The 49670-nt window shown below is 43.5% G+C and carries 43 protein-coding genes; 12 read left to right on the top strand and 31 right to left on the bottom strand.

Translation table 11 applies throughout. The annotated features are described in order from the left end of the window. Positions 1 to 28 precede the first annotated feature (28 nt). Positions 29 to 1009, top strand: coding sequence for a carbohydrate porin (locus tag TY87_RS05785; protein ID WP_100186344.1), 981 nt, complete (start codon positions 29 to 31; stop codon positions 1007 to 1009). A 406-nt stretch (positions 1010 to 1415) separates the two neighbouring features. Here TY87_RS05785 and TY87_RS05790 read toward each other — a convergent pair whose 3' ends face one another. The 5 genes from TY87_RS05790 to gss all read right to left on the bottom strand — a co-directional run bounded on the left by TY87_RS05790 (position 1416) and on the right by gss (position 8813). Further along, a complete protein-coding gene (locus TY87_RS05790; protein WP_157789873.1) occupies positions 1416 to 2816 on the bottom strand; it encodes an MFS transporter in 1401 nt (466 codons plus the stop codon). A gap of 101 nt (positions 2817 to 2917) precedes the next feature. After that, a complete protein-coding gene (locus TY87_RS05795) occupies positions 2918 to 5323 on the bottom strand; it encodes a glycoside hydrolase family 3 C-terminal domain-containing protein (RefSeq protein WP_100186346.1) in 2406 nt (801 codons plus the stop codon). A 13-nt stretch (positions 5324 to 5336) separates the two neighbouring features. Further along, complete coding sequence (locus TY87_RS05800; RefSeq protein WP_072838555.1) at positions 5337 to 5990, bottom strand: TetR/AcrR family transcriptional regulator; 654 nt, start codon at positions 5988 to 5990, stop codon at positions 5337 to 5339. Positions 5991 to 6172: 182 nt separating this feature from the next. Next, complete coding sequence (locus TY87_RS05805) at positions 6173 to 6847, bottom strand: aspartate/glutamate racemase family protein (RefSeq protein ID WP_100186347.1); 675 nt, start codon at positions 6845 to 6847, stop codon at positions 6173 to 6175. Between the two features lie 64 nt (positions 6848 to 6911). Further along, positions 6912 to 8813: a bifunctional glutathionylspermidine amidase/synthase gene (gene gss, locus TY87_RS05810; RefSeq protein ID WP_100186348.1), complete on the bottom strand. Its 1902-nt coding sequence runs from the start codon at positions 8811 to 8813 to the stop codon at positions 6912 to 6914. A 254-nt stretch (positions 8814 to 9067) separates the two neighbouring features. On the opposite strand from gss, the gene TY87_RS05815 reads away from it, so the two are divergent. Further along, positions 9068 to 10144: an alkene reductase gene (locus tag TY87_RS05815; RefSeq protein ID WP_100186349.1), complete on the top strand. Its 1077-nt coding sequence runs from the start codon at positions 9068 to 9070 to the stop codon at positions 10142 to 10144. A 71-nt stretch (positions 10145 to 10215) separates the two neighbouring features. On the opposite strand, the gene madM is transcribed toward TY87_RS05815, so the two are convergent. The 9 genes from madM to mdcA all read right to left on the bottom strand — a co-directional run bounded on the left by madM (position 10216) and on the right by mdcA (position 17604). After that, complete coding sequence (madM, locus tag TY87_RS05820; protein ID WP_100186350.1) at positions 10216 to 10983, bottom strand: malonate transporter subunit MadM; 768 nt, start codon at positions 10981 to 10983, stop codon at positions 10216 to 10218. Between the two features lie 9 nt (positions 10984 to 10992). Beyond that, positions 10993 to 11394, bottom strand: a complete 402-nt coding sequence (gene madL, locus TY87_RS05825; RefSeq protein ID WP_072838550.1) for a malonate transporter subunit MadL — start codon at positions 11392 to 11394, stop codon at positions 10993 to 10995. A gap of 104 nt (positions 11395 to 11498) precedes the next feature. Beyond that, on the bottom strand, positions 11499 to 12401 hold the full coding sequence (locus TY87_RS05830) for an ACP S-malonyltransferase (RefSeq protein WP_100186351.1): 903 nt from the start codon (positions 12399 to 12401) through the stop codon (positions 11499 to 11501). Beyond that, the gene (locus TY87_RS05835; protein WP_100186352.1) at positions 12398 to 13033 is read right to left on the bottom strand and encodes a malonate decarboxylase holo-ACP synthase; all 636 of its coding nucleotides are present in this window, start codon (positions 13031 to 13033) and stop codon (positions 12398 to 12400) included. The genes TY87_RS05830 and TY87_RS05835 overlap by 4 nt, the downstream gene beginning before the upstream one ends. Then, complete coding sequence (mdcE, locus tag TY87_RS05840) at positions 13030 to 13875, bottom strand: biotin-independent malonate decarboxylase subunit gamma (RefSeq protein ID WP_100186353.1); 846 nt, start codon at positions 13873 to 13875, stop codon at positions 13030 to 13032. Before mdcE ends, TY87_RS05835 begins: the two co-directional genes overlap by 4 nt. Continuing rightward, on the bottom strand, positions 13872 to 14726 hold the full coding sequence (locus tag TY87_RS05845; RefSeq protein WP_100186354.1) for a biotin-independent malonate decarboxylase subunit beta: 855 nt from the start codon (positions 14724 to 14726) through the stop codon (positions 13872 to 13874). The genes mdcE and TY87_RS05845 overlap by 4 nt, the downstream gene beginning before the upstream one ends. After that, the gene (locus TY87_RS05850) at positions 14719 to 15033 is read right to left on the bottom strand and encodes a malonate decarboxylase acyl carrier protein (protein ID WP_100186355.1); all 315 of its coding nucleotides are present in this window, start codon (positions 15031 to 15033) and stop codon (positions 14719 to 14721) included. Before TY87_RS05850 ends, TY87_RS05845 begins: the two co-directional genes overlap by 8 nt. Positions 15034 to 15046: 13 nt before the next feature. After that, positions 15047 to 15943 carry a triphosphoribosyl-dephospho-CoA synthase gene (locus TY87_RS05855; protein ID WP_198432047.1) on the bottom strand — a complete coding sequence of 299 codons (897 nt, stop codon included), beginning with the start codon at positions 15941 to 15943 and terminating at the stop codon, positions 15047 to 15049. Further along, positions 15943 to 17604 (bottom strand): malonate decarboxylase subunit alpha, encoded by a 1662-nt coding sequence (mdcA, locus tag TY87_RS05860; protein WP_072838544.1) that lies wholly within the window; start codon positions 17602 to 17604, stop codon positions 15943 to 15945. Before mdcA ends, TY87_RS05855 begins: the two co-directional genes overlap by 1 nt. Positions 17605 to 17753: 149 nt before the next feature. On the opposite strand from mdcA, the gene TY87_RS05865 reads away from it, so the two are divergent. Beyond that, positions 17754 to 18674 carry a LysR family transcriptional regulator gene (locus TY87_RS05865; RefSeq protein ID WP_232617077.1) on the top strand — a complete coding sequence of 307 codons (921 nt, stop codon included), beginning with the start codon at positions 17754 to 17756 and terminating at the stop codon, positions 18672 to 18674. A 37-nt stretch (positions 18675 to 18711) separates the two neighbouring features. On the opposite strand, the gene TY87_RS05870 is transcribed toward TY87_RS05865, so the two are convergent. Further along, positions 18712 to 21039, bottom strand: coding sequence for a methyl-accepting chemotaxis protein (locus TY87_RS05870; protein ID WP_072838542.1), 2328 nt, complete (start codon positions 21037 to 21039; stop codon positions 18712 to 18714). Positions 21040 to 21309: 270 nt separating this feature from the next. Here TY87_RS05870 and TY87_RS05875 point away from each other — a divergent pair, with 270 nt between their 5' ends. Next, entirely contained in the window at positions 21310 to 22467 is a 1158-nt protein-coding gene (locus tag TY87_RS05875) for a methionine aminotransferase (RefSeq protein WP_100186357.1), read from the top strand. Between the two features lie 103 nt (positions 22468 to 22570). Here TY87_RS05875 and TY87_RS05880 read toward each other — a convergent pair whose 3' ends face one another. The 3 genes from TY87_RS05880 to TY87_RS05890 form a co-directional block, all read right to left on the bottom strand. Next, the gene (locus TY87_RS05880) at positions 22571 to 22978 is read right to left on the bottom strand and encodes a GFA family protein (protein ID WP_100186358.1); all 408 of its coding nucleotides are present in this window, start codon (positions 22976 to 22978) and stop codon (positions 22571 to 22573) included. A gap of 30 nt (positions 22979 to 23008) precedes the next feature. After that, complete coding sequence (locus TY87_RS05885; protein WP_072838539.1) at positions 23009 to 23284, bottom strand: Lrp/AsnC family transcriptional regulator; 276 nt, start codon at positions 23282 to 23284, stop codon at positions 23009 to 23011. A 220-nt stretch (positions 23285 to 23504) separates the two neighbouring features. Further along, the gene (locus TY87_RS05890) at positions 23505 to 24056 is read right to left on the bottom strand and encodes a flavodoxin family protein (RefSeq protein WP_072838538.1); all 552 of its coding nucleotides are present in this window, start codon (positions 24054 to 24056) and stop codon (positions 23505 to 23507) included. Between the two features lie 137 nt (positions 24057 to 24193). Between TY87_RS05890 and TY87_RS05895 the strand changes: the two genes are divergently transcribed. Beyond that, positions 24194 to 24574, top strand: coding sequence for a winged helix-turn-helix transcriptional regulator (locus TY87_RS05895; RefSeq protein ID WP_072838537.1), 381 nt, complete (start codon positions 24194 to 24196; stop codon positions 24572 to 24574). A 13-nt stretch (positions 24575 to 24587) separates the two neighbouring features. Here the strand turns inward: TY87_RS05895 and TY87_RS05900 are convergent, their stop codons facing one another. Together TY87_RS05900 and TY87_RS05905 are read right to left on the bottom strand one after the other, a co-directional pair. Beyond that, positions 24588 to 25925: a sensor histidine kinase gene (locus tag TY87_RS05900; RefSeq protein ID WP_100186359.1), complete on the bottom strand. Its 1338-nt coding sequence runs from the start codon at positions 25923 to 25925 to the stop codon at positions 24588 to 24590. Continuing rightward, positions 25915 to 26580 carry a response regulator transcription factor gene (locus TY87_RS05905; protein WP_100186360.1) on the bottom strand — a complete coding sequence of 222 codons (666 nt, stop codon included), beginning with the start codon at positions 26578 to 26580 and terminating at the stop codon, positions 25915 to 25917. The genes TY87_RS05900 and TY87_RS05905 overlap by 11 nt, the downstream gene beginning before the upstream one ends. A 214-nt stretch (positions 26581 to 26794) precedes the next feature. On the opposite strand from TY87_RS05905, the gene TY87_RS05910 reads away from it, so the two are divergent. The 3 genes from TY87_RS05910 to TY87_RS05920 all read left to right on the top strand — a co-directional run bounded on the left by TY87_RS05910 (position 26795) and on the right by TY87_RS05920 (position 30981). Beyond that, positions 26795 to 27268, top strand: a complete 474-nt coding sequence (locus tag TY87_RS05910) for a DUF2271 domain-containing protein (RefSeq protein ID WP_100186361.1) — start codon at positions 26795 to 26797, stop codon at positions 27266 to 27268. An 18-nt stretch (positions 27269 to 27286) separates the two neighbouring features. After that, positions 27287 to 29509 (top strand): PepSY domain-containing protein, encoded by a 2223-nt coding sequence (locus tag TY87_RS05915; RefSeq protein WP_100186362.1) that lies wholly within the window; start codon positions 27287 to 27289, stop codon positions 29507 to 29509. Positions 29510 to 29706: 197 nt separating this feature from the next. Beyond that, on the top strand, positions 29707 to 30981 hold the full coding sequence (locus TY87_RS05920; protein WP_100186363.1) for a sensor domain-containing phosphodiesterase: 1275 nt from the start codon (positions 29707 to 29709) through the stop codon (positions 30979 to 30981). A 69-nt stretch (positions 30982 to 31050) separates the two neighbouring features. Here the strand turns inward: TY87_RS05920 and TY87_RS05925 are convergent, their stop codons facing one another. From TY87_RS05925 to TY87_RS05955, 7 genes are all read right to left on the bottom strand, one after another. Further along, positions 31051 to 32112 carry an ABC transporter ATP-binding protein gene (locus TY87_RS05925; RefSeq protein WP_100186364.1) on the bottom strand — a complete coding sequence of 354 codons (1062 nt, stop codon included), beginning with the start codon at positions 32110 to 32112 and terminating at the stop codon, positions 31051 to 31053. A 2-nt stretch (positions 32113 to 32114) separates the two neighbouring features. Then, a complete protein-coding gene (locus TY87_RS05930; RefSeq protein WP_100186365.1) occupies positions 32115 to 33107 on the bottom strand; it encodes a glycoside hydrolase family protein in 993 nt (330 codons plus the stop codon). A 23-nt stretch (positions 33108 to 33130) separates the two neighbouring features. After that, on the bottom strand, positions 33131 to 34009 hold the full coding sequence (locus TY87_RS05935; RefSeq protein ID WP_072838530.1) for a carbohydrate ABC transporter permease: 879 nt from the start codon (positions 34007 to 34009) through the stop codon (positions 33131 to 33133). After that, positions 34009 to 35088, bottom strand: a complete 1080-nt coding sequence (locus tag TY87_RS05940) for a carbohydrate ABC transporter permease (protein WP_100186366.1) — start codon at positions 35086 to 35088, stop codon at positions 34009 to 34011. Before TY87_RS05940 ends, TY87_RS05935 begins: the two co-directional genes overlap by 1 nt. Before the next feature lie 91 nt (positions 35089 to 35179). Continuing rightward, positions 35180 to 36457: an ABC transporter substrate-binding protein gene (locus TY87_RS05945; RefSeq protein ID WP_100186367.1), complete on the bottom strand. Its 1278-nt coding sequence runs from the start codon at positions 36455 to 36457 to the stop codon at positions 35180 to 35182. Between the two features lie 107 nt (positions 36458 to 36564). After that, positions 36565 to 37614, bottom strand: a complete 1050-nt coding sequence (locus TY87_RS05950; RefSeq protein ID WP_100186368.1) for a LacI family DNA-binding transcriptional regulator — start codon at positions 37612 to 37614, stop codon at positions 36565 to 36567. 215 nt (positions 37615 to 37829) lie between these two features. Further along, positions 37830 to 38870, bottom strand: coding sequence for a zinc-dependent alcohol dehydrogenase family protein (locus TY87_RS05955; protein WP_100186369.1), 1041 nt, complete (start codon positions 38868 to 38870; stop codon positions 37830 to 37832). A 140-nt stretch (positions 38871 to 39010) separates the two neighbouring features. On the opposite strand from TY87_RS05955, the gene TY87_RS05960 reads away from it, so the two are divergent. Both TY87_RS05960 and TY87_RS05965 read left to right on the top strand, forming a co-directional pair. Next, complete coding sequence (locus TY87_RS05960; protein WP_011978072.1) at positions 39011 to 39472, top strand: Lrp/AsnC family transcriptional regulator; 462 nt, start codon at positions 39011 to 39013, stop codon at positions 39470 to 39472. Positions 39473 to 39613: 141 nt separating this feature from the next. Continuing rightward, positions 39614 to 40903: a GGDEF domain-containing protein gene (locus TY87_RS05965; protein ID WP_100186370.1), complete on the top strand. Its 1290-nt coding sequence runs from the start codon at positions 39614 to 39616 to the stop codon at positions 40901 to 40903. A gap of 63 nt (positions 40904 to 40966) precedes the next feature. Here TY87_RS05965 and adhP read toward each other — a convergent pair whose 3' ends face one another. Both adhP and TY87_RS05975 read right to left on the bottom strand, forming a co-directional pair. Next, on the bottom strand, positions 40967 to 41977 hold the full coding sequence (gene adhP, locus TY87_RS05970) for an alcohol dehydrogenase AdhP (RefSeq protein WP_100186371.1): 1011 nt from the start codon (positions 41975 to 41977) through the stop codon (positions 40967 to 40969). A gap of 195 nt (positions 41978 to 42172) precedes the next feature. After that, complete coding sequence (locus TY87_RS05975) at positions 42173 to 44176, bottom strand: oleate hydratase (protein WP_100186372.1); 2004 nt, start codon at positions 44174 to 44176, stop codon at positions 42173 to 42175. Between the two features lie 278 nt (positions 44177 to 44454). Between TY87_RS05975 and TY87_RS05980 the strand changes: the two genes are divergently transcribed. Both TY87_RS05980 and TY87_RS05985 read left to right on the top strand, forming a co-directional pair. Further along, positions 44455 to 44907: a PA2169 family four-helix-bundle protein gene (locus TY87_RS05980; protein ID WP_100186373.1), complete on the top strand. Its 453-nt coding sequence runs from the start codon at positions 44455 to 44457 to the stop codon at positions 44905 to 44907. A gap of 277 nt (positions 44908 to 45184) precedes the next feature. Then, positions 45185 to 47173, top strand: a complete 1989-nt coding sequence (locus tag TY87_RS05985; protein ID WP_100186374.1) for a BCCT family transporter — start codon at positions 45185 to 45187, stop codon at positions 47171 to 47173. Positions 47174 to 47257: 84 nt separating this feature from the next. Here TY87_RS05985 and TY87_RS05990 read toward each other — a convergent pair whose 3' ends face one another. Continuing rightward, complete coding sequence (locus TY87_RS05990; RefSeq protein ID WP_100186375.1) at positions 47258 to 47845, bottom strand: cytochrome b; 588 nt, start codon at positions 47843 to 47845, stop codon at positions 47258 to 47260. 212 nt (positions 47846 to 48057) lie between these two features. After that, on the bottom strand, positions 48058 to 49670 hold a 1613-nt coding region (locus TY87_RS05995; RefSeq protein WP_332835600.1), incomplete at its 5' end, for a diacylglycerol kinase family protein.

Raw genomic sequence — 49670 nt, forward strand, 5'->3', positions numbered from 1 at the left:
AAAACAACATAAAATTAGGTCTGAAATCATGAAAAAAACTATCCTAGCTACTGCTATTGTTAGCAGCATCCTATCTGTTAGCGCCGCTCATGCCGCTCCTATATTTGACGCCAATTTCGAGTTAAACACAGACGCTGTTGATACTGAGACTGGCGATACAACCTATGATCAGAATGGTCGTGTCGAATTGAATGCATATAGTAAGCATACTGCGGGTGATAACTTCTTTGCTGGTAAAGGTACTGTGCTATTGAATACTGATGGAGAGGCAACAGTTGATGATGCTTTTATCCAACTAGGTAATAGTACATGGGACTTCCAGCTTGGCCGTTTTGAAGCAATCAACTTATTTCCATTAGCGAAAGATACCTTGATTCAGCATGTTAGCGATGATTACGTTTATCAGGCCAATAAAGTGCGTGGTCGTATTGGCGATGGCGGCGGTCAAATAGCTTTCCATTATAACGCTAATGATGCACTAAAATTTGAAGTTGATACTTTGTACAGTGATGGCGATGGTGATGGCACTAGCACTGGTGATGGAGATAAGACCAAAGCTATATCAGGTGTTCGCCCTTCAGTAACTTTTGTTACTAGTGCAGCGACAATTACAGCCGGTTTTGAGAGTGTTAAGTATGATGAAGTAGGTGGCACTAATGTTGACCTTACTGGTTATGCCGTTACTGCAAATTTTGATGTTGCTGATGCAAACGTAAACGTTTCTGCTGCTTTCAGTAAAGATGACGTTACAGACAAAAAGATATCCTCATTCGTCGCTAACATGGTTTATGGAAACTTTGGTTTGGGCGTAATTGGATCAAATGTTGATAATAAGACGGGTAATGATCCATCTATGTTAACAACCTATATTGCCTATACTGTTCCGTTATTAGATATTGAAAATGCAACGGTGACATTTGCTGGTTCATATTCGACTGCTGATGACGTAGCAGCAGGCGCAAATGATAAAACAACCGCGGCACGAGTTCGCTTTAACTATGGTTTCTAATAAATAGTTATAAAAAGAGCAATATCGCTAGTTATTCCCTTTTCTGGTGATATTGATCTTTAAACTGTTGACAGATAAGACATAGTTGAAAACAAGAGCGATATCGTTGGTTACTCCCTTTTCTGGCGGTATTGTTCTTAACTTGTGTTACTTCCTTTTTTATTTCCTTATCTTTTCCCCGTATAGAAGTATAACTCACTTTAGCCAAATCTATTTTTCTGAAGATGTACAAGAAAATGACTTCATTATTCTATTAGGCATGCTCTGTTGAGGATTGACATTTAGAGAGCTTTTTTGCTGAACGCGGGCTATATAATCAGCTGTCTGGAATTTAATTTTCTTTAATATAATGAATGACACCACGGCTCAAATAAACAAACTCATGGTGCCTTTTGAGAGGTTGCTGTTATTTAGCGATAATGATGGATTCGTTTTGGCTCGTTTTATTAGCAGAGAGACCAGCTACGGATAAGTTATCTGGTTTAAGGTTTGCCAGAACTTGATCTGTTAGCTTATAGCTGTATAAAAAGATGGCTAGGCCTATCGTGGCCCCAATAGCGTTGCCTAAGTTGAGAGCGTCCCACATTCCTTGAATGACCTGTGGTGGTTGCTGAACGACAGCTCCACCAGTTGATTGAACAAATCCCACCATAGCGAGATATCCCATAGCAATGGCACCACCCAACGCAGTGGTGGCTTTATTGGCGAAAGTTTGGGTAGCAAAGGTGACGGCTTCTAAGCGCTTGCCTGAGCGTATATAGCCATACTCAATACAATCAGCAATGAAAATGCTTGGCATAATCAGCGTGACGCCAAGGGCAATGGCTTTAATCATGGTTAAGGCAATAAATAGCTCGATATGTTCGTAGCCAAGTATCCATGTAATCACTGACAAGATAGCCAAAGCGGCAGAAGCCCAGGCAAAAGTGGCGATTTTACCAACCTTACGAATGCCAATCGGTACTAACGGTGAGGCCAGCATGGCTGGGCCAATCATAGCGAACAGGAATAAGCTGGAAAGAGAAGAGTCATTAAAGACATCGCGCGCTATGTAAGGCATTAAGGTGAAAGCAACGTTTGATCCACCAATAAAGACAAAGGCGAGGATAAACATTAATAAGTACTTGTTGCCGGTGACTGTGCCCAATATTTGTTTAAGGGTGGGGACTTCTTGTTCTACTACATGGCGTTCTTTTACTGTGCGTATGGTTAACATCAAAATCATAGCAGTGACGCACATAATGACTGCCGCTAACGTCCATTTTCCACCTAGTTTTTCGACCAGCCAAGGAGCACTAACCATAGCGATTACCATGCCTACAAAACCACCGAAACGCACAAAAGAATAGATGACATTCCGCTCATCTTTATTTTGTGTCATCACTGAACCTATGGCGTAAGCTGGCGCATCAGATACGGTATATAACATCCCCCAGCCAACATAAGTTATGAAGGCGTAAGTGACGCGAAGCCACATTGGTTGCTCGGAAAGGTAATCGCCAAAGGCAAATATCAAGACAGTAGCAATAGGAACGCCCCAAGCGATGGCGTTCACCCAAGGCTTGAATTTACCGCCTTTGAAGCGGCTTCGTTCTACCATAATTGAAAGTATTGGATCATTCACTGCATCCCATACTCTGGCCAAAAGAAAGATTATACCCACTGTGCCAGCTGATAAGCCGAGTACAGAGGTGTAGTAAATACTAATGAAGATAGTCACAAACATAAAAATAATGTTTTGACCGGTGAAAAACGTGTAATAGCTTAATCGTTCATGACGACTAGTTTCATAGTTTGTGTTGGACATGATTGCCTCGTTATTTTTATTGTTTATCAACTTAAGACCGTCATTACACATCGATGAAGAACGTAATGACGGTATTTCTAACAGAGCCTAAAAGCTGTCTTTTAGTTTGCTGTTTCCTTGTTATTTAGCGAGGCAATAAGTTGCAAAATCTGACCCTCAGAATATTGCTGGCTGTTGAATACAGGTAAATTACGTAATGGCATATCGGCCACCATAGATTCCGCCATCAGACGATCTGCTTCTGCTGCTGAGTCGTTTTGATCTCCCCCCATCATTTGTGTAAACACAAATAGCATGTCATCGAAAAGAGGTTTTCCTAGTGGCTCGTTGGCAATGTCGCCCAAGGTCGAATTCACCGTGTAAGGAGTAATTGGTGTTGGTGTTGGAATGTCGTAACCCAATAAAGCACTAAAAGCTGCGTCGTTGAAGTCGCGTTTAGCGGGATCAAAATACGTAGCCAAAGCGAAATTTGGTTGCTCGGCCACGATGCCTGTCTCTAAGGCGATTGTCGCGGTATCTCGAATGTCATTAACAGAAGAGCCAATATGAATTTGATAGTCACCCCTTTCGGCAATCCAAGCCGCTTTTTCTTTATGCCAATAAGCGAAGGCTCGATAATCCAGTTTGAACATAACCTCTTTGCTCTCACCTGGCTCTAAAAAGATTTTCTCAAAGGCTTTAAGCTCTTTTGCTGGACGAGGTTGTGACGGAGATTTTTGTCCCACATAGCACTGTACAACTTCTGCTCCGGCTCTATCGCCAGTATTAGTAATGGTAATTTTCAGCTTGATGGAATCGCTTTCATTAAATTGCGTTTTATCACCGCTTAGCAATTTCAAATGATAATAAGTGAAGTTTGTGTAAGACAAACCATGGCCGAATGGGAAGAGTGTCTCAGTGTTGGTGGTATCGAAATAGCGATAGCCTACCCAAATAGCCTCACGGTATTGAACTTGCTTAGTGGTACCTGGGAAATACGGTTGGCTTGGCACATCGTCTAAACTCGCAGGGAAGGTTTCTGCTAATTTCCCGCTTGGGTTTACGTCACCAGAAAGTACTTTAGCAACCGCTGACGCGCCTGCTTGGCCGCCTAAATAGGCTTCAAGTATGGCGGCGGTTTTATCTACGAAAGGCAATAATACGGGGGCGCCATTTTGTAAAACAACCACGGTTTTACTGAGCTGTTCGCCAAGAGCAGCTATAAGATCCAGCTGGACTTGTGGTAGATTCAGGTGCTGGCGGTCAAAGCCTTCGGATTCATATTTTGGCGTTAGCCCGGCAAACAAAAAGACCGCATCTGCTTGTTTCGCGAGTTCAACCGCATTGGCGATCTCGGTACTATCTTCCGCATCATTTAGGTGATAACCCGCAGTATAACTGACGTTATCGGCACCAAATTGTTTTTTGATTTCGTCAAGAGGCTGTTCCAATTTGAATGGATTAATCTTAGAGCTGCCCGCGCCTTGGTAGCGAGTGTTGTTGGCTAAAGCGCCAATAACGGCGATTTTCTTCCCGACGGGAACTGGTAATAAGCCATCATTTTTCAATAGTACACAGGTTTCTTCTGCGATGCTTGCTGCGAGCTCATGGTGAGCTTGTAAGTCTGCTTGAACTGTATTGGCTTCTAGGGAAGCTTGTGATTTCAGAATCAGTTCCAATACGCGAGCGACGGATTTGTCTAAAGCTTCTATCGTTAGCTGGCCGTTCTCGACAGCGGTAATGATCTTCTTAGTATTCATCTCACCAGAGCTTGGCATCTCAAGATGCTGACCGTTTTTAACGCCTTCAACGCGGTCGTTATTTGCACCCCAATCGGTAACGATAATGCCTTCGAAGCCCCATTCTTTAACAAGAATATCGTCGAGCAATTGTTTGTGCTCTGCCGCGTATGTGCCATTAACCTTGTTATAAGAACACATCACAGTCCAAGGTTGTGTCTGTGTAACCGCTCTTTCAAAAGCCGGTAGGTAAATCTCACGAAGAGTTCTTTGGTCGACAACCGCATCGACTGTCATACGGCAGTGTTCATGATTATTCACTGCGAAATGTTTTAAGCTGGTGCCCACGCTTTGGCTTTGTACGCCTTTGATCCAAGCCGTTGACATATCGCCTGCAAGTAATGGATCTTCAGAGAAGTATTCGAAGTTACGGCCACCTAATGGATTACGTTTAATATTGGTGCCTGGGCCAAGCAAGACAGACACATCTTCGGCGCGGCATTCTTTGCCAAGCGCTACGCCCATTTCTTCAATAAGTTTGGTATTCCAAGATGCCGCAAGCCCTGATGCTGTTGGGAAACAGGTGGCTTTTACCGCTGCGTTTAGGCCGACATGATCGCCTTCGCCTGCTTGTTTTCGCAAGCCATGAGGGCCATCAGTTACCATGATGGATGGTAAATTTAAACGTTCAATCCCATGTAGGTTCCAAAAATCCTTGCCTGTACAGAGCATGGCTTTTTCTTCTAGGGTTAGTTCGGCTAAGAGTTGTTTTATTTTTGTATCACTCATCGTTTCATCCTTTCTAGAGTTGTGGTGACGGTTTCATACCATCGAGTAGTAATTGAATTAGTACTGGTGTGAGTTGTGGAATGGCATCTTGTTCGATTTCCATTAAGGCATCTCGGCGCAGAAGCATGCGGCGGAAAAAGGTCGGGACCGCATTGAATAGTGTTACCGCTAAGTAGGCGGCTGGAATATCGTTTCGAATGCTACCTTCGGTTTGCCCTAATGCGACAATGTCAGTAAGAGATTGGCTTACTGTGTCGGGCAATAATTGAGTCAATTTGTCACGAAATTCGGTTGGTATGCGGGATCCAGCATAGTAGCCATCAAATTCGGCAATGAAGCGGTCGTCGTCAGCATATTGAAGGTCTGAATAGGCATTCATTAATACGCCAAGGCCTTCGTGAATGCTGGAATAGTGACGTGCTTTGATGTTTCCTATGATGCCTTCATAAACGCCGATCTTGCGTGTGAGAACCACCACAAGAATGGCAAAACCTAAATCGTACTTGTCTTGATAGTAGCGATATAGGGTATTACGGCTCATGCCAGTGGCCGTCGCAATGTCTTTCATTTGGGTATCAGCAAAGCCGTTTTCGATAAAAAGTGCTTCGGCAATGTTGATGATTTTGTCCCGAGTGGCTTCGGTTTGGTGGATCATTCTAGAAGTCATAAAAATGTTACACGTGTTATATTTGTTGCTGTCTAATCTAAAAGGCGTGCAGTATGGAGTCAAGGTTTTAATAGCGGAAAAGGACTGAATAAAATGGAGTGGATGAAATCAAAACAAAAAAGTGACGTTGAAGAACATCACTTTAGTGTGTAACAGATAGGGAATAGTTGGCTTTTAAGGTACTAGACAAGCAATGTTCGCAAGGCATTCACGGCGCTTTCTGGTGTGGTTAGTACAGGAATAGTCAGTCTTTCTCGAATTAAAGGAGCAGCTTTAGCAAGAGAAAACTGTCCCAACACCAGCACGTCGATATCGTTTAGTTGGGAACAGGCCTCGGCAGCAAGCCTATTGTGAGTATCCACATCACCGCTTTTTAATGCAGTTAAAGCACCTTCAACCAAAACAGGAAGTACATTAATGGTTTTACCCAGTGACTCAGCCATAGTTTCTAATTCAGCTTTGAGCGCTGGTAAGGAAGGGCCAAACGTAACCATCAAACCGATACGATTCCCCATTTTAATAGCTTCTTCAAAAGCCGATTCATTTGGCCGCAAGACCGGTATTGTTAGCTGATGTTTAACCGCATCAATGGCAGGGCCAAAGGCTGAACAAGTGAATAGAATAGCGTCGGTTTTATTTGCTTTACCAGTAGTACGTGCCGCGTAGTCCGCTAACTCGCTAAAGCGATCCATCATAGTGTCATCGAGTTTACCGGCATTTGCTAAATCGATAGCCAAGGAGGTATCCAACAAGTCAAAACAAAACGCTTCAGGCCATTCTTTGAGGAAGGTCTCACGGGCTGGAATGACAGATTCTTCTAAAGCATGGATCAAGGCAATACGAGGTTGATTCGTCATAAACAGTCTCTTAGTGTTGATCATGACACACCAATACGGGGTACAGGTATTGGTGTGTTTAGGATTATTTGTTATCGATGAGATCGTCGTTTTCGATAACGCGCAAGGTCATTAAATCACTGTCTTTGGTAATGACCAAGGTTGGATCCACGCGCAAACAGCTACCAGCGTAGTGACCAGCTACTGAAAAAGTACAGACTTGTGAGCGATAGCCCTCAATGTCTGGTAGTTTCCACAGAGCTTGGAAGATTTGATCTTGATGAGAAAAACGACCAGCAGTTTCTTCCATTAAGGCATCTTCGCCATCGTACATGCTGATGTTAAAACCACAGCGCCCCGCAATCGGTTTGCTAACATAACCGTTGGTTTTTAACGCATCGCTTAATTCAAAGGACGATTCCAATAAATAGGGATGATCGGGAAAAAGCATCCATAAAACCGGTAAAATCGCTTTATTGCTTGGAATAAGCGTCCAAAGAGGTTCATAGACCATGACGTCTTTACGCAATAAAACATCGACTAAACGTGGTGCTTCACTGCGAGGTACATCAGTTTTATAGTCGCGTAGGCGTTGTTCATCGTCATCGCATTCAGAACGAATTTGATCCAGCGCGGTTTCCCATGCCCAAGTTTTCCATACCCAACGAATTTTGATGCCATCAGCGTCAACTACGTCGCCGTCTTCGTCCCAACGTAGGCTGCTGACGCCTTTGATGACTTTGCAATTCAGGCCTGCTTTTTCCATGGTACGTTTCATGAAAAGAGCGTGGTAATTTTCTTCTAGATCCGTGTCTTGCATGATGTGAATCACGCCTTTTACATCGCTATTTTTCCACGCTTCAATCAATTCATCTGCAAGCTCTGTTGCTGAGCCTTCGCCTTCATTTGCGCCATAATGCTTGGCCCATTTTTCCTGAATGATGCCAGCTTCCATGTAGCAAGAGGCCGAGTCGCAGTTGTATTCGTAGACCTTGATGCCTTGAGCGGAAAGACTGAAATCAAAGCGTCCAGTGATCATTTGGTTGCGACGGTTATCCCAAGATTGATGGATTTTAGGCCACAAGGCGGGCGGAATATTAAAGCTGGAAAGAAGGTCATCGTTTTGCAATACGTAATCTGTGGCGTGCATAAACAAGGCGTGTAATTCATTGGTTGCGCGTTTTAGCTCACGTTCGGCGGTTTCCGTCATCACCATGTATTTGTAGTCGTCTTCCTGTCGGCTGGCGAGTTTGTGTCCGCCCATCATGTCGACAAAGGCTTCTTCTGCTGGATTTGCTACATTTAACCAAGCGCGAGAAGCTTGGCCTTTGTTGGGCACGTGGCGTATCTGTAAATCAAACAATGCTGGATTTTCAGGTTCAATATTTTCAGCATGTAAATCATTGTCAGTTTGTATTACCCAGCCCATAACCGAAGCATCACCATAGGAGCAACGTAGCCAATAGCCGCCATCTTCACTGATTCTAGCGTCTAACACGCGGGAATAGTCTTGACCTTCTTTCCATACCTGATGACCGACGTTTTGCTCAACCAAGTACAAGCGATCTGGCAACACTTTGGTGACAATCGCCACATGGCCGGTGACTTCAAACTCACCGCCTTCGTTCCAAATTAGCAGTGCGCCCACTTCTGGATGACGCAACGAACCATTACGAAACGATTTCAATGGCAAGCGGCTTTCGTCGGCGATTAAGCGCGCCGAGGTAAGGCGAAAAATATCATAGGCCATGGCGACGTCATCAAAGATGTAACCTTTGTTGAGATACAGCCAGCGGCGGGCAAACTCAACGCACTGCCACTTGTAACCCATGAAAATACCATCCACATAGCTACGATAAGCATGGCGGTTAGGTAACTCATTATCATCGGCGGAATCGTAATCGGAAGAGTAAACGGGCACATTGCCCGGAGCTACGCCTAACAAGGTGCCAAAAGGAGCCATTGGCCTACTGGAATCGGATGTCATTAGGTTGAATTCCCTCACACTGAAAGTGTTTAAACGGGTAAAAGAAAGGCGACATAATTGTCGTCTGGTGATCGCAATATAGTCCTTGAAAAGTTCAGCTGCAAGCACTGATAGCGCTTATTTTTTGAACTATTATTTAGTGAAATTGGATCGACTATTCAGGAAAGAAAGTGCACGAGATTGTTTTTTAAAATAACTGCCATATCTAGTGTTTATCCTTGATATCAAGATTGAAACTTATTCTGGAGTTCATAATGACAAGCACAGAAACAAACCTGTTCAGCCCGGTAAAATTGGGAAGCTTAGAGTTGCCAAATCGTTTTATCATGGCGCCTTTGACACGTACTCGAGCGCCCGGACATCAACCAAATGCTTTGATGGCCGAGTACTATGCTCAACGAGCAAGTACCGGATTGTTGATTACGGAATGCACCATGGTAACGGAAGGTACGTCGACGTTTGGTGACGACCCAGGTATTTATTCCCAAGAGCAAATCGAAGGTTGGAAACTAACGACAAACGCTGTACATGAAAAAGGCGGTCGTATCTTTATGCAAATTTGGCATGGCGGGCGTGCAGCGCATCCTTTGTTGAATGGTGGCAAAGAGTCGGTTTCTGCCAGTGCCATTGCTATCGATGGTGAAACTCATACACCAGAAGGTAAAAAACCATACGCAGTACCTCGTGCATTAACCGTTGATGAGATAAAAAGCATTGTTAATGATTTCCGCCAAGCCGCGATCAATGCGAAAGAAGCTGGCTTTGATGGCGTAGAAATTCATGGTGCGAATGGTTATTTGATCGATCAATTTTTGCGTGAAAGTTCAAATCAACGTACTGATGAATACGGTGGTTCTTTGGAGAACCGTTCGCGCTTTTTGATGGAAGTACTTGATGCGGTAACGGGAGTATTGGGCAGTGAGCGCGTGGGCTTGCGTTTATCGCCGCTTAACAGCTTCCAGAGCATGAAAGAGAGTGACCCTGTGGCTTGGACGCGCTTTTTGAGTGAACACCTAAACCGATTTAACTTGGCGTACTTACATTTGATGCGTGCGGATTTCTTTGGTTTGCAACAAGCTGACGTTGTAAGCGCGGCGCGTGAATCTTATAAAGGCCATTTAATGGTCAATATGGGTTATTCACCTGAAGAAGCCAATCAGGTTATTGAGAGTAATCAAGCAGACAGTGTGGCGTTTGGCAAAGGCATTCTTGCTAACCCAGACTTTGTTGAACGCGTTCAAGCTGGAGCGGAATTAAACGAGCCTAATCCAAATACTTTCTACACGTCTGGTAAAGAAGGTTATACAGATTATCCGTTTATGACGGCGTAATATGTCAACTTGATGTAGCCAACAAAAACGCCAAGGCATTTGCCTTGGCGTTTTTGTTTCTGATGGCTCAATTAGCCAGGGAGGATTGCTCTTACGGCGATAAATAGAATAGAAGGCCCTAAAAGACAGCCAAGAGCTGTGTAGAAGGCTGCAGTGATACAGCCATAAGGAACAAGTTTGGCGTCAGTCGCTGCAAGTCCTGCAGCAACACCGCTCGATGTTCCCATCAGACCACCAAATATAATGGCTGTTCTTGGGTTATTAAGACGAATAAGCGGCGCGACAAATGGTGTTGCCACCATAACAAGGATTGATTTCACCAAACCAGCTGCAATGGACAATGCCATAACTTCTGAACTTGCGCCTATTGCAGCACCCGTTACAGGTCCAACAATATAAGTGATCGCTCCAGCACCAATGGTGGTTATGCTAACGGCGTCGGTATAGCCAAACATTACGGCTACGACAGCACCAACGATAAAAGAAGAAAAAATACCGACGATAAGGGCGGTAACGCCAGCCATTCCTGCACGTTTTAATTCATCTATTTTGACACCAAAGCCTGTAGCGACAATGGCGAAATCTCGCAACATTGAGCCGCCTAGTAAGCCGATACCAGATAATAAAGGAACGTTTACAACGCCTTTACTGCCACCAGTGAAAAGGCCGCCGAAATAGGCCATAGTTAAGCCCAATAAAATCGCAATAGCCGAGCCATGGATACGACCTTGAGTCAATTTAGCTGAAAGCCAATACGAGACCCACATAGTAAAACCTATAACGGCAAATCCAGTGATTAAGCTGTATTTCGTGCTAACTAAAAGTAAAGATTCGAACATACAGTCACCTTATAGGTTATTAGTTGATTTAGTGGAATTAGCAGATTCTGTATTGTCGCTGTTTCCCATACGATCAATAACAGGCACTAAAGCAAATGCGACAACAACCGCCATGACGCCGGCAAGGATTGCCATTGGGCCGCCGCTTAATGCACCATGAACGTTTTGTGTTGCAGCCATAGCGACAACAACAGGTATGTATATGGCGCTCCAGAACTCAACACCTTGCTCTGTTTTTGCATCGATATAGCCTTTTTTATTTAAATAGCTGCCTGCAACAATTAGTAAGATCATGGCAATACCAACACCGCCAACATTCGCAGGAAGACCCATTAAGTTGCCTAAAATCTGCCCTATACTAATCCCTGCTAACGTACATATTGATAATAACGCGACGCCGTAAATAATCATTTTTTTCTCCCACTCTTATCATTTTTGTTTTTGGATGAAAGTACTGCACTGGTCTATAAAGTTGTGTTTACCTCCCGGCTTCAGCCTCATGTTCTTAGGTGTGTTCATAAAATAGTCTTAAGATTTATGTTTTCGATACTGTAGCATTCACCACCGTTTAAAACCTTCCGAAATAGCCCTGTCAGAGTACTGCCAGGAGGCATTTCTAGAGCTTTGTTTACACCTCGCTCAGCAAGCATCTGACAGCTGTCATACCAATGTAATTGGTGTGCCATGTTTAGTGCTAAATCTTCTTTTATATCATCAGGCTTGCGTAAGACTCGAGCTTTGGCGGCACTGACATATAGACTGTTAGATGTCTTCAACGTGATGGCTTGAAACATGGCAAGAAGTTTTTCCGACTGCTCTTTGAGTAGAGGGCAGTGCGAGGGTACGGTTACATCTAAAAAGACGCTTGCACCAATCCCTTGGCTTCTAACTTGTTCAGCTGCGTTTTTTAAAACTCGCTTTTCTCCAGCAAGGACGAACTGATATTCTCCATTAAGATTAGCAAGATAAACTTTTTCGCCCTTTTCTTGAAGTAAATTTACGGCGGCTTGCACATGTTTAAATTCTGCTCCGGTGATTGCAAGCATGCCATATCCACTAGGGTAAGCTGACTTCATGGAATCGGCGCGAGCTTTTACTAATCGTAATGCATCGCCAAAATCTAGACTTCCTGCTACCACTGCTGCAGGGTATGCACCGATAGAAAGGCCTAAAACATAGTCAGGTTTTATTCCTGCATTTTGTAAATATCGGCCCCAAGCTACTCCGCAAATTAATAGGGCAAGCTGCACATTCACCGTATCAGTGAGCGCTTCTTGGGAATCTAGTGCGTTTAGTTTTACGCCTAAGATATCCTCAGCCTGTTGTTTTATAAGGGTCACATTAGGATGATCTGGTAAGTTTTGTAACATGTGAGCACGCTGCGACCCTTGCCCCGGAAAGGTAAATACTTGAGTCATAATTGCCTACCTCCTTCCCAAGGATTAGCGACCAAAAATGGGCCTTTTTCCGTTTTAATAAGCACTGTCGAACTTTCACCAGCCCACTCTAATAATGCCATTGCTCCGGTCATTGTTTCGATTTGAATATCTAGGCGGCATGGTAATTCGCCTAGCTCTTTCAATAGCTCCCGTGCAAAGGATTTACTTAATGGCTTTGGTGCCTTGATGACTAAGTCCAGATCACTTTTCGCATGGATTTGCTTATCTCCAGTTGCAAGCTCGTAACCAAGGCTTCCGGTAATCCCCCACTCTAAATTATGACCGTTGAGCATTTGGGCGACTATTTCCAGAGCCTGTAAAACGGGGGCTTTAAAGCGATCTTGATGATCTAACCAAGCTTGTGCCCTTGTTATTTCATAAGGCGTTAAGCTCGACTGCACCGCAGATAGAGGAGCATAAGCGGCACAACGTTCACTTTTGTTAGCACCACGAACACCTACTGCGACAAGCTCTGCTATCGAAACCAGTTCTCGGCGCACGACAACTGGGCCATTTCCACTTGTTACCCAATCAGGTAGGTCTGGTTTTTCAGCACCAGCAACAAGCAAAGAACGGTCAAGCCAGAGTAAATCGTGCGCCAGCCAGATCATAAGCTTGGCTCAGCCTTTTTCCATTGAGCGCGAAGTAGTTCACGAACTCGACGCGATGCACCTCTATTCTCACCTTGTAAACGCTTTGTTATTTGCGTGTCGCCCTTCAGGCTTTCTAAGGCATCGGCTAATAGGATTTGCACTAGCTCAATATCTTTAGAAGAAGGTGCATCAGCACTGCTTACATCGATAAACTTTTCAATCAGCCCAAGCGTTGCGAAGCTTTTAAGGTCGTAAGCCATTGGCGGTATGGTTTTGGCTAGTTGATCTAATTCCTCTTCAGAGCGCATGGTAATTCGAGCCGCCGCGGCTTTGCCCATCGCATGCACCATGACGCCATCGTCATTTAGGGCAAGAATCGTATTGGCTTGATAGCCGTGAGCTAAAAATGCTCCTGACATGGCTTTTCCGACGAGTAGCGAAATAACGGGATGGCCTGCTTGTCTGGCTTGAGCATAAGCAGAAACGGCAGCCGCTAAGGCTTGGTGAATACCAAGCGCTTCTTCTCTTCGTCCATAAGCCTGACTAGGTACATCGACAATGGCGATAATGGCTGATTTTTGTTCGCTTTCAGCGTCTTTAGAAACAATATTATGGATAGCATCCGCCAGTGCCCAACCTTCCAAAAGCCCTACCTCGCCATTAATGGCTCTTGGGTAGAGGTTATTTTTATCGGGTTGAACCAATATCAGTGAGCATGGAAGTTCAGCTAAGTTGCCATTGGCAATCATCACCGAGGGAACGGCACCTTCATGCACCATCATATTGTCTGCTAATAGATCAAACCAAACACGACCACGGTGCGTTTTTACGGTATCTGTCTTGATTGCTGCAGTGTTCATAATGATGCTCCCTTAGCGAAAATCTCACGTGCTGCTTCAGAGGTGATTTGATGCTGCGTATCTACATTTTTTAGTCTGTCTAAAGAGGACTGAATTGCTTCGCTGCGGAAGGTATCTGGTACGCCTTTGCGTAAATATTTTTGTACTTTGTTACGAACTTCTATGACATCTGAGCCAAAAAAGTCGTCAACCAAACCTGTCGTATAACGTTGCTCGCCTCCGGTTAAACTCCAGATGAAAGGTCGATCACGAGAGTCATATTCACCCACACCAGCTTCTTGCTCAATAACTTGTGGGCCGTTTAATCCAAGGCGACCTTCACGAGTCATTAATAAATAGCTGCACAGACCTGCGGTAATAGACATGCCACCAAAACAACCAACCGGACCGGTAATTAAAGCCACAACAGGCTGCAGTTTTCGTAACGCCACAATGGCTGATTGAATCTCGGCAATCGCGGCCAAACCTAAATTTGCTTCTTGTAGACGAACACCACCGGTTTCGAACATTAATACAGCGGCAATTGATTCTCCTGCTTGGTTCGCTTCAACGGCTAATTCAAGAGCGCCCGCTATTTTTGCCCCAGCTACTTCACCCAAACTGCCACCCTGAAAGCTGCCATCAATCGCGATAGCAATCACAGACTTGCCATCAATAGCACCACGAGCAACCACTACGCCATCATCAAACTGAGGCACAATGCCTTGTACTTCTAACCAAGGCGAAATAACTCGGTCGAATGGTGTAACCAGTTCACGCATCGATCCCGAATCCAATACGTATTCAATGCGTTTTCTTGCGCCTTGTTCAACAAAGTTAGTGTTTAATCTTGAGTCTTGAGCGTTACTCATAAGATGCCTCCTTGGTTAAGGCTTGCTCTAATGCTTGTTCTAAACGTAAACGAATCACACCCGGTGTTGCAGAAAAATCATGGATGTCCATGCGCATCATGGGTAAAGGCTGACTGGCTTCAATACGTTCGATAAGAGCGAGCCAACGTTGTTCTCCAGCCGAGCTAGAAGAGTGGATATAGATGTCAGCTTGAGGATTATCGCTGTTATCAATCATGACTTCTAAATCACCTGACCCAACATAACCCACTAAGGTTTGATTAATGGGGGCTTTACGAGCAGGGCGAACAATATGAAAAGTATCCATAAAAACTCCTAAATTAGTGGCTAGTCTGGTGAGTCAGGCTGTCTATAAACAGGGTCGCAGCCAATAAATCGGCAGCGCCACCAGGAGAGGCATTTAATCGCAATAAGTCTTGCTCTAATTTGTTAAGCAACTGACGACCTAATAATGTGCCTGTACCACCCGCATCAAGCACGGCATTAGCGCCTTGCTGCATGGTATTTACCCCTTCAAGTCCTGCTCGTGACGCAACACAGGTGTCTGAAAGTCGCGTCATAATGGCTAATAATGCGTTAAGTTGAGCATCGGATTCTGAGTCGCCTCGAGCTCTGCTGATGAACAACATGGGAAGTCCGAGTTCTTGGATATGAGGAAAGCCTTGTTGCGCCTCTTCCTTCGCACCTGATAAGCCATATTGGTGGCGAACTTGTAAGCCGTTACTCAGATACACGGCTTTAAGTCCTTCGTCAGGTAAGTTTGCTAAATGAGCGGCTTCATTAAACAACTCATCAAGTGAGCTGGCTTTAGTCGCCGCCGCGACTAATAACCCTAATGCCCAGATTGCACCTTTATGAGTATTAACGCCGTTTGTCTCAAGGCGCATCGCCCGTTCTGCATCACGACCAATGGCGCCAATATTCCTACGCAGCTCAGAACCTATTGGGTGCATGATGGCAGCTTCGGCCATCTTGCAAAAGTAAGGTTCGAGGCAATGAGCAGATCTCATTAACAAACCCACATCCATATCAGTGTGGGCACCAGAGCCTCGTGAATCCACGAGGGCTGGCTTTGGACTCAACGTTGCTTCTTGCTTTAATGCCTGAGCAGCAAGTCGAGCAAGACTCTTGGCATCAAGGCGTTTTACCTTAGTCGTGTCCAGAGACTGTTCATCTTTCAATAAGATGGTCATCACTAACTTTAGTAATATAGTCATTACCAGCTCCGGAATTTAGCAGGTGGCTTATAGAGACCATTCGACCATGTTTCAAGATCTGAAATACTCGAAGCCGCCAACAAATCCCGGCTAGCATCGCTTCTTCGTATGCCTAAATCTTCTGGATAAGCAACCAAGCCATCGCGTCGTAATTGAGCGGTAACTTCAGGGTTTTGGCTGAGACCTAGTGGTGTAACGCCAGCCACTGCTGCGATCATTGCTCGGCGCTGTTCTAGTGACTCGGCTTTGTATACATAAGCGATGCCTTCCTCGGTCAGAACATGAGTCACATCGCTGGCATAAATCATCACCGGAGCCAATGGCATTTTGTAATCACGCGCCATGGCCAGAGCATCGAGCTCTTCTACAAAGGTCGATTTATTACTGTCTTGATAGGTTTCTACCATTTGGACGACAAGCTTGCGGCCTTTGCTTAACAAAGAGTCATCGGGCTTCATATCCAGCCAAGCGGGCGATGAATGTCTTCGTCCGCCTGGGTCATGACCCATATTTGGCGCGCCGCCAAAGCCGGCCAAACGACCTCGTGTGACGGTGGAAGAATTGCCATCGCCATCAACTTGTAACGTCGAGCCAATAAACATATCAACCGCGTATTGTCCTGCTAGCTGACAAAAGGCACGGTTAGAACGCATAGAGCCGTCTTTACCGGTAAAGAAAACATCTGGACGATTGGCAATATAATCTTCCATACCGAGTTCGGTGCCGAAACAATGCACGCTCTCAACCCAGCCAGTTTCAATCGCAGGTATCAAGGTTGGATGAGGGTTTAATGTCCAATGGCGGCAAATTTTGCCTTTTAGCCCTAACGACTCGCCATAGGTTGGCAAGAGCAACTCAATCGCTGCGGTATTAAAGCCGATACCATGATTTAGAGACTGTACTTGGTGTTTCGCGTAGATGCCTTTGATCGCCATCATGCCCATCAAAACTTGCAGCGGTGTAATAAGGCGAGGATCACGAGTAAACAAAGGTTCGATGAAGAAAGGTTGATCCGCTAAGACAATGTAATCGACCCAAGACGCCGGAATATCCACTCGCGGCAAGTCCGATACATCGTCGACAATTTCATTGACTTGGAAGATAACAATACCATCACGAAATGCAGCTGCTTCAACTAACGCAGGCGTATCTTCCGTGCTTGGTCCTGTATAAATATTGCCTAATCTGTCTGCTTTAAAACCCGCTAGTAGTGCAATATTTGGATTAAGATCTACGTAAAGTCGAGCATACAACTCGATATAGGTGTGTATAGCGCCAACTTCTAAAAGGCCATCTTCCATTAGTTGGCCAATGCGTAAGCTTTGTGGGCCAGAAAAAGAGAAATCAAGTTTACGAGCAATACCCATCTCAAATAGATCCAAATGTTCGGATCGACTGATGCTAGGCATAATCATATGGAGGTTGTTGATTTTATCAGGGGAGACTTTTGCTAATGAACGAGAAAGGAAGTCGGCTTGCTTCTGGTTATTGCCTTCTAGTACGACTTTATCACCAGGCTTTATTAACTGCTCCATGGCAGCAACGATGTTCTCTGTTGGAATGATAGACCCGTCAACTAGATGACTGAGATCTGACATACGGCGTTCTTTATTTTGACGACGGCTGAACCAATTATGTCCAGAATCAGTATTCGTTTGCATCGCACTTCATCCTGTTTTTTTTCTTTCACAGTATGAAGGAAGGCATTCTCTATCAATCAATGTGCTTGTGGAATCATTACTCTCATGCTAATAATCTTTGAAAAAATAATAGAGAGCAGTGACGCTCTAATAAAAAGCTGGGAAAAATTATGTTTGATGAAATGATCACACTTAAAAAATTGGAAGTGTTTCTGACCTTTATGAAAGTGGGTACTTTGTCTGAGGCGGCCGAGAAGCTACAGCTCAGTTCAGTAAGTGTTCATCGGGCGATACACTCTCTTGAAGAAGGATTGAAGTGTCCTTTGTTTCGACAAGAAGGGCGATTACTGACGCCTTTACCCAGCGCTAGAGTGTTGGAAGAAAGGGTCACACAAGTATTAAATGACCTCCAAGACGGGATCACCAGCACTCGAGAAGTCGCCGGTATTTATTCCAATCAATTCAAATTAGGAGCGTTATATTCGCTCACTATCAGCACATTACCGCAGCTAATTGCAGGTCTTAAACGCCGCAAAAGTGACTTAAACATCGAGCTATCATTAGGTTCAAATGCTTCTTTATTAGGCAAGCTAAGATCCTTTGAACTCGATGTGATTCTTATCTCAGCGGAAAAAACCATTGATGATGTAGAGTATACCCACCTGCCTCTTTTTGAAGATGAGCTGATGTTGGCCGTGAGCTGTGATTCACCTCTTGCTAATAATAGCCAAATTAGGCTCGAGGATTTTCAGCACGAAAACTTTGTCACACTATCAGATGGGTTTGCTACCTCAGCAGATACCCAAAAAGTCTTTCAGAAAGCAGGGATACAACCCAATATTGCGATGGAATTGGGGGACATATTCTCGTTAATGAGCATGGTGAGTGGCGGTGTTGGTTACGCCATATTGCCACGTCGTGTAGAGCATGTCTTTGATACCAAAATAAAATTATTATCGATGGAAAATATGGCCGATATGAAACAGCAAGTGGTCATGGTGTGTCTAGCGAGTCGTGAAAGAGATCCTAGAATCTTAAACTGCATCGCCGAATGTCGTAATTACGCACGAGAATACAAAGCAAGAATGTGATGCGGAAAATAAGAGAATTATTTGCCGCATCCCTTAATTAAGATAATTTGTTTACTTTAAATTGAGCACTTAAAGATAAAAGCTCGCTGCTGATTTTGGATAGATTTTCGCTAGCATCTGATACTTCATTTGCCCCTTCAGAGGAAGAATTGCCTAGCATTACAATTTGTGTAACGTTTTTATTTATTTCTTCCGCGACTAGGCTTTGTTCTTCGGCGGCACTTGCTATTTGGATGTTCATATCGGTTATTTCTGTTACACCTTTAGATATCTCGCCTAGTGCATCTTTAGCTTTGTACGCCTGCTCTATCGTTTTATTAGCATGTTCTTCGTTCACAGCCATTGCGCTTACTGCTTCTTTGCTACGGTTCTGAAGCATGTTAATAATATCATTGATTTTTAGTGTGGATTCTTGGGTTCGTGCTGCTAGCGTTCGAACTTCATCTGCAACGACAGCAAACCCTCGTCCTTGCTCTCCTGCTCGTGCCGCTTCAATTGCGGCATTTAATGCCAGCAAGTTAGTCTGTTCTGCAATACCGTTAATGACATCAAGTATTTGAGATATTTGTTGGCTGTCTTCGCTGAGCCGATGAACAACATTAGAAGAATTCTTTAGTTCAATATTTAATTTCTGTAAATGAGCCTCAGTACCCTCAATAGTCTGCAAACCTATCTTTGTAGCCTGATCCGCGTCTCTGGCTGAGGTGGCTGCCATTGATGCGTTATTGGCTATTTCATTTACTGTAGCAACCATTTCATGCATTGCTGTAGCTAGCTGCTCGCTCTCGCTTTGCTGCTGTAACATATTTTTTTGTGTCTGGTGGCTGACATCAGCTAAATGCTCAGAGGACGTAGCAAGTTGATTAGTTGTCCCTGTTATTTGCTTAACAATATTTTCAAAAGTTTCTAATAAATTGTTAATATTACTACTGATTTCTGATATTTCATCTTTACCTTCTATTTTTACTCTCTGAGATAGATCTTTATTAAAAGTTACATCATTAATAAATTGATTGAGTTTTAGTATTGGCATAGTAAGTTTTTTGGCAAAGAACAATCCAATAATGACAGCTAAAATACTGGCTCCAAGCAAGGAAAAGAGTGCTGTATTTAGAGTTGAATGAGCAAGATCTGTTGCTGCTTGAAACGCTTCTTTAGTATCAATTTCGCTGACCAAAACCCAATTAAGACCAGGGATTTTAACTGGAGTATAAGAGGATAAAACAGTAATGTTACGATAGTCTAAGATTGTCTTGTTTCCAGACTCTCCAGATAATGCCGCTCTGACAGACGGAGTATCTATTGTTTGAATTCCGACATTATTTTTTCGAAGTGATATTTCTTCTATTTCTTTTTTAGATATTTGAGTGTTTTTAAGACTAGCTATATAGCTATCAGGGTTTTCAGCTAAAAAACGATTAATACTTGCTGCTTTTAGATTATCGTTTACAAGGTAACTTTCTCCAGATAAACCTAGACCAGAGTTTGACCAATCATTATCGCCAGTCATTATGTTATTAATTTGATCTATGGGAATTTGAAAAGCTAATACGCCTGCTTTTTTTCCGTCTACGAATAGCGGTTTTGCTATAAATGAAGCTGCAGCTCCATAAGAAGCTGTATAAGGTGAAAAGTCTACAATAGCGTATTTTTCGTTGTTGCTGAGTTCATTTGCTTGACGGAAGACATTTGCTAGGCCGCTATCTATATTGGCTTCATTCATCAGTGAAGTTGCGAAATCTATTTCTTTATAGACACTATATACCACCTCGCCAGAAGGTGAGATTAAGAAAATATCATAAAGTCCGAATGTTTCTAAGTAACTACGGATATAAGGGTGATATTGAGCATGTACCTTATCGTAGTCTGCTGCAGAGTTTGCAGAATTCAGTTTATGTTTAGCACCGAGAGGCTGTTTGTTATTCGATATGTAACGATACTGTAAAGATTTTTCTTTGGCACTTAAAGAATCAATTAGCTTATTAATATCTATAGGTTTATGGTTTAGTCTTTCATATTCTTTTGAAAATATAGTTTCATAATAGGATACTAGGTTAGTATTTTCTTCTGTCGTTATACTCGAATTAGTGTTCTCATTTTCAAAAGCAGAACTGAAATCAGCCATCGCTTTTTTAATGGTTGGATTGTTAGATTGTGCTGTTATTTGATTAACAGTAGAGTTTAGATAACGTTCAATGCCTTTTTTACGAGCTTCGCGGACCGCAATCAATTTATCGGTTGAAGATTGTTCTAGTGCCTCACTTGATTTTTCCTTGGTTTGGAAATAAATAACGCTCGTTAATAAGGAGAGCGATAAGAGAGTAGATAGTAAAAGAATGAAAGTGGTTTTTGCCTTAATAGACATATTTTAATCCTAAAGTACGATATCTGAGATATTCTAATTTCTTAGCGTTTTATCTCAAGTTAATAGTGTCGTAAAAACGTACCATTTTTGTAATGTTAGATTTTTTTGAGTAATACAATGGGCTTTTGGTGTTAAGCAAAACCGAATTTTGAGCATGAAACATAACTATGAAAATAGCGACGATAGGCTTTGACTCAATGTTCTTTTTTCATGGAAAATGAGCTTCAATCTACCAATGTACGTGCCTCACTTTTAACAAGGTAAAACACCGTGACCATCGCTTCAGCTCTTATTTCCAAGTTGCCGTTAGTCGGCACTACTATTTTTACAAAAATGTCGGCGTTAGCCGTCGAGAAAGGCGCGATTAACCTGTCGCAAGGATTTCCAGATTTTCCACCGGATGCTCGATTATTAGAACGCGCGTCACAGGCGATTTTAACTGGTAATAATCAATACTCGCCTATGACTGGCTTGCCGATTTTAAGAGAAGCGATTGCCGGCTTGATCGAACGTCATTACGACCGAAAAGTTAACGCGTTTAGTGAGATTACGGTGACTAGCGGTGCGTCGGAAGCCATTTTTGATGCGATTGCTGCGTTAGTGCATGATGGCGATGAAGTTATTTTGTTCGATCCCGCTTACGATTTATATGAGCCAGCAGTGACCTTAGCGGGTGGTGTTTGTCGTCGAGTTACTTTGAGTGCGCCTGAGTTTCGCCCTGATTGGCAGGCGTTTTCTGAATTACTTAGTGATAAGACGCGTTTGGTCTTAATCAATACGCCACACAACCCAACGGGAAGCTGTTGGTTAGCAGAAGACTTAGAGTCCTTGTGGCAAGTGATTGCGAGTCGTGACATTTATGTACTGTCTGATGAAGTGTATGAATTTATCCACTTTAGTGAATCCGCAGTAAGTGTTCACAAACACACAGAGCTTTCAAAACGAAGCTTAGTGGTTTCTTCTTTTGGCAAAAGCTTTCACTTAACTGGCTGGAAAGTTGGCTACATTGTGGCGCCAGCGGAATTAACCGTGGAACTGCGCAAAGTGCATCAGTTTGTTTCTTTCTGCACCGCCACTCCTTTGCAGCAAGCCTTAGCGGAGCATTTAATGGCTTTACCGGAAGCGAGTGCTGGCTTGGCTGCGTTCTATCAGCAAAAGCGTGATGTACTGAGAAATGCACTAGCTGGTAGCCGCTTTACGTTACTGCCATGCGAAGGCACGTATTTTCAATTATTGGATTACAGCGCGATCAGTGATTTAGATGACGTGGCATTTTGTGAGTGGCTAATTGACCAAGTCGGTGTAGCCGCGATTCCAGTCAGCGTGTTTTATCAGCAACCGCCAAAAGATCAACGCATTATCCGCCTGTGTTTTGCCAAAGAAGAAAGCACTTTGCTTGAAGCCGCTCGTCGTTTAAGTGAGCTGTAATAAAGATAGTACTGAAAAAGCCAATGTCGATGCTCGTGCATCTCGTTGGCTTTTTTAATGACTGCTTAATTCATTGTTTGGTTTGGCTATTTAGTTTGGCTATTTAGTTTGGCATCGCCTCGAACGCTGGAATATCTGCTAAGTGCTCATCCCAGTTGCCTTTGCTGTCCATAAAAATATGCGCTTGCGGCGTGATATCAACGTCAGTGTCTAAGCAACCAGCAGGAACGACAACTAAGCCGCGAGCTTTCGCATCAGTCGGCAAATTTGAGCCACACACAGAGCAAAAAGTACGAGCAAAGTTTGTGTCTTCTAATCGATAAAAACTGAGTTTATCTTCGCCACTCAACCAAGTAAGCGTAGCACCCGGCGCAAATAAATTGGCGCAGTGTGCTGTGCCAGAGGTTTTTCTGCAGCGGCTGCAATGGCAAAGGAAGAACTTCTTAAACTCGCCTTCCAATTCAAATTTAACCGTACCGCACAAGCAAGATCCAGTGTGAAGATGACTCATAATCGAACGCTCCAAAAAAGATATTAAAGGTTAAGCGCCAACGGAAAACATGCCTTCTAAATCGTCTTTTGAATAAGCCTTAAATGCCAACATGGTTTCTGTTTTCAAAATGTAATCAATCTGTGCAAGGTGTTGTGTCACCAACTCAGATATTTCGTCATTGTTCTGAACACGAGCGATAGCGGCGATATCGTATGGACCACTAACTGAATAAACTTCAGACAAGCCTTTGATGGAAGCTAATTTTTCAGCGACTTGGTTGATGTGCTTTTTCTCAACAGAAAGCATGATGATAGCAGTAACCATGGGTGTTTCCTCTTCGGACTGTGAGTGAACGCTGTAATTTTAACAATTAATACCAGCGAATAGTTGGGAATTAAAGCACCTTAAGCGGCGATTTACAAAGGAACAAAGAGACAACTTATGTGGACGAATTGGAAAATATGTAGAGGTTATAGCATTGCTTAGGATGGACAAAAAACGGCATGGAAAGCCATGCCGTTTGAAACACCAAAATAATGCTTAATTAATTGAAGCGGCTTGCAATGTGCGCAACGCGTTCACCGTAAAGACGAGCTGTTTCTAGGTCGCCTTCAGGAATAGCGTCGTTACCAGCGTCAGATGGAGACTGAACTAAAACGCCAACAGAACCACCTAGATTATTGACATCTTTGCGTGTAGCAGCAAGCGTATTAGATGGTGGAAGTCCTAAACTTACCCAAATGCCACCATGCTGAGATGCAAGCGTTTGTAGGTAAATAAGAGTGACTTGTTTGTCACCATTTAAACTTGCACTGTTGGTAAAACCACCGAATACTTTGTTCTTCCAAGCTAGAGTAAACCAGGCTTTAGATGTTGCATCAGCAAATTTCTTAAATTGCCAAGGTGCACCACCCATGTAAGTTGGGGCACCAAAAATAATGGCATCAGCCGCGTTTAATGTATCCCAATCCGCGTCTGTAATATCGCCATTTTCATCGATTTGAATACTTTCTGCGTTAGCACCCTTTGCAACGTACTCGGCAACGTGTTTGGTATGTCCATATCCTGAGAAGAAAACCACTACTGTCTTTTTCATTACTCACTCCAATGCTTTTGATTATATGAATACGAGGTAAGGCCTCGTCTTGTTTCAACAAAATTGATAGTATGTTTTAGAAACTAACTATACAAGAAGTAACCTTTTAGTGACTAGGTTACCTGAGGGAAACTACCTTGAACCAAGATAACGCGCCTTTATCCTATAGTATTTATGCCAAAGGCTGCCCAGCAAGAGCCTTTTTCGATCGTCTGGCTGATCACTGGACACTATTAATTATTAGGTTACTAAGAAAAGACTCATTTCGGTTTAATCAAATTAAACGTGAAATAGAAGGTATCTCGCAAAAAGTCTTGTCTCAAAAGCTCAAGCAACTAGAACGAGATGGCCTGATAACTCGTACTGCTTTTGCCACCGTGCCAGTGACAGTAGAGTATGAATTAACGGACTTAGGGCATGATTTTGCCCAAACGATTGAGCTGTTTGCTGATTGGGCAGAGCAAAATATAGAGCAGGTAAAACAGGCGCAAAAAAACTACGACGATGTTAATGCATAGAAGCTGGCTATACTTAGTCGCTACTTCCGGTTCTAGGGTTAACATTTAATTCCACTTCAAAGCCGTCTTGCTTACCCGCCGCTGGGGATTTGAGCTGCAAGGCAATTCCCGCTCCTGAGGTAATGGCATCGACAATCGCTAGCCCTAGACCTGAGCCGGAAGCGGTCGTATTTGCTCGCACAAACCGATTGCGCAACAAGGCGAGATCTTGCGGTGCAACAAGATCGCACTCATTCACCACTCGCAGCGTTCCATCTTCCAGCAAACTCACTTCCACTGGACGATTAGCTCGACCATGTTTGAGCGCATTTTCAATCAGATTACGCGCTAGAATGGCAAAGGCATCTGGGTCTAACAAAGAGTTAATATCACTTGTCGGCAAGATTAATTTGATGCGTTCTGGTGACTGACGAGTAAAGTCGCCCGCAATCATCTTCAATATAGGTACAAGATTATGCTGTTGTTGTGAGATGGCGCCACCGCCTTCTGCTTTGGCTAATTCGAGTAATTTTTCAGACTGTTTTGATAGGCTTTTGAGCGAGCTTTCAACATCAGTAATTTGCAGTTTTAATTGCTCGTCTTGTGTGACCGATTTGATTCGTTGCACCTTAGCCAACGCTGTCGCCAGAGGTGTACGTAATTCATGGGCACTGTTGGCGGTAAAACTGCGTTCTGCTTCTAGTATGCGGCGTAGTCGCTCGAGCAAGCGATTGACGGCTACCGCAATGGGTTTAAATTCTTTGGGTAGTTTTTCCATTTCCACTGGCGATAAATTCCCTGCGCCACGTTCTTCAATAGCATGTTGAAAGATAACGACTTTACGAAGAGACAATCGAATAATCCACCAGATACCTAACAAACTAATTGGTGCTAAAAACAGTAAGGGAAGCAGTAGTGCAATCGCTGCCTCCATGAGATCTTCTTCCCTGTGTTCTAGCGGTTCAGCCACTTCAATATAAACACGGTGTTCTAATGCGGATGTGGTGTAAATCCGATGGGTCGAGGTATTAGAGAAACCTATTTTTAGGTCTTCGCCAAATATCTGCGGATTGGCATCTTTAGAGCGCAACAGCACATTGCCTTGCTGATCTTTAACCACATAGGTGAGGTATTCATCATCGTTTTCTAGCGTTGGGATACCGAGACTATCGTTATTTTTTTGTTTAAAAGAATCGGCAATCACCAAGGGCAGAATATGTTGAGCAGACTTCTTGAGCGCTTTATCGAAAGATTCGTTCATCTCCTTTTGCACCACCAAACCCGAAGTTATGGCGCCGAATAGCCAAAGTAATGAGACCCCCAAAGTCAGACCTATGCTCAGGCTTTTCTTTAAGCTAGCGTTAGTGCTCATAAGTCTCCAAACGATAGCCCATGTTTCTGACAGTAATAATGACATCTCGGCCCAGTTTCTTGCGTAACCGACTGATGTAAACTTCAATGGTGTTGCTCTCGATCTCGGCACCGAATTGGTACAAGCGGTCTTCAAGCTGCGAGCGAGATAGAAGCGTCCCTGGGCGTTGTACAAAGCCTTCGAATAGCGCCCATTCACGCGCAGTCAATTCTACGGCTTGTCCATTCGCCTTGATGCGATGTTCACTCAGATCTATTTCTAAATGACCGATTTTGACGAGCGGATTTGGATCGCCACGATAACGTCGAGCAACGGCTCCGACACGAGCGGATAATTCAGAAAGGTCGAAAGGCTTTACTAAATAATCGTCGGCTCCGGCGTTTAGTCCTTCAATTCGGTCAGACACCTGATCACGAGCGGTAAGAATGATAACGGGCGTTGAGTCTCCGGATTTTCTTAGGCTTTTTAAAAAATCAAAGCCATTACCATCCGGTAACATGAGATCGAGCAGAATCAAATTATAGCTGGTGGCTTTCACGCTGGCTTCGGCAAAACTCAGGCTTTGCACCCAATCTACAGCGTGGCCGTCGTCCCGAATTTGATCCCGAACGGCTTCTCCTAACCCAGTTGTATCTTCTATTAACAATACTCGCATGCTGTATCTCTGATTCTATTGTTTTGCTCATCATAGCTCATCGACCTGACATTAACCTGAATGACGCGGATTTTTGTCTTGTTAGCTTTTTGTGCCTTCTTAAGAACTTGTGCCTTCTTAAGAACTTGTGTCTTTTTCAGAAAAACATTCGCGTTCAGCTCAGAGTCAGGTAAGGGTTATAGAGTGTGCTTAACAGACATAAAAGGAAACCACGATGAAACACATTCTATTGGCGTTAAGCATTTTTTCAGGCTTGGCATTGTCCATGTCAGCACAGGCTCGTGAAGTAACCTTTACTACCCAACTGGCTCGCTACAATGGCAGCGGCGCGTATTTTGCGATTTATCTTATGGACGCCAATGACAAGTACCAGCAGACGATTTGGGTTGCAGGAAAAGAACGTAAGTATTATTCACACTTACGTGGCTGGTCTCGTGCAAGCGGTAAAAAAAGTGCTGAATACGACGGCAAAACTGGAGCAAGCATCACCAGCGGTAGATCGTTAACCATTACCCAGAACATAGACAATAGCTTGATCGACTCTGGCTATAAAATAGTGATTGATAGCGCTGTCGAAGACGCAAACAGCAACCAAGCGGATGTGTCGACGCCTTTGACAACGGCAGGATCCGGCAAAGCAGTAATCGGGTCCGGATATGTGATGTCATTTACTTACGATCTTAAATAAGCGGGTGGAGTAAAGGTTATGTTACGCAAGTTGCATGGTTTACCAAGTTTAGCTGTGATGTTGTTTGTCATAACGCTGGCCTGTACTGGTGCGGTGCTGTCTTTGATGCCGACATTTCATCGAGCCGCCGCTATGATTCCAGCAGTAGGTGAGGTAAGCGTTGCAACGCTGGCGCAACATGTAGTGACGCATTTTCCACAAGCCGAACGTATAGAACGAGATCTTTCTGGCGAAGTCATTGTGCATTATCAACTAGATGAAAAGTCTCATGCAGACTTGGTTAATCCGTTAACTGGCGAAAGTATTGCACCGTACCAACCTTCCGCTGTTATGGTTTGGTTAAAGGATCTGCATCGCTCATTTTTATTGGGTGACACCGGCCGAATTATGGCAGGTGTGACTGCTGGTTTTATGGTGCTGATTTGTCTTTCTGGAACCTTTTTATTGGTGCGTCGCATTGGTGGTTGGAAAGCCTTAGTTAGACCTTTTAAAGGCAAAGGCGGCAAACGCATTCATTCGGAGTTAGCGCGTTTCGCCGTACTTGGTTTGCTACTGTCCTCATTAACCGGTGCCTATATGTCAGCACTGCGCTTTGGTGTCTTTACCGATCATACTTATGTAGAAGCCGAGTTCCCGAATGCTGTATCGGGTGGACGGCCAGCTTCTGTTAGTTCGTTAATAGCATTAAAAAACATAGATTTAAGTGAACTGCGAGAGCTCACCTTTCCTGCTCCTAATGACCGACAAGATGTCTATTCTTTAACGACTCGCCATGGTGCTGGTTTTGTCGATCAATCAACAGGGCAATGGCTTTCTTTTGAGCCTTTACCTGAAAGCGGTGCGTTTCAGCAGTGGGTGACGAAACTCCACACAGGTGAAGGTTTGTGGTGGTTAGGGTTAATCCTAGGAGCTTCTGCGTTGACTATGCCGGTGTTGTCTTATACTGGTGCTCGGTCTTGGTGGATTCGTCGCCGTTCGGCCATTACCCAAACCAATAGCCAGACTAACAAGGTGAGTTTTGAGCAAGCGGATACCATTATTTTAGTCGGATCAGAGGGCAATATAACTTGGGGATTTGCTCGAGATCTGCAAGCAAACCTCTGTAAAGCGGGTTGTAGGGTGTATTGCGCTGAGATGAACCAATTGGAGGATTATTATCCACAAGCTAAGCGATTGTTTATTTTAACTTCGACCTACGGCAATGGCGATGCACCGTCTTCTGCCCATAATTTTTTAACAAAATTAGGGAGCTTTCGGCCGGATCAGACCCTGCAATTTGCCGTATTGGGCTTCGGTGATCAGCAGTTTTCGCAATTCTGTCAGTATGCGCTAGATGTGGATGCAGCTCTGCAAAACAAAGGCATAGCTCGTCTTCATTCGGTAGGTTTGATCAATCGAGGTTCTTCTGCACAATTTCGGGAATGGGGTAATGATATTGCTGATGTGACCGGTATTCCGCTTGCTTTAACTCATAACCCTCTGCCGACTCCGACCGCAAAACTGACACTGATAGATCGTGAAGACTATGGTCTAGAAGGCTTGGCTGCCACGAGCATTTTTCGTTTTAGCGCTACTGGTAAGGATTCATTACCTTTTTTTGAAGCCGGTGATTTACTGGGTATTGTGCCGCCGGGAGACGACGTGGCGCGTTTCTACTCCTTGGCGTCATCAACAAGCGATGGCGTGTTGGAAATCTGTGTACGTAAACAGCCTCATGGTGTTTGTTCTGGGTATTTGCACGGTTTAATAATCGGCGGCGGTATTGAAGGCTTTATCCGTCAAAACCCTGAGTTTCGTCCTGCACTTGGCAGCAATCCAGTGATTCTAATTGGTGCGGGTGCGGGTATTGGACCGTTGGCGGGTTTTATTCGCAAAAATACCCAGCGCAATCCTATGTTCCTTTACTGGGGCGGACGCAATGAAGAGGCTGATTTTCTTTATCAGCCAGACCTAGGTCGCTACCTTGAGGATCATCGTTTAACTGGACTACAAACGGCTTTCTCTCAGGTAAAGAGCCAAGCCACTGATCAAATTACTGAAAAAACTTATGTGCAAGATAAGTTGTTACAAGATCAAACCGCCGTTCGACAAATGTTAGAGCAAGGCGCGCAAATTCTTGTTTGTGGTGGCCGAGACATGGCTGCTGGCGTTGCTCAAGCAATTAATGACATTCTTAAACCCTTGCAGATCAATGTTGATTCATTAAAAGCGCAAGGGCGTTATTTAGAGGATGTGTATTAGCCTATTTACCTAATGATTCATTTATTTACATAATGACATTAAGAAACAACGATAGACTCAATTGGTTACCTAATAACGTCTAAACAACACAGTAAGAACGTCAGTGTCTTTGTTATCCTTTGCTTAGTTTTTGGGATGACTTTCATCATATCCAATGCATATAGATAAATTCTCAGAGGTAGAGAGTGTACGAGATAATGATGCTGAAAATAAACGATGATGTTGACTTATTGTCTGCTATTTTAAATATGCAGAGCGAAGAGGAAATTGAAGAAGATCTTCTGACAGCATCGCTGCATCAGGACTTAGATCATTTGATTCAAACCATCCGTCAGCACTTGGGAATGGACACGGCTTTTTTATCTCGTTTTCATCATGGTTATCGCGAAATGCTACATGTCGATAATAGTGTTGGTTGTACCACTGTTCTTCATCAAGGTCATAAAGATAAAAATGAAGAAACCTATTGCCGGCTGATCGCGGATAAAAAACTACCAAATATCATTCCAGATACCTCAAAAAACAAACTAACAAAAGACTTAGCAGTCACCAAAGTGTTGAATATTGGTAGTTACATTGGCGTACCAATCTATCTATCAGACGACTCCATTTACGGCACTTTATGCTGTTTCAGTGAGCGTGCGGATCAATCATTATCGAATAAAGACCTATCGCTTCTAACCCTATTCGCAAAATTTGCAGCGCGTAAAATAGAAAAAGAACTTATTGTTTCAAAAATACAGCAAGTAGCCCGTGAAGATATTTTCGATATCATCCATAAAAAACGGCTGAATGTTGTCCTCCAACCCATTTATGATTTGAAAAGTAAGAACGTTCAAGGCTTTGAGTGTTTATCGCGCTTTCAAACCGAACCATATCATTCTCCTGATTATTGGTTTAATAAAGCTAATGTGTCTGGTATTGGTGAAGCACTTGAGTTATTTGCCATTGAGGAGGCGCTTAATTTGTTGCCTGATATTCCAGAGCAGTATTACATAACCCTCAATATCTCTCCTAAGCATCTTACCTCGCCTTATCTGCAAGCCATGTTAGATAAAGCACCTTTGAATAGAATTGTTTTGGAGGTGACTGAGCGAGAATGTATTCCAAACTACAAGGCATTTCGCGATGCTATTCAGCCTTTTCGGGAACGAGGCATGCGACTTGCCGTTGATGACGCTGGAGCGGGTTTTGCAAGTTTTCAGCATATACTGGAGCTGCAAGCAGATATCATTAAATTAGATAGAAGTTTAATTTCTAATATCAATTCAGATCATAGAAAAAGAGCCTTGGTTGCCGCTTTAATCGGCTTTGCAAAAGAAACCAAAAGCAACGTTCTCGGTGAAGGTGTAGAGACCTTGGCAGAGCTGGAAGTGCTACAAGAGTTAGGCGCTCAAACAATTCAAGGATACTTTTTTTGCCATCCGCTGCCAATTGATGACGTGTTAACTTTTTGCTCTAGTCGAGCTTAGTTTGTATGAAAAGAGCCTCTTTAATGAGGCTCTTTATCATGATTGTTTTAATAAAATTTGCTCGTCTTTTTAGAAGACATGAACCTTTTCGATATCAAAACACAGGCTTATTTCTTCGTCGATTTCAAATACTTTATCTTCATTAATAGACGCAATTACCTTATTGCCATCTGCTAATGTAATGTCTAGCACGGTTTCGGTACCAAGACGTTCTGATAATGACACACGGCCATGCATCGAACCTTTGACTTCACCGTGATGAGGCTCTAAATACTGAGGACGAATCCCTAGCTCAAGAGTGTCACCAACGGCAACATCACGATTGTGCCTAGGTAAGACCACCTCATCTATAACGTCTGAACTGACGGTTATGCTGTCGTTATCATGAGCCACCACTTTTACTTTCACAAAGTTCATTGATGGAGAGCCAAGGAACCCCGCGACAAAGCGATTTGCTGGCTTATGGAAAAGCTCCATTGGTGATCCAATTTGTTGCACTTCTCCATCTTTGAGTACGACGATTTTGTCTGCTAATGTCATCGCTTCAACCTGATCGTGAGTCACATAAATCATGGTGGCATCGAGTTTTTTATGCAGCTTTGAAATCTCCATTCTCATATCCATCCGTAAGGCGGCGTCTAAATTCGAGAGCGGTTCATCAAATAAAAACACTTTAGGATTACGAACAATGGCGCGACCTATCGCAACACGTTGTCTTTGACCACCAGACAGCTGGCTAGGGCGACGATCCAGCAAATGTTCCATTTGCAGAATCTGTGCAGCTTCGTTTACCCGCTGCACTTTTTCATCTTTGGGAACGCCAGATACGGTTAATCCAAAGCCAACGTTCTCTCGTACTGTCATGTGAGGAAAAATGGCATAAGATTGGAAAACCATGGCGATCCCTCGGTCCTTTGGTTGTAAGTCATTGACGACTTTTCCATCTATGGTTAACTCTCCACCAGAAATATCTTCAAGCCCTGCTATCATGCGTAAAAGAGTGGATTTACCACAACCAGAAGGGCCAACAAAAACAACGAACTCGCCGTCTTTGATATCGATATCGACGCCCTTAATAATACGAGTAGAGCCGTAGTTTTTTTCAATGGATTTTAGCTGTAAATCCGCCATGACTACTGTCCTTTTTTATTGTTATCGTCTGTACTTAACAATCCTTCATCATTCACATGTACTGCGACAGGATCTAAAATTTCACCAACAAAGCCATTTGGGCCTTGATCATGAAAACCTATGATAACGGGGCCAGTATCGGTTTGTAGGATGCGTGCAGCATATCGGTAGCATGGTTCATCGCCGTCTAGGAATTCACTTTCTGGGAGGCTCCATGGCCCTTCAGGGTTGTCCGCAACCAAATAGTGATTACCGGTGACTGGTTTACCTGCACGAGCTTTTATAAAAGCATCGGCCCAATGAGAAGACGATGTGCAGAATAAGCAGTACCAACGGCCTTCAAGTTCAAACACTTGTGGTACTTCTAATTGGCCAAAGCCGCCAACAAAAACAGGTTTTTGTAGCTCCCAGTGATACAAGTCGTCAGAGGTAGCAAAGCCAATTGCGCCGCCAGCATTGGGTTCTTCAATGCCTGGTGCACGAGCGGTAAAATACATTAACCAGCCTTTGCCATTTGGGTTTTTCATCACCCATGGGTCTCGCATCGCTCGATCATGCCAATGACCTACTTGATGCTGGTCTTCATAATATTGGGCATTTTCGCCGATTATGTCTAAGCACAAGCCGTCTCCCACACGTTTCCAATTATGCAGATCATCGCTTATTGCGTGACCGACACGTTGATATAAACTTTTCTCGGCTAAACAGGTGCCAGTATAAAAGAGGTGATATAAGCCATCATCGTCTTTTACCACGCTGCCGGTCCAAGTTGTGGAGTCGTCCCAGGCTGTTGTTGTCGAAGGCTCAAAACAGGTGCCTAAATGTTCCCAATCGATCAAATCTTTTGATATTGCATGAGCCTGAGTGACATTTAAATGGCGCAACTCAGGATCGATAAGTGACTTATCTGCTTGCAGGAAATAGCCATGCCAAACATCACCTTCTTTGTGATACCAGCTGTCCCATATCCATTTTTTTTCTAATGCTATTGTCATTTTTATTACTCCAAAAAAAAAGCCTATCCTTTGACACCTGTCGATGCGATAGAGGCGATAAATGCGCGTTGTAAAGCGAGATAAAAAGCTAAGACAGGCACAGTGATTATGGTGAGATATGCCATAACTTCTCCCCATGCCGTGTTCAATTGAAAAAAGTACTGTAAGCCAACTAATACCGGGCGATATTGCTCTTGCTGCGTCACCATGATTGGCCATAAATATTGGTTATACATGGCTAGGAACTTCAAAATTGCAGCTGTGGCAATGATCGGACCAGACAAAGGCATAACCACTCTCCAGTAAACCTGCCACCAACTGCAGCCTTCTATTCGGGACGCTTCAATAAGCTCCTTAGGCAAATCTTTAAAGTATTGAGCGAACAAGAAAATGGTTAGACCGTCGGCGATAAAGGGGATAATTTGCACTCGATAACTGTTTAACCAGCCCCAGCTAAAGCCATCTAATCCAAGCCAAGGCAATTTTGAAACCATCAACAACATTGGAATCGCTATGGTTTCAAAAGGCACAATTAGAGTGGCTAAAATAATGGAAAAAGCGATGCTTTTTCCTCGCCAGTTGAGGAATACAAACGAAAAACCTGCCATCGAACAAACTAGCAGACCAAGTACAACCGTCACGCCTGTTACAAGGAGTGAGTTCAGCATAAACATGCCAATGGGAGCGCGTTCAAAGGCTGCCTTATAGTTGTCAAAACTAATGTCCCCAATGGGTAGAAACGCTTTAATAGAGGATGTATCTGCTAACAACTGTTGATCAGGTTTTAGTGACGACATCATCATAAAAAGAATCGGCGTGACAAAAATGAGAGCGATGAGAGTCAATACCATATAACGCACGATTAAGCGCAATGTTGGGTTGTCCGTATCTAGTTGAAACATCAGTTTTTCTCCCGTGTTAAGTAGCGCTGCAGTAGGGAAATACTCAAAACGAGTAGGAATAACACGACAGACATCGCTGAGCCTCCAGAAATATCCTGCTTTCCGTAACCGCGTTCTACTGCCTGATAAACAATAGTCTGAGTGCTATCCAGAGGACCGCCACTTGTCATCACATCGATCTGCGCAAATAGCGAGAAGGCTTGCATGGTAATGACGATTACGACTAATACGGCCGTATTACGTAAGCCTGGCCATGTGACGTAGCGGAATGTCTGCCAAGGACTTGCACCCTCAATTTTCGCTGCTTCATAGAGTGTTGGAGAGATAGTTTGTAAGCCTGATAGCCAGATAATCATGTGAAAACCTACCGCCTGCCAAATAGACATAGCCATGATTGAACCGAGCGCCGTATCTTGATTACCCAGCCAGTCCACTGCTTTGAAATGACCAAATGTGAGAGTATTCAGCACACTATTTAATAGTCCGTTTTGGCCGTCATAGATAAAACGCCATAACAAAGAGACGACCACGATCGATACAACGACAGGCATAAAATATATCGACCTGAAAATCTGTATGCCGCGTAATGGTTGGTTAATTAGTAATGCCAATATGAGTGCCAAAGCACCTTGAATAGGGGCAACAAACGCCACGAAGGTAAGGGTATTAACCAGAGCTTTCATAAACACAAGATCACTGGCCATAATCGCGACTTTTTGCTCTCCCCAAGAGAATGAGAACCACTCTTTCATCCCTTGTACATTGGGATAATCAGGGTTATTTCGGGTGAATTTTCTGAGTCTTGGGTATTTATTGTCCCCGTTCTTATCCACTAAAATGTTGCCACTAGCATCGATTTCAGGATCAACTACCAAAATGCCTACATCTAGCATATTGTTGTAGTTTTCTAACCCCACGAACTCTGCTGCGTTAGGGGACATCAAGCGCTGATTCGTTAAAGAGAATGCAATAGCTAAAATAAATGGAATGACAATAAATAGAAGCATCAAGCCGAAACCGGGAGACGCAAACAGCCATCCTGTGGTGTTATGCCGCGTTAATATCGAGTTTTTTTTCATAAAAAATACCAGTATCGCTAGCTCTAAAATATTTTGCTAAAAGTAGGCAGGTAGAGAAGTCCTATACCTGCCAAGGACCTATCAAAACGTATTAACGGCTGTAGCCGCGGTTTTTCTCAATATCGGCATTAATTTCATCAGCTGCGCTATCTAACGTGTCCGCAACATCTGCACCATCAGCGATATCTGCTAAGGCTTTTTCAAAGACTTTTGCTTCAACAATATAACCAGGAGTGACGGGACGAACTAAGGCCTGTGCTTTGGATAGGGCATAAAAAACGGCCAAAGCTCCGCCTTGTCGATAATTTTTTGTTAATTCTGCCGCGGATTGTGTTGGTGGTATTACGCCAATGCTGTCTGAAAATGCAGCTAAGTATTTATCTTGAAGAGCAAATTCAATAAAGTCCGATGCGCCTTGTGGGTGTTTAGAAGCCGAAGAGACTCCGAATTGCCAACTTGCAGCACCTATTTTAGGCCCATGTCCAAAATCAGGTGCAGGCAAAAACAGCGCATCATCACCAAACTTATTTAAGTTTTTTAAAGCCGCCCAGTTTCCGTACCATTGCATCGCATATTTTCCCTCTAATAATCCTGTTTCATGGTCTGCTGGGTCTTGAGAGTTGCCTGGCGCATAGCCATTGACGAATAAGCTTTGCCACCACTCACCAAAGGCTATGGCTTCGGGGCCATTTAATGTACCTTCAGCTGTTTTATAGGTGGAACGATCAATCAGGTCGCCACCGAAACTTTGTAAAAATGGGCTAAAAGCATAAGGAAACCATTCGCCACTTTCAGCCATACCTAAATCAAGCGGATAATCATATTTTCCTGTCGCTTTCAGCTTTTTAAGAACGTCGTTGAATTCTTCTTCAGTCCATGGTGAGTCAATTGTTGGTATACGAGCTCCGACTTCATTTAAGGTTGAGCGGCGTGTCATCATAGCGACGGCAGAGTCCCATAAACCGATTGAATACAGCTTCCCGTCCCAATAGCCTTTAACTCCTGGTAAAAAATCAGCAATTTTTGCTTCGTCGATTAATAAAGGTCGTAAATATCCTGCCCATGCCCAATTAGGCATCACAGGACCATCCACATCCAAAATATCTGGTAAGTTGTTAGCTAATGCGGCAGCAACAACGGAGTCGTTGTATGAACCTTGGGGAAATGACTCTAAAACCACATTCCAATCGTCTTGACTGTTATTAAAGTCATTAACAATTTGATTAATAACTTTCGCTTCAACTTTATTACCTGCGCCGTGATACCAAAGCGAAAGATCTGTTTTTGCAAAGGCGGAAGTCGAGACAAAAGCGCTCCCTAAAACACTTGCAGACAACATGGTTAATGCCAATTTTTTTGTTATTTTCATGTTTTTCTCCCATTTATATGAGCTATTTTTAAAATGACACCGATGTCATTTTAATTAAAAGAAACACATCGTAGCTCTGATGCGATTCTCGATAAAATTGTTGGTGATTAAATCTTAAGTATTGATTGTCGCCAAATGACAGGGCTATCAACGATGGTTATTGCTGAGTTTGGTGCTTTTTGGTCTTTACCATCAATCAACTTTAAAAGTTGTCGTGCCGCTTCTTGCCCAATTTCTTGATAAGGCAGATGTACCGTGGTTAATGCTGGGTACAAACCTTCAGTAATCGCAAGATAGTTATCATAACCTGCAATGGATATTTGCTCAGGTATACGGATACCCTTGACTCTTAAAATACCATAAAGCTTGAGTGCCATTTTGTCGTTACCACAACAAATAGCAGTAGGCGGACAGGCCAATGAAAGCAAGTGATCAATCGCGTCGATGATCAATTTTTCGTTGTCTAGTAGATCTAGTGTGTCTGCACATAAAACTAACTCAGGATCGTACGCAATGTCGTTTTCATGTAAGGCCTGTTGGTATCCTTCAAGTCGTTGATGCGTTGCGACCATGGATGGGTCTAAGGTCAAGTATGCAATTCTGGAGTGACCTTCTTTTATGATTTTATCCACTAAAGATTTTTGACCCATTTGGTCATTTGGAACCACGGATGTTGTGTGGTTTGTATCAAAGCAGTTTGCTAGTACAGTGTGGATGCTTTTACTGGCGATAGGTAAATCTATTTGCTTATGATAATTCGCCACATAAATAAGCCCTTCAACACGATGTTCTTGAAATGTCCGAATTAAATGAGACACCGATGCAGCAGAATCTCCTGTATCGGCGATTAATAACGTTTTACCAGAGGCTTGCATTACCTTTTGAATACCCTGAACAATAAATAAATCAGGCAAACCAGTGGGTGCATTAGATGTGTCAGAAAAATGAGAAATAGCACCTGTGACCAAGCCGATAAGCCCCGATTTATTTGATCGCATAGATCTCGCCGCAGTACTTGGAACATAGCCAAGAGCTGCAATGGCAGCTTCTACTTTCTTACGGGTCTTTTCTCCGACAGGAACATCATTATTTAATACGCGAGAAACTGTTTTTGGAGAGACTCCAGCGGCTTCTGCAACATCGTAAATGGTCGTCATTTTTATTCTTTTCTCGTTATGACATCGGTGTCATTTTTATTTAAAAATAAATCTCTGTCAACCTCATCGAACATAAAAAGATCAATTTTATTGTTATATTAGAACGATGATGGTTATTTAAGACTCTTTTAAAAAGAGATATCTGATTGGTTTTATTCAATAAAAAGAGCGCTTACTTTTTGAGTTAAGCACTCTTTTTTATAGATAAAAAAAGGTTAAAAGCTTGTGACGACAGTGACGCCCGGTGGGTTGATCTTATCCATATTGGTTAGCGCGACAATAGATTCTTCCAAACTGATGGTTCGACCAAGCAGTTTCTCTGGGCTGAGTTTGCCAGACTTAATCATTGCCAGCATGGCGTCGTAACGAAATGCCTGCATACCATGGCTGCCGATGATTTCTAGCTCATGAGCGATAACCAGATTCATCGGAATCGGCGGTGTGGCTTGATCGGCTAATAACAAGCCGACCTGAACGTGCTTGCCTAGTTTTTTCAAACTTTTAATAGAGTTGATGCAAGTCGTTGGGTGACCTAAAGCATCGATCGATACATGGGCACCGCCGCGGGTGATTTCTTTAATCGCTTCAGCCACATCTGCCACGCTGGTGGCGTTAATTGTTGCGTAGGCGCCTAGGGCTTTTGCGAGCTCAAGTTTATCGTCTGTCACGTCTACTGCAATAACATTGGCACCAATACTGTTAGCAATCATGATGGCAGACAGTCCAACGCCACCGCAGCCATGAACAGCGACCCACTGACCTGCGCTGACTTTACCCTGATCGACAACCGCTCTAAACGAGGTAACAAAGCGACAGCCAAGGCTCGCTGCTGTGGTGAAGTCTATGGTTTCAGGCAAGGTAACTAGATTCACATCCGCATGATGAATAGAGACGTATTCCGCGAAAGATCCCCAATGGGTAAAGCCTGGCTGAGTTTGATTGCCGCAGACTTGATGATTCCCTCCGTGGCATTCTGGACAAGAACCGCATCCGCTAACAAAAGGTACGGTCACTCGGTCGCCGACTTTAAAGCGCTGAACATCTTTGCCAACGGCTTTAATAATACCGGCAAACTCATGGCCCGGAACGTGTGGCAGCACAATGTCGGGATCGTGTCCCATCCAGCCATGCCAATCGCTACGGCATACACCTGTCGCTTCGACCTTGATCACTACACCATGTTTTTCTGGCGTTGGATCTTCTACATTCATAATTTTTGGTGTGGCCGAAAAGCTTTCGTAGACAACTGCTTTCATGGTTTGCTCCTTTGGTGATCTATACGTCAGACTAATAGACTACTTAATACACTAGAAATTACCTTGCTCTTTTCCTTGTATATTAGAGAACTTAAGAAATATTATTTCAGATATAAGGTTAATTAGAGGGGAGTCTTTCAATGGCGGCTTTGGATAAGGTAGACACTGATATTGTTCGGCGCATGCAGCAAGATGGCAAATTGACCAACGCTAAATTGGCCAGTGAACTATCATTGAGTGAAACGCCCTGTTGGCGAAGATTAAAGCGGCTGGAGGAAGAGGGCATTATAACCGACTATCAGGCAAATCTTGATCGTCGTAAATTAGGCTTCGGCGTGATGGCGTTTGTGCAACTCACTTGTAATCAGCACGATGCCGAAACCACGCAAACTTTCGAAGAAATGATCCAACGTTGCGACAATGTTTTATCCTGCCATAACACCACAGGAGCGGCGGATTTTTTGTTGCAAGTGGTCGCCAAAGACTTAGATGATTACAGCCGCTTTGTCGATCAAGTGCTTAGGAAATTACCCGGTGTGTCTGCGATTGCTTCGAATATTTCTTTGCGGGAATTGAAAGCCTCAACGCGGTTGCCAATATAAATTTGGTGTAACAGAAAGAGGTTAGTTTGCTATGTAAGAATGACGAGTCACGCAGTTACAAAATAAAATTTACATCTACATGGAGGTCAGGTTTGATAACAAGGATGAATAAATAAGTAAGCTTCAGAAAGGAGAGTAACATTGACAAACAATTACGATCATTTGATCCATATTAGAGATCATTCCGAAGTTGCCTTATATGAACTTATCCCTGATGTTGTGTGGATTTTTGACCTTGATAAACACGGCTGGTGGTGGGGCAACTCCGCCTCTCTTAAGTTTTGGGGATTAAACACACTTGAAGACTTGATGAATAAAGACTTGTCTGGTGATACCCAAGGCGCAAAGGATCGCACTGCACAAACGTTTGAGCTGGCAGCGAAGTCAGGCTTAACGATCGACCCTTGGACAACCTATCCAAATGGAAAACCAAAAACTCTGTATATGCGTCATCGTGCGGTTTTGGTCGGGCCGGATAAACATAAAGCCATCATTGCGTTTATCAATGAAGAAGTGAATATTGGGGATATTCCAGAAAATCTATTACTGGTTGAAGCCATGCGCTACACAAGTGTAGTGGTGACTAGCTTCAGTTTTGCTGGTGATCCAATTGTAGAGAATCCAGCCTCTACAGAAGCTTACAAACACCTATCAAGACAAAACACCTCAGAGGGGCAATCTTTCTTTACCTCGCGCTTTGCCAGTTTAGTAGAAGGTCAAAAAATACTAGCACAGGCAATAGAAGAAAAAGGCGGACAATGGACTTGTGATGTTAAAACCTCCGCGGGTCCTCGTAAGCACAGCTTAGATGTACGCATGACACGTCATCCTTTAACGGGAGAATTTTTGCTGCTGATGTCTGAGTATGATGTTTCTGCACTACACACGGCTCTAGAAGCAGAGAAAGTGGCGCAAGATAAACTGCGACGGCTAGCACATTATGATGCCGTGACTGGGATTCCTTCATTGCATTATTTGTTGGAAAAAGAAGGGGAACTGATCGCGAAAGCCAAACAAGACAACCATTTATTATCCATTTTATATTTGGATCTAGATGGCTTTAAACAAGTGAACGATAATCACGGTCACGAAGCGGGTAATCAAGTTCTTACTAGCATTGCTGAGCGGTTACATTCCCAAACTAAAGATGTTGGGCAAATCGTCAGAGTCGGTGGTGATGAATTTGTTATTTGGCTTGATCGTCTTGATGATCGTGATGAAGTGCTTAAATTGGCCAATATCATTCTAAATGTCGTATTAGAGCCTGTCATGATCAGTGATACGAATAAAACGGTACAAGTTAGTACTAGTCTAGGTATTGCTCATTACCCTGAACATGGTGAAGACATGAAGTCGCTTATACAAACTGCTGATAGCACTATGTACCGTGTTAAAAAGCAGGGTAAATGTGATGTACAAGTGGCAATTTAAATAATGAAGCCAACCCTTGATGGTTGGCTTCATTGCTTTTAGGGGCGGTTAAAAGACAATAAATTACAAGGTCATTACGATACGGCCTGTAATTTCGCCTTTTTCCATATCGGCGAAGATTTCATTAATATCGTCTAAGGATTTTTCTGCGATAATCGCTTTTACCTTGCCGCGTGCGGCAAATTCCAAGCATTCTTCCAGATCTTTACGAGTACCGACGATGGAGCCAACGACACTGACGCCATTGAGGACGGTGTTGAAAATAGGCAATGGCATGTCTTCTGGTGGCAAACCAACCAAGACACATTTACCACCACGTCGAACCACGTCATAACTTTGTCTGAAGCCCGCTTTGCTGACAGCAGTACAAACGGTGGCATGAACACCTGAGGTTGTTTCTAAAATCTCTTTAACAACATCGTCAGTTTTGAAATCAAAGAAATATTCCGCACCGAGTGACATGGACAGCTCGCGTTTCGCAGTGCCCGTATCGACAGCAACTACTCGAAAGCCCATAGCAACGGCGTATTGCACGGCTAAATGGCCTAGACCGCCAACACCAAATAGAGCTACCCAATCGCCTGGCTTGGCACCGGACACTTTGAGCGCTTTGTAAGTAGTTACACCGGCACAGAATAAAGGTGCCGCTTCAACATAACCTAAACCTTCTGGAACTTTAACGACATATTCAGCATGAGCTGCGCAATATTCAGCGTAACCACCATCGACGGAGTAACCTGCATTTTGTTGTGAAAGACACAAGTTTTCGTTACCTGTTAAACAATATTCACAATGTCCGCAGGCACTGTACAGCCAAGGAATACCGACACGATCTCCCAATGCTAAATGCTTTACTGCACTGCCGACTTCGACTATTTCACCAACACCTTCGTGACCCGGAATAAAGGGCAGTGTCGGTTTAACAGGCCAATCTCCATGACAAGCATGTAAATCCGTATGGCACACACCGCAAGCATGAATTTTGACGAGAACTTGATGTGGTTCAATCTTGGGTTTAACAACATCCTCAATTTTTAGAATGGCACCAAACTTACTGGCTACAGCTGCTTTCATAACAAACTCCATCTTTTATTTTTTTGTGCTGTTTAGGACAGCGTTATATTTAAGAACACTTTCGTTTGCTTCTTTACTTTAAAAGTAACCAAATAAAAAACTTATCCATCAGTCCAATATGTTTGCATCACAGTATAATTTACATTTTAAACTAGGTTTTTTTGCTTTTTTAATCTGATAACTTTTTGTTTTTAATCAGCTTTTATTTTTGTTGGATAGACTTTCTCTAAGCGAGCTAATCCAACCGCCGAACTTATGCATCACTGTGCTGCCTTTACCGAGTAGCTCATGCATCTCTTCTTCAAATCGAGATTGCTTGCTTTCCTCAGGTTCCGGTAGTGGTGGTAAAATGTGTGCGAAATAGGTTTTGTCGAGCAAGCGATGCAGCAGGCGTTCACCCATAAATGGCTTGCCACTATTGAGTGCTCTGGCGCCTTTAATCAAGTTACGAATATCGTACTGAGTCGGGCTAATATCAGGCACTTGTTTAGGAATGTTCAGTAGTTTATAAACCCCAATACGAGCCGTACGAATGGACGCTTCCATGGTGAAAATAATGTCGTTGCGTGTTTCTACAAACTGTCCAATTAAACCTAAATTAGTGCAACCTTCTGGCACAGCATGAGGGCGATCGCCAGCCGCTCGGGTCATAAATTGAGCCGTAATATAAGGCATGAGTGCGAGGCGAATTTTGGTATTGGCAACAATCACATCAAGCTGGTCTTCAATGTTTAGGTGATAACAAAGCTCGGTGAGGATTTCTTTGCCAGTGCATTGCGCCATGGTTTTGTGGATACGATTACCTGGTTTATCCATCAATAAGCCATATACCCAAAGAACCAATGTATCGTCTGGTTGGTCTGGGAAATGTGGCTGACGGTTACAGGTAACGCTCATTAGCCAGTTTGAATCGGTAATCGTGATGATGCCGCCAGTGACAGAGCGACCAGAATACGGATCATTTACGGACAAAGTTTTCAGCTTGTCGATAAGAGGAGAAGGTTTACAAGTGAGTGTGGCCGATTCCCAGATGGATTTATCCACATCACCGTAGAATTTTTCTGGCTTGCCGAATACTGGCGATTTTTTTGCCAAATTTTTCCATAAGGTCCAGCCGCTGTTTTCACCCGGATCATGCTTGTCGCAAGTGAGCTCAGGCACGTTTTCCATATCGCCATAAGCCGTGTGTTCCGTCATTGATCCCGTTAGCGTAAAGACCAAATCGCCAAGCCCGACATTAATGTGTTTGGCTTCTTCTTTGCCTTCTTTAATGACAACCGCTCGAATACCGGTTACGGTTTTTTTATCTCCAGAAAAGGAGATATCAAGATCTTCCACCCGAGTGCCGAACTGAAAGGTCACGCCTTTCTCGCGCAGCATATCTGCCAGCGGTTTAATAAAGGTATCGTATTGATTATACTTAGGAAAAACCAATGCCGACATATCAGCAAAACCATCGATAGAGTCTAGGAAACGATGCAAATACAGTTTGGTTTCTAATAGGCTGTGGCAATTTTTGAAGGCAAACATGGAGCGGAAAAGGAACCAAAAGTTTGTTTTTAAGAAACCTTCACTGAAATAATCTTCGATACTGATGTCGTCTAATTCTTCCTTACGTTTTAGCATCAAACGAATCAGTTCCCATTGCTGGGATTTGCTCAGACCAAAGTCCTTCGCGTCCAACAATTCGCCACATTTGTGCATTAAACGCGCTGCGGAATAGTTGGGATCGTTGTCATTAATAAGACGGTATTCATCCAGAATGGAATAGCCTTCTGGCAACTCGACTGCAGGTACATCTTGAAACAAATCCCACAGAGTGTCGTAGTTCCAATTCATCTCACGACCGCCACGGATGATATAACCTTCTTCAGGATTACCCGCACCATCCATAGAGCCGCCTTCCACAGTCATTTCTTCTAAAATGGTGATGTTTTCAGCCGGCATATGAGCGTCACGAAGCAGATAAAAAGCCGCCGCAAGGCCGCCGATGCCACTGCCAACAATCCACGCTTTACGATTTTGAATACCTGGAGTTGGCAAAGTTGTGTGGCGAGCATAAGGCGCAATAAAATCGCAAGGCGGTAAGGTGTTTAACGCTTGGTGATGCCAATAATCGCGGGTGCTATCGGGTTCATGTTCGAATCCCTCTGGGGCAGTGGTAGAAATAGTAAACGTCGAAATGTCTTTATGACTCATCACATTTTTCCCTTCTTTAGGCGCATTAGTCGAAATGCTATGTGATCATAGTGGCACAGAAGAAGACGGTGGAAACTGCGTTAGATCAAGGATTGCGTCTTAATTTTCTATAAGAAAAAGAGGTGTTGTAAAAGAGTCTCTACTTATTGCAGTAAATATGCAGTCTAAGTGCATCTCCTGAAATACGGTTGTTTTTAATCCTGTCATCGCCAACTATGTATGCAGGAACACGAAATAAAAGAAACGTTAACTAGAACAATTTAGCTTAGGAGGAAAATATGCAAAATCAAACTGCACATGCCCACCACATTACAGACATTATTAAAGTGATGAACGGCGGTATTGAATTCTACCAAGAAGCGAAAACCAAACTAGATGACAGTACTTATAACGCTTTTTTTGATCGCATGATTGGTGCTAAAACGGAGGCAGTGACAGAGCTACAGCCATTCGCTATCGATCAGCAAGGTGAAGTAGAAACCGATACCAATAATTTAGTGAAAACGCGTCAGGCTTATACCAAATTGATGTCTAAAATCTCCAGTGAATCCACTGCTTTTACTTATGTTGACCAGCTAGAAGAAGTGGAAGATAAGGTACTTGAAGAGCTCGACCTCGCGTTAGAACGAAACCAAACGCAAGACTGTGAAGTTACTCTACGCCGCGTTAAAGTCAGAATGAAAGAGTGCCATGACGAAATGAAAGCTCTGCAAGTAGCAGCTCAGCATTAACAGTTTGTACTTGAAATAAATTGTATTTTCCAAAATGGCAGTGTCTTATTTCGCTAATTAGTATCCGTTTTTAAAACGAGACCAAGGTGAAAATTAAGCAAAATAGTCGCTGAATACTGCTTTAATTCAAAAGCCAGCATTGACAGGTTAGGGGTCAATGCTGGCTTTTTTGTGTCTATTTAACGGGTTCACTTATGGCAATAAATGATTAGACATCTAATCATTTATTGCAATTATTGTCAGCTTTTGTCAAAGTATGCATAGAGGAGGAGCCTTTATGACCAATTCACAAAAGACGGCAACGGGTGCAATTTTGCTACCTGTATTTATTCCAACCGTTATTGTTACCCTATTTCTTATCGTTGGAACTCTAAGTAATCCAGAGCTTGCAGGGGAAGTATTTCAAAGCGCATTGGCTTGGGTGACTAAGACCTTCGGCTGGTTCTATATGCTGGCTACCGCGATTTTTCTCGTATTTCTTGTTTGTATCGGATTCAGTCGTTGGGGCAATATTCGTTTAGGCCCAGACCACGGAGACCCGGAATACAGTTTTCCGGCTTGGTTTGCGATGCTATTTTCCGCGGGTTACGGTATTGCTTTATTGTTCTTTGGCGTTGCTGAACCTGTCTTGCACTTTTCCCAACCACCTAATGCAACCGCCGAGACAATCGGTGCTGCTCGCGAAGCCATGCAAATTGCCTACTTCCATTGGGGTTTACATATTTGGGGTATTTACGGCCTGATGGGGCTTGTGCTCGCCTATTTTGCTTTTCGTCATGGTTTGCCGCTAGCGGTACGTTCGGCGCTTTACCCTCTGATTGGTGATCGTATTTATGGTCCTATTGGTCATATTGTCGATGTGTTTGCCATTCTCGGTACCTTATTTGGTTTGGCGACCACACTTGGGTTATCGGTTACACAAATTAATGCGGGTTTGCATTATCTTTGGGAAGACATTCCGATTAATACCACGGTGCAAATCACCGCCATTGGCTTAATCACGTTAGCCGCGATTGGTTCTGTGGTTGCGGGTATGGATAAAGGGGTGAAAAATCTTTCGATTTTGAATATGGGACTGGCTGTATTCATTATGGTGATTGTGTTTTTCGTTGGCCCAAGTATTCACATTCTTGATGCCTTCGTACAAAACACCGGCTCGTATCTGAGTAACATTGTTGAGCGTACCTTCAATCTACAGGCTTATACGCAAAGTGATTGGATTGGTAACTGGACGCTGTTCATCTTCGCGTGGACTATCGCTTGGGCGCCGTTCGTCGGTTTGTTTATTGCCAAGATCAGCCGTGGTCGTACTATCCGTCAGTTTATTTTTGGCGTGCTTGCAGTTCCGACATTATTTACCTTCCTATGGTTTGCTATCTTTGGTGATACCGCTCTGTATTTGATTATGGAACAGGGCAAGGATGTATTGATCGGCGAAGTTCAAGCGGATCACTCAGTTGCATTATTTCAGTTCTATGACTTGTTACCTTGGTCTACTTTTTTATCTGTGATCACGGTATTTTTGATAATTACCTTCTTTGTTACCTCTTCGGACTCGGGTTCATTAGTGGTCGATTCATTAGCTTCTGGTGGCGCACTAGAAACGCCAGTTTGGCAGCGTGTGTTTTGGGCGTCTCTTGAAGGTATCATTGCCGCAACCTTATTGTTGGCTGGTGGCTTAGGCGCACTGCAAACCATGAGTATTTTGGCTGCTTTGCCTTTTGCCATCATCATGTTGATTGCAGCACTTGGTTTATGGCGAGCCTTGGTAATCGAGGGTCATCGTGGGGCAGCCGTGGAGGCAGCAGCAACTCCAGGTCGAGCTTTCAGTAATGAAGGCAGCTGGCGCAAACGTTTAAGCACCTTGTTTAAGTTTCCTGGCGAAGCCAAGGTGACGCACTTTATTAAAGACGTAGTTGAACCGGCGATGGAAGAAGTTCAAAAAGAGCTGGCGATTCATGGGTGGAAAGCCAATATCACCAGAGAAAAAAATGGCGTGACTTTCCAGCTAGAGCGTGACGAAAAATTAGACTTCTATTACCAAGTTGTAGCGACGGAACATGAGATACCAGAGGCGCACAGTGAGAACTCCAAATACGATACGCATTGGCAAGCGGATGTGTATATTCGCAATGGTGCGTTGGGTTATGAACTCTATGGTTGTAGCCAAGATGAAGTCATTCGAGACCTGATCGATCAGCTAGAGCAGTACTTTAACTTTGTTGATGCCGCGCCAGGGCAATTGCCTTGGAATACGGTTTCTTAGACATAGATCTAGTAAAAAAGAGCTAACCAAAAAGCCAGCATTGACTCAACAAGAGTGAATGCTGGCTTTTTCATTGGCTTCACTTTAGCCTGCTATGCGAGCCAAAATGTTATCTTTGAACCAAAAGCGGTGTATTAGTGCCATTGCTATGTGGCCTATCATTAATCCTGCCAGTAGCCATGATAGAGGGCTGTGTAACAGATCGGCAGGAGCAACCATCCACGCAATATGACGTTCTGCTTCGGGCAGCATGGTCATGCCATATAAACGTATTTCATAGCCCTCACCATACTGACGTAGTAAGGCAACAGCGGGTAATAAAAGTAGTAATACATAAAAGGCTGCATGTACTAGACGTGCTAGCTTGCCATCCCAGCCTAGTGTTTTGGGAGGGCGTTGTTTTCTGTTTAGCCATGTCCAATATAAACGAACAAGGGTGACGACCAGAATCAGCAAACCTAATGACCCATGTGGGCCTATGCTGTCTAAGAATAATGTAACCGTATTTTTTCCTGTTCCTCGCCAAGCTAGTACTACAGAGAATTGTAATATGACGAGGGCTGCGGTAAGCCAATGTAACGTACGGCTGACTCTTCCGTAGTAATTTTGACTGTCTCGCCATTTTGTATCACTTTGATTTATGATGCCTGTGTTTTCTATATGTAACGTCATTGAATCCAGAGCTCCCTAATTTTTAACCTTGTCCTGAAGTTTGTAACTCGTGTTGGTGGTTAAAAAGGCTTTGTATAAAAGAGTGTGATTATAACGATAATTGTTATCATTTGAAGGTGTTTGTTGTGGAAATTATGACACTAAAAACGAGAGCCTAATGAAAATTAGGCTCTCGTTTAGGTATTTTGAGAGGATGGCAGAGCTAACTAATCCTAGCTAACTACCGATTCAGGCACGATGACGCTTAAAGATTTAGGCATGACGACCACTTCTAGCTTCTCTGCTTCACGTTCTTCGCCATCCACCACATAATGGCCAACTTGACTGATATCCACTGTGACGCGTTGTGCAGAACGATGAAAGATACCGCTGTTGCCTTCGGGACTATTGTTGTCTTCCGGTAAGTCGCTTTCTTCGTTTCTGTCACCCATACCTAGCATGGCTAATTCTGCTAAGTTTAATATTTGCATGCGTTCTGGGTCTAACCAAGTTAAATCCAATTCGCCATCCATGATATTCGGCACACCTTTACCTTGTGCTAACAAAGTGGTGATTGGCGCTGCGTTAGCAATGGTTAAACTCGGAGTTTTGATGGTAAACGGCTCTTCGTTATTGAGCTGTACGGTAAACTCATAGACATCGTTTTGCCCGATGGCTTCCCATAAACCTTTCAAATAGGCAAGTTGCCCGCTAGTGTTCTTTTTACTACGATCGGCTTTTTCAATCATTTGTTGTTCAAAGCCAACACCAGCCAGTAATAGCATTAATTCGCCATTGCAGGTTGCGGTGTCGATGCGTTGCTCGCAGCCGTCGATCAAATTCAAGCAGATCGTTTCCAGTGGGGCGATTTTAGACATGGTGCCGCACAATACATGGCTTAATGCATTAGCGGTTCCAAATGGAATAATGCCCAACTTGATATTTGTGCCTACCATTGCGGCAGCAACCTCAGTTACTGTGCCATCTCCTCCACAGGCAATGATCATATCTGGTGAGGCTTTGACAGCTTCTTTGGCTAGATCAGTACCGTTTATTTCCGGTGTTGTTGTTTTTACCGTGATATCAAAATAGGCAGATAAGTAACGCAAGATCAGATCTTGTTGTTCTTCCCATTGGCGCGTACCAGACACTGGGTTGGCGATTAACCAAGCCGAGTTATGAACCACTAGCAGCTTATTATCCAAAGCACGTTTCAAATACTTAAACTGGCGCTTATTCAAACGAGCTGTTTGGCGTATTTCACGTATTTTATCCATGATATCGCTGGGTGACGATTTTGGATTCTGGCTGAGCAAATACGCCGCCATCATAAACACCGAGCGGCCACGGCCCAAAGCACAATGCACGACAACGGAACGTCCCGTTTTACGATGCGTATGTATCCAGTTTAGCGCACGATGTATTTGGGTATCGGAGGGAACTGAATGGTCAAGAATAGGGACGTTCAAATAATCCACATCGGCTTGGTATGACATCCAATTCAAAGAGCTGAATTCAGCCGTTACATCTAATACTGCACTGATGTTCTCGCTTTTGATTTGGTGAATATCAGAAGGAAACAAACGTCTCGCAAGGTATAAACCTTCATCTATTTTTTGTAACGCAGGAACAGAGTCTGTGCTTCTCGCCCAGCTGTTATAAAGTTGTGTGCTCCATAAAAATGGCATAAAGACCCAACGAACATACACGGGTACAGTGCCATCGGAGCGTTTGCGAAAAATGGTGGGGTTGTTAAGAAGGTAGGCAAGGCTGACAGTGAAAAAAGACAGGGCGAACCATGCCCAAGCTAGCTGGAAGTAGACATTGTTGGTCATAATAACCAACA

The organism is Marinomonas sp. BSi20584, assembly GCF_002792415.1.
GTDB classification, from domain to species: domain Bacteria; phylum Pseudomonadota; class Gammaproteobacteria; order Pseudomonadales; family Marinomonadaceae; genus Marinomonas; species Marinomonas polaris.

Coding starts and splice junctions, on each gene's coding strand:
- TY87_RS05785 (WP_100186344.1), top strand. CDS start 29: ATGAAAAAAACTATCCTAGCTACTGCTATTGTTAGCAGCATCCTATCT.
- TY87_RS05790 (WP_157789873.1), bottom strand. CDS start 2,816: ATGTCCAACACAAACTATGAAACTAGTCGTCATGAACGATTAAGCTAT.
- TY87_RS05795 (WP_100186346.1), bottom strand. CDS start 5,323: ATGAGTGATACAAAAATAAAACAACTCTTAGCCGAACTAACCCTAGAA.
- TY87_RS05800 (WP_072838555.1), bottom strand. CDS start 5,990: ATGACTTCTAGAATGATCCACCAAACCGAAGCCACTCGGGACAAAATC.
- TY87_RS05805 (WP_100186347.1), bottom strand. CDS start 6,847: ATGACGAATCAACCTCGTATTGCCTTGATCCATGCTTTAGAAGAATCT.
- gss (WP_100186348.1), bottom strand. CDS start 8,813: ATGACATCCGATTCCAGTAGGCCAATGGCTCCTTTTGGCACCTTGTTA.
- TY87_RS05815 (WP_100186349.1), top strand. CDS start 9,068: ATGACAAGCACAGAAACAAACCTGTTCAGCCCGGTAAAATTGGGAAGC.
- madM (WP_100186350.1), bottom strand. CDS start 10,983: ATGTTCGAATCTTTACTTTTAGTTAGCACGAAATACAGCTTAATCACT.
- madL (WP_072838550.1), bottom strand. CDS start 11,394: ATGATTATTTACGGCGTCGCGTTATTATCAATATGTACGTTAGCAGGG.
- TY87_RS05830 (WP_100186351.1), bottom strand. CDS start 12,401: ATGACTCAAGTATTTACCTTTCCGGGGCAAGGGTCGCAGCGTGCTCAC.
- TY87_RS05835 (WP_100186352.1), bottom strand. CDS start 13,033: ATGATCTGGCTGGCGCACGATTTACTCTGGCTTGACCGTTCTTTGCTT.
- mdcE (WP_100186353.1), bottom strand. CDS start 13,875: ATGAACACTGCAGCAATCAAGACAGATACCGTAAAAACGCACCGTGGT.
- TY87_RS05845 (WP_100186354.1), bottom strand. CDS start 14,726: ATGAGTAACGCTCAAGACTCAAGATTAAACACTAACTTTGTTGAACAA.
- TY87_RS05850 (WP_100186355.1), bottom strand. CDS start 15,033: ATGGATACTTTTCATATTGTTCGCCCTGCTCGTAAAGCCCCCATTAAT.
- TY87_RS05855 (WP_198432047.1), bottom strand. CDS start 15,943: ATGACTATATTACTAAAGTTAGTGATGACCATCTTATTGAAAGATGAA.
- mdcA (WP_072838544.1), bottom strand. CDS start 17,604: ATGCAAACGAATACTGATTCTGGACATAATTGGTTCAGCCGTCGTCAA.
- TY87_RS05865 (WP_232617077.1), top strand. CDS start 17,754: ATGTTTGATGAAATGATCACACTTAAAAAATTGGAAGTGTTTCTGACC.
- TY87_RS05870 (WP_072838542.1), bottom strand. CDS start 21,039: ATGTCTATTAAGGCAAAAACCACTTTCATTCTTTTACTATCTACTCTC.
- TY87_RS05880 (WP_100186358.1), bottom strand. CDS start 22,978: ATGAGTCATCTTCACACTGGATCTTGCTTGTGCGGTACGGTTAAATTT.
- TY87_RS05885 (WP_072838539.1), bottom strand. CDS start 23,284: ATGGTTACTGCTATCATCATGCTTTCTGTTGAGAAAAAGCACATCAAC.
- TY87_RS05890 (WP_072838538.1), bottom strand. CDS start 24,056: ATGAAAAAGACAGTAGTGGTTTTCTTCTCAGGATATGGACATACCAAA.
- TY87_RS05900 (WP_100186359.1), bottom strand. CDS start 25,925: ATGAGCACTAACGCTAGCTTAAAGAAAAGCCTGAGCATAGGTCTGACT.
- TY87_RS05905 (WP_100186360.1), bottom strand. CDS start 26,580: ATGCGAGTATTGTTAATAGAAGATACAACTGGGTTAGGAGAAGCCGTT.
- TY87_RS05910 (WP_100186361.1), top strand. CDS start 26,795: ATGAAACACATTCTATTGGCGTTAAGCATTTTTTCAGGCTTGGCATTG.
- TY87_RS05915 (WP_100186362.1), top strand. CDS start 27,287: ATGTTACGCAAGTTGCATGGTTTACCAAGTTTAGCTGTGATGTTGTTT.
- TY87_RS05920 (WP_100186363.1), top strand. CDS start 29,707: ATGATGCTGAAAATAAACGATGATGTTGACTTATTGTCTGCTATTTTA.
- TY87_RS05925 (WP_100186364.1), bottom strand. CDS start 32,112: ATGGCGGATTTACAGCTAAAATCCATTGAAAAAAACTACGGCTCTACT.
- TY87_RS05930 (WP_100186365.1), bottom strand. CDS start 33,107: ATGACAATAGCATTAGAAAAAAAATGGATATGGGACAGCTGGTATCAC.
- TY87_RS05935 (WP_072838530.1), bottom strand. CDS start 34,009: ATGTTTCAACTAGATACGGACAACCCAACATTGCGCTTAATCGTGCGT.
- TY87_RS05940 (WP_100186366.1), bottom strand. CDS start 35,088: ATGAAAAAAAACTCGATATTAACGCGGCATAACACCACAGGATGGCTG.
- TY87_RS05945 (WP_100186367.1), bottom strand. CDS start 36,457: ATGAAAATAACAAAAAAATTGGCATTAACCATGTTGTCTGCAAGTGTT.
- TY87_RS05950 (WP_100186368.1), bottom strand. CDS start 37,614: ATGACGACCATTTACGATGTTGCAGAAGCCGCTGGAGTCTCTCCAAAA.
- TY87_RS05955 (WP_100186369.1), bottom strand. CDS start 38,870: ATGAAAGCAGTTGTCTACGAAAGCTTTTCGGCCACACCAAAAATTATG.
- TY87_RS05960 (WP_011978072.1), top strand. CDS start 39,011: ATGGCGGCTTTGGATAAGGTAGACACTGATATTGTTCGGCGCATGCAG.
- adhP (WP_100186371.1), bottom strand. CDS start 41,977: ATGAAAGCAGCTGTAGCCAGTAAGTTTGGTGCCATTCTAAAAATTGAG.
- TY87_RS05975 (WP_100186372.1), bottom strand. CDS start 44,176: ATGAGTCATAAAGACATTTCGACGTTTACTATTTCTACCACTGCCCCA.
- TY87_RS05980 (WP_100186373.1), top strand. CDS start 44,455: ATGCAAAATCAAACTGCACATGCCCACCACATTACAGACATTATTAAA.
- TY87_RS05985 (WP_100186374.1), top strand. CDS start 45,185: ATGACCAATTCACAAAAGACGGCAACGGGTGCAATTTTGCTACCTGTA.
- TY87_RS05990 (WP_100186375.1), bottom strand. CDS start 47,845: ATGACGTTACATATAGAAAACACAGGCATCATAAATCAAAGTGATACA.